The organism is Rhizobium laguerreae (assembly GCF_019778565.1).
Lineage (GTDB): Bacteria > Pseudomonadota > Alphaproteobacteria > Rhizobiales > Rhizobiaceae > Rhizobium > Rhizobium laguerreae.
Window position 1 is genome coordinate 423,308 of the sequence record NZ_JAAXQT010000002.1, and the last position, 56,527, is coordinate 479,834.

51 protein-coding genes, 1 tRNA gene and 3 pseudogenes (1 of these 55 only partly in view) are annotated in these 56,527 nt (G+C 60.7%); 33 read left to right on the forward strand and 22 right to left on the reverse strand.

Annotated elements, in window-relative coordinates; genetic code table 11:
• Window positions 1–1,505, forward strand: a 1,505-nt coding sequence (locus HFO71_RS08925) for a calcium-binding protein (protein ID WP_221987884.1), incomplete at its 5' end; no start/stop codon positions are given.
• Window positions 1,506–1,584: 79 nt separating this feature from the next.
• Here HFO71_RS08925 and HFO71_RS08930 read toward each other — a convergent pair.
• Complete coding sequence (locus HFO71_RS08930; RefSeq protein WP_245006891.1) at window positions 1,585–2,205, reverse strand: class I SAM-dependent methyltransferase; 621 nt, start codon at window positions 2,203–2,205, stop codon at window positions 1,585–1,587.
• 138 nt (window positions 2,206–2,343) lie between these two features.
• Between HFO71_RS08930 and HFO71_RS08935 the strand changes: the two genes are divergently transcribed.
• Window positions 2,344–2,838: a hypothetical protein gene (locus HFO71_RS08935; RefSeq protein WP_245006892.1), complete on the forward strand. Its 495-nt coding sequence runs from the start codon at window positions 2,344–2,346 to the stop codon at window positions 2,836–2,838.
• A 222-nt stretch (window positions 2,839–3,060) separates the two neighbouring features.
• Here HFO71_RS08935 and HFO71_RS08940 read toward each other — a convergent pair whose 3' ends face one another.
• Window positions 3,061–5,085, reverse strand: coding sequence for an acyltransferase family protein (locus tag HFO71_RS08940; RefSeq protein WP_221987885.1), 2,025 nt, complete (start codon window positions 5,083–5,085; stop codon window positions 3,061–3,063).
• A 253-nt stretch (window positions 5,086–5,338) separates the two neighbouring features.
• On the opposite strand from HFO71_RS08940, the pseudogene HFO71_RS36405 reads away from it, so the two are divergent.
• The 5 genes and pseudogenes from HFO71_RS36405 to HFO71_RS08965 form a co-directional block, all read left to right on the forward strand.
• Window positions 5,339–5,832, forward strand: a pseudogene (locus HFO71_RS36405) (IS5 family transposase); the annotation flags it as partial.
• A gap of 194 nt (window positions 5,833–6,026) precedes the next feature.
• Window positions 6,027–7,088, forward strand: coding sequence for a GDP-mannose 4,6-dehydratase (gmd, locus tag HFO71_RS08950; protein WP_221987887.1), 1,062 nt, complete (start codon window positions 6,027–6,029; stop codon window positions 7,086–7,088).
• The gene (fcl, locus tag HFO71_RS08955; protein ID WP_338150479.1) at window positions 7,089–8,039 is read left to right on the forward strand and encodes a GDP-L-fucose synthase; all 951 of its coding nucleotides are present in this window, start codon (window positions 7,089–7,091) and stop codon (window positions 8,037–8,039) included. It abuts the gene before it with no gap.
• Between the two features lie 273 nt (window positions 8,040–8,312).
• Window positions 8,313–8,642: pseudogene (locus HFO71_RS36410) on the forward strand (SAM-dependent methyltransferase); the annotation flags it as partial.
• 740 nt (window positions 8,643–9,382) lie between these two features.
• On the forward strand, window positions 9,383–10,141 hold the full coding sequence (locus tag HFO71_RS08965) for a membrane-anchored protein (protein WP_221987888.1): 759 nt from the start codon (window positions 9,383–9,385) through the stop codon (window positions 10,139–10,141).
• 498 nt (window positions 10,142–10,639) lie between these two features.
• Here the strand turns inward: HFO71_RS08965 and HFO71_RS35765 are convergent.
• Window positions 10,640–10,813 (reverse strand): annotated as a pseudogene (locus HFO71_RS35765) (pilus assembly protein CpaA); the annotation flags it as partial.
• Between the two features lie 119 nt (window positions 10,814–10,932).
• Window positions 10,933–11,006 (reverse strand) — tRNA-Gln (locus HFO71_RS08975).
• A 241-nt stretch (window positions 11,007–11,247) separates the two neighbouring features.
• Here HFO71_RS08975 and HFO71_RS08980 point away from each other — a divergent pair.
• From HFO71_RS08980 to HFO71_RS08995, 4 genes are all read left to right on the forward strand, one after another.
• A complete protein-coding gene (locus HFO71_RS08980) occupies window positions 11,248–12,816 on the forward strand; it encodes a Ppx/GppA phosphatase family protein (RefSeq protein WP_221987889.1) in 1,569 nt (522 codons plus the stop codon).
• A 14-nt stretch (window positions 12,817–12,830) separates the two neighbouring features.
• Window positions 12,831–13,538: an RlmE family RNA methyltransferase gene (locus HFO71_RS08985; RefSeq protein WP_221987891.1), complete on the forward strand. Its 708-nt coding sequence runs from the start codon at window positions 12,831–12,833 to the stop codon at window positions 13,536–13,538.
• A 316-nt stretch (window positions 13,539–13,854) separates the two neighbouring features.
• Complete coding sequence (locus tag HFO71_RS08990) at window positions 13,855–15,129, forward strand: O-antigen ligase family protein (protein ID WP_221987893.1); 1,275 nt, start codon at window positions 13,855–13,857, stop codon at window positions 15,127–15,129.
• A 129-nt stretch (window positions 15,130–15,258) separates the two neighbouring features.
• Complete coding sequence (locus tag HFO71_RS08995) at window positions 15,259–15,642, forward strand: VOC family protein (RefSeq protein ID WP_221987895.1); 384 nt, start codon at window positions 15,259–15,261, stop codon at window positions 15,640–15,642.
• A gap of 7 nt (window positions 15,643–15,649) precedes the next feature.
• Here HFO71_RS08995 and HFO71_RS09000 read toward each other — a convergent pair whose 3' ends face one another.
• Complete coding sequence (locus tag HFO71_RS09000) at window positions 15,650–17,074, reverse strand: DHA2 family efflux MFS transporter permease subunit (RefSeq protein ID WP_221987896.1); 1,425 nt, start codon at window positions 17,072–17,074, stop codon at window positions 15,650–15,652.
• Window positions 17,075–17,311: 237 nt separating this feature from the next.
• On the opposite strand from HFO71_RS09000, the gene HFO71_RS09005 reads away from it, so the two are divergent.
• The 5 genes from HFO71_RS09005 (at window position 17,312) to HFO71_RS09025 (ending at window position 22,061) form a co-directional block, all read left to right on the forward strand.
• On the forward strand, window positions 17,312–18,304 hold the full coding sequence (locus HFO71_RS09005) for an MBL fold metallo-hydrolase (protein ID WP_221987898.1): 993 nt from the start codon (window positions 17,312–17,314) through the stop codon (window positions 18,302–18,304).
• A gap of 279 nt (window positions 18,305–18,583) precedes the next feature.
• A complete protein-coding gene (guaB, locus tag HFO71_RS09010) occupies window positions 18,584–20,068 on the forward strand; it encodes an IMP dehydrogenase (protein ID WP_221987899.1) in 1,485 nt (494 codons plus the stop codon).
• Window positions 20,069–20,070: 2 nt separating this feature from the next.
• Complete coding sequence (locus HFO71_RS09015; protein WP_221987901.1) at window positions 20,071–20,625, forward strand: hypothetical protein; 555 nt, start codon at window positions 20,071–20,073, stop codon at window positions 20,623–20,625.
• 162 nt (window positions 20,626–20,787) lie between these two features.
• Complete coding sequence (locus HFO71_RS09020; protein WP_131642059.1) at window positions 20,788–21,204, forward strand: MAPEG family protein; 417 nt, start codon at window positions 20,788–20,790, stop codon at window positions 21,202–21,204.
• Window positions 21,205–21,419: 215 nt separating this feature from the next.
• Window positions 21,420–22,061: a TetR family transcriptional regulator gene (locus HFO71_RS09025; RefSeq protein WP_077976653.1), complete on the forward strand. Its 642-nt coding sequence runs from the start codon at window positions 21,420–21,422 to the stop codon at window positions 22,059–22,061.
• Window positions 22,062–22,065: 4 nt separating this feature from the next.
• Here the strand turns inward: HFO71_RS09025 and HFO71_RS09030 are convergent, their stop codons facing one another.
• Window positions 22,066–23,022: a LysR substrate-binding domain-containing protein gene (locus HFO71_RS09030; RefSeq protein ID WP_032999350.1), complete on the reverse strand. Its 957-nt coding sequence runs from the start codon at window positions 23,020–23,022 to the stop codon at window positions 22,066–22,068.
• Between the two features lie 213 nt (window positions 23,023–23,235).
• On the opposite strand from HFO71_RS09030, the gene HFO71_RS09035 reads away from it, so the two are divergent.
• Window positions 23,236–23,547, forward strand: coding sequence for a YjiS-like domain-containing protein (locus HFO71_RS09035; protein WP_017959118.1), 312 nt, complete (start codon window positions 23,236–23,238; stop codon window positions 23,545–23,547).
• A 255-nt stretch (window positions 23,548–23,802) separates the two neighbouring features.
• On the opposite strand, the gene HFO71_RS09040 is transcribed toward HFO71_RS09035, so the two are convergent.
• The gene (locus tag HFO71_RS09040; protein ID WP_131642057.1) at window positions 23,803–24,663 is read right to left on the reverse strand and encodes a DUF937 domain-containing protein; all 861 of its coding nucleotides are present in this window, start codon (window positions 24,661–24,663) and stop codon (window positions 23,803–23,805) included.
• 196 nt (window positions 24,664–24,859) lie between these two features.
• On the opposite strand from HFO71_RS09040, the gene HFO71_RS09045 reads away from it, so the two are divergent.
• Window positions 24,860–25,744 carry a hypothetical protein gene (locus HFO71_RS09045; RefSeq protein WP_168256710.1) on the forward strand — a complete coding sequence of 295 codons (885 nt, stop codon included), beginning with the start codon at window positions 24,860–24,862 and terminating at the stop codon, window positions 25,742–25,744.
• Window positions 25,745–25,805: 61 nt separating this feature from the next.
• Here HFO71_RS09045 and HFO71_RS09050 read toward each other — a convergent pair whose 3' ends face one another.
• The 4 genes from HFO71_RS09050 to HFO71_RS09065 all read right to left on the reverse strand — a co-directional run bounded on the left by HFO71_RS09050 (window position 25,806) and on the right by HFO71_RS09065 (window position 30,173).
• Entirely contained in the window at window positions 25,806–27,179 is a 1,374-nt protein-coding gene (locus HFO71_RS09050) for a glutamate--cysteine ligase (protein ID WP_221987902.1), read from the reverse strand.
• Between the two features lie 147 nt (window positions 27,180–27,326).
• The gene (locus tag HFO71_RS09055) at window positions 27,327–28,064 is read right to left on the reverse strand and encodes a 16S rRNA (uracil(1498)-N(3))-methyltransferase (protein WP_221987905.1); all 738 of its coding nucleotides are present in this window, start codon (window positions 28,062–28,064) and stop codon (window positions 27,327–27,329) included.
• A 16-nt stretch (window positions 28,065–28,080) separates the two neighbouring features.
• Window positions 28,081–29,580, reverse strand: coding sequence for an inorganic phosphate transporter (locus HFO71_RS09060; RefSeq protein ID WP_206990131.1), 1,500 nt, complete (start codon window positions 29,578–29,580; stop codon window positions 28,081–28,083).
• A 62-nt stretch (window positions 29,581–29,642) separates the two neighbouring features.
• Window positions 29,643–30,173 (reverse strand): NUDIX hydrolase, encoded by a 531-nt coding sequence (locus tag HFO71_RS09065; RefSeq protein WP_077976647.1) that lies wholly within the window; start codon window positions 30,171–30,173, stop codon window positions 29,643–29,645.
• 233 nt (window positions 30,174–30,406) lie between these two features.
• Here HFO71_RS09065 and HFO71_RS09070 point away from each other — a divergent pair, with 233 nt between their 5' ends.
• Together HFO71_RS09070 and HFO71_RS09075 are read left to right on the forward strand one after the other, a co-directional pair.
• Window positions 30,407–31,315 carry a LysR substrate-binding domain-containing protein gene (locus HFO71_RS09070; protein ID WP_221987907.1) on the forward strand — a complete coding sequence of 303 codons (909 nt, stop codon included), beginning with the start codon at window positions 30,407–30,409 and terminating at the stop codon, window positions 31,313–31,315.
• A 98-nt stretch (window positions 31,316–31,413) separates the two neighbouring features.
• Entirely contained in the window at window positions 31,414–32,571 is a 1,158-nt protein-coding gene (locus tag HFO71_RS09075) for an adenosylhomocysteinase (protein ID WP_221987908.1), read from the forward strand.
• 120 nt (window positions 32,572–32,691) lie between these two features.
• On the opposite strand, the gene HFO71_RS09080 is transcribed toward HFO71_RS09075, so the two are convergent.
• Window positions 32,692–33,687, reverse strand: a complete 996-nt coding sequence (locus tag HFO71_RS09080; RefSeq protein ID WP_221987909.1) for a zinc-dependent alcohol dehydrogenase family protein — start codon at window positions 33,685–33,687, stop codon at window positions 32,692–32,694.
• Window positions 33,688–33,824: 137 nt separating this feature from the next.
• Here HFO71_RS09080 and HFO71_RS09085 point away from each other — a divergent pair, with 137 nt between their 5' ends.
• Window positions 33,825–34,676, forward strand: a complete 852-nt coding sequence (locus HFO71_RS09085; RefSeq protein WP_206990127.1) for a LysR family transcriptional regulator — start codon at window positions 33,825–33,827, stop codon at window positions 34,674–34,676.
• Between the two features lie 13 nt (window positions 34,677–34,689).
• On the opposite strand, the gene HFO71_RS09090 is transcribed toward HFO71_RS09085, so the two are convergent.
• A complete protein-coding gene (locus tag HFO71_RS09090) occupies window positions 34,690–35,586 on the reverse strand; it encodes a LysR family transcriptional regulator (protein ID WP_077976642.1) in 897 nt (298 codons plus the stop codon).
• 162 nt (window positions 35,587–35,748) lie between these two features.
• Here HFO71_RS09090 and HFO71_RS09095 point away from each other — a divergent pair, with 162 nt between their 5' ends.
• The 4 genes from HFO71_RS09095 to HFO71_RS09110 all read left to right on the forward strand — a co-directional run bounded on the left by HFO71_RS09095 (window position 35,749) and on the right by HFO71_RS09110 (window position 40,451).
• Window positions 35,749–37,188: an FAD-linked oxidase C-terminal domain-containing protein gene (locus HFO71_RS09095; protein ID WP_206990126.1), complete on the forward strand. Its 1,440-nt coding sequence runs from the start codon at window positions 35,749–35,751 to the stop codon at window positions 37,186–37,188.
• The gene (gene glcE, locus HFO71_RS09100) at window positions 37,185–38,384 is read left to right on the forward strand and encodes a glycolate oxidase subunit GlcE (protein WP_221987910.1); all 1,200 of its coding nucleotides are present in this window, start codon (window positions 37,185–37,187) and stop codon (window positions 38,382–38,384) included. The genes HFO71_RS09095 and glcE overlap by 4 nt, the downstream gene beginning before the upstream one ends.
• 251 nt (window positions 38,385–38,635) lie before the next feature.
• Window positions 38,636–39,946 carry a glycolate oxidase subunit GlcF gene (glcF, locus tag HFO71_RS09105; RefSeq protein ID WP_131666262.1) on the forward strand — a complete coding sequence of 437 codons (1,311 nt, stop codon included), beginning with the start codon at window positions 38,636–38,638 and terminating at the stop codon, window positions 39,944–39,946.
• Window positions 39,947–40,010: 64 nt separating this feature from the next.
• Window positions 40,011–40,451: a hypothetical protein gene (locus tag HFO71_RS09110; protein ID WP_131666261.1), complete on the forward strand. Its 441-nt coding sequence runs from the start codon at window positions 40,011–40,013 to the stop codon at window positions 40,449–40,451.
• 140 nt (window positions 40,452–40,591) lie between these two features.
• Here HFO71_RS09110 and HFO71_RS09115 read toward each other — a convergent pair whose 3' ends face one another.
• The 3 genes from HFO71_RS09115 to HFO71_RS09125 form a co-directional block, all read right to left on the reverse strand.
• Entirely contained in the window at window positions 40,592–41,266 is a 675-nt protein-coding gene (locus HFO71_RS09115; protein WP_077976637.1) for an outer membrane protein, read from the reverse strand.
• 120 nt (window positions 41,267–41,386) lie between these two features.
• A complete protein-coding gene (locus HFO71_RS09120) occupies window positions 41,387–42,079 on the reverse strand; it encodes a L,D-transpeptidase (RefSeq protein ID WP_017959135.1) in 693 nt (230 codons plus the stop codon).
• A 240-nt stretch (window positions 42,080–42,319) separates the two neighbouring features.
• The gene (locus HFO71_RS09125; protein WP_025393318.1) at window positions 42,320–43,069 is read right to left on the reverse strand and encodes a L,D-transpeptidase; all 750 of its coding nucleotides are present in this window, start codon (window positions 43,067–43,069) and stop codon (window positions 42,320–42,322) included.
• 249 nt (window positions 43,070–43,318) lie between these two features.
• On the opposite strand from HFO71_RS09125, the gene HFO71_RS09130 reads away from it, so the two are divergent.
• Complete coding sequence (locus HFO71_RS09130; protein ID WP_221970054.1) at window positions 43,319–43,948, forward strand: DNA-3-methyladenine glycosylase I; 630 nt, start codon at window positions 43,319–43,321, stop codon at window positions 43,946–43,948.
• A complete protein-coding gene (locus tag HFO71_RS09135; RefSeq protein WP_131666259.1) occupies window positions 43,945–44,448 on the forward strand; it encodes a hypothetical protein in 504 nt (167 codons plus the stop codon). The genes HFO71_RS09130 and HFO71_RS09135 overlap by 4 nt, the downstream gene beginning before the upstream one ends.
• 19 nt (window positions 44,449–44,467) lie before the next feature.
• Here HFO71_RS09135 and HFO71_RS09140 read toward each other — a convergent pair whose 3' ends face one another.
• Complete coding sequence (locus HFO71_RS09140; RefSeq protein ID WP_168340098.1) at window positions 44,468–45,172, reverse strand: HAD family hydrolase; 705 nt, start codon at window positions 45,170–45,172, stop codon at window positions 44,468–44,470.
• 236 nt (window positions 45,173–45,408) lie between these two features.
• On the opposite strand from HFO71_RS09140, the gene HFO71_RS09145 reads away from it, so the two are divergent.
• The gene (locus HFO71_RS09145; protein WP_168340097.1) at window positions 45,409–46,458 is read left to right on the forward strand and encodes an aldo/keto reductase; all 1,050 of its coding nucleotides are present in this window, start codon (window positions 45,409–45,411) and stop codon (window positions 46,456–46,458) included.
• Window positions 46,459–46,616: 158 nt separating this feature from the next.
• Here the strand turns inward: HFO71_RS09145 and HFO71_RS09150 are convergent, their stop codons facing one another.
• Complete coding sequence (locus tag HFO71_RS09150) at window positions 46,617–47,378, reverse strand: hypothetical protein (protein WP_221987911.1); 762 nt, start codon at window positions 47,376–47,378, stop codon at window positions 46,617–46,619.
• A gap of 130 nt (window positions 47,379–47,508) precedes the next feature.
• Between HFO71_RS09150 and hisS the strand changes: the two genes are divergently transcribed.
• From hisS to hisG, 3 genes are read left to right on the forward strand one after another with little or no spacing between them, the layout of a single operon-like run.
• Complete coding sequence (gene hisS / locus HFO71_RS09155) at window positions 47,509–49,029, forward strand: histidine--tRNA ligase (RefSeq protein WP_131642846.1); 1,521 nt, start codon at window positions 47,509–47,511, stop codon at window positions 49,027–49,029.
• A 42-nt stretch (window positions 49,030–49,071) separates the two neighbouring features.
• Window positions 49,072–50,193, forward strand: coding sequence for an ATP phosphoribosyltransferase regulatory subunit (locus HFO71_RS09160; protein WP_221987912.1), 1,122 nt, complete (start codon window positions 49,072–49,074; stop codon window positions 50,191–50,193).
• Entirely contained in the window at window positions 50,190–50,885 is a 696-nt protein-coding gene (hisG, locus tag HFO71_RS09165; RefSeq protein WP_020048629.1) for an ATP phosphoribosyltransferase, read from the forward strand. The genes HFO71_RS09160 and hisG overlap by 4 nt, the downstream gene beginning before the upstream one ends.
• 78 nt (window positions 50,886–50,963) lie before the next feature.
• Here hisG and HFO71_RS09170 read toward each other — a convergent pair whose 3' ends face one another.
• A complete protein-coding gene (locus HFO71_RS09170; RefSeq protein WP_221959377.1) occupies window positions 50,964–51,377 on the reverse strand; it encodes a DoxX family protein in 414 nt (137 codons plus the stop codon).
• Between the two features lie 209 nt (window positions 51,378–51,586).
• On the opposite strand from HFO71_RS09170, the gene HFO71_RS09175 reads away from it, so the two are divergent.
• A complete protein-coding gene (locus tag HFO71_RS09175; protein ID WP_077976705.1) occupies window positions 51,587–52,297 on the forward strand; it encodes a glutathione binding-like protein in 711 nt (236 codons plus the stop codon).
• Between the two features lie 176 nt (window positions 52,298–52,473).
• Here the strand turns inward: HFO71_RS09175 and HFO71_RS09180 are convergent, their stop codons facing one another.
• The 3 genes from HFO71_RS09180 to groES all read right to left on the reverse strand — a co-directional run bounded on the left by HFO71_RS09180 (window position 52,474) and on the right by groES (window position 55,568).
• Window positions 52,474–52,920 carry a hypothetical protein gene (locus HFO71_RS09180; protein ID WP_221987913.1) on the reverse strand — a complete coding sequence of 149 codons (447 nt, stop codon included), beginning with the start codon at window positions 52,918–52,920 and terminating at the stop codon, window positions 52,474–52,476.
• Window positions 52,921–53,555: 635 nt separating this feature from the next.
• Entirely contained in the window at window positions 53,556–55,199 is a 1,644-nt protein-coding gene (gene groL, locus HFO71_RS09185; protein WP_003545786.1) for a chaperonin GroEL, read from the reverse strand.
• A 72-nt stretch (window positions 55,200–55,271) separates the two neighbouring features.
• Window positions 55,272–55,568, reverse strand: coding sequence for a co-chaperone GroES (gene groES, locus HFO71_RS09190; RefSeq protein WP_003545797.1), 297 nt, complete (start codon window positions 55,566–55,568; stop codon window positions 55,272–55,274).
• Window positions 55,569–55,955: 387 nt separating this feature from the next.
• Here groES and HFO71_RS09195 point away from each other — a divergent pair, with 387 nt between their 5' ends.
• On the forward strand, window positions 55,956–56,527 hold the 5' portion of the coding sequence (locus tag HFO71_RS09195) for a TIGR01459 family HAD-type hydrolase (protein WP_077976626.1). Its footprint extends 277 nt past the window's final position; 572 of the gene's 849 nt are visible here — the first part of the coding sequence; its start codon is at window positions 55,956–55,958; the stop codon falls past the right edge of the window.

Consider the following 56,527-nt stretch of genomic DNA (forward strand, 5'->3'; position numbering starts at 1 on the left):
TCACCGAAAACCTCAATGAGGGGACGGATACGGTTCGGACGACGTTGTTAAGCTACGCGCTCGCCTTCGGCTCCAATCTCGAAAACCTGACCTATGTCGGCGGGGGGGGCTTTACAGGCACCGGAAACGAACTCGCCAACACGATCACAGGCGGTGTCGGCAATGATAGGCTATCAGGCTTCGACGGCAACGATTGGCTGGATGGCGCGGCGGGCGCAGATACCTTGATCGGCGGCGGCGGCAACGACACCTATTCCGTTGACAATATCGGTGAGGTCGTCATCGAAGACGCCAATGGGGGGACCGACACGGTTCGGACGGCGCTGGCAAGCTTCACGCTTGCCTCCAATGTCGAAACCTTGACCTATATCGGCACGGGAGCTTTCACCGGCACCGGCAATGCCATCGCCAACACGATCATCGGCGGTGCCGGCAACGATTCGCTGAACGGTGCTACGGGCGCCGATACCTTGATCGGCGGCACCGGCAACGATACCTATTCTGTCGACAATGTCGCCGATGCCGTCACCGAAAATGCCGATGAGGGAACCGATACGGTTCGGACATCGCAGCTTGCAAGCTATACGCTTGCCGCCAATGTCGAAAACTTGGCTTATACCGGGGCGGGATCCTTCACCGGCACCGGTAACGGTCTCGACAACACGATCACGGGGGGCGCTACCGCCGATACCCTCTCAGGCGGGGCCGGCAACGATTGGCTGAACGGCGCGGCGGGCGCCGACACCTTGATCGGCGGCACTGGCAACGACACCTATTCCGTCGACAGTGTCGCCGATGCCGTCACCGAAAATGCCAATGAGGGAACTGACACCGTTCGAACGTCGCAACTGGCAAGCTATACGCTTGCCGACAATGTCGAAATCCTGACCTACACCGGGACGGGAGCCTTCGTTGGTATAGGAAATGGGCTCGGCAATACCATCACCGGCGGTATCGGCAATGATAGATTGGACGGCGCAGCAGGCGCCGACACGTTGATCGGCGGGTTTGGCAACGACACTTATTACATCGACAATGTCGCGGACGTCATTAGCGAAAACGCAGATGAAGGGGCCGACGCAGTTAGCACGTCGTTGTCAAGCTATACGCTTGCCGCCAATGTCGAAAACCTTACCTATACCGGCCTGGATCCATTCACCGGCACCGGCAATGCGCTGGACAATCGTATCATGGGCGGGATGGCCAGCCGCAACACACTAATGGGCGGCGCCGGCAATGATATCCTCATTGGTGGTATGCTGGACGACGTCTTCGTCTATTCGCCGGATTGGGGCCACGACACGATCACAAATTTCAAAGCAAGCGGGACCGCACATGACGTTATCAGGATCGATGACAGCGTCTTCTCAGATTGGGCATCGCTCCTTGCCGCATCGAGCCAGTCCGGCAATGACACGATCATCACCGGCGATGCCGACAACACCATAATACTTCAGAATGTCATGGTGTCGGATCTTCAGTCGGAAGGCTTCCTATTTGCGTGATCTTCGCCCACTCTCCCGCGCCGAAAAACTGCCGGGGAGAGTGGGCGTACCTGTCGGCGGTCCGCATTCCCCTGTTGAATCAGACCGAGAAAAGGAGCTTCCCGTCTTTGCGTGCATCCACCTCGCAAAGCCAGATTACCGTCTGACCGTTTGCAGTGGTCCGATCTTCGACGATGGAGAAGCCCGCTTTTATCAACTCAGAAGAAAATTCACCCTTAGACAACACGGTTGTCCAGTTCAACTTCGCCATCTCTTCTACGGTCATCCCCACTCGATTTGAGACATGGCTGACGACCAAGTAGCGGCAGTGATCCCGAAGATAGCGCAGCACAGGTTGTAAATCGGAAATATATTCAAGCACTCCCAGAAGAGAGATAACGTCATATCGATCCTCCAGCTTGTCCTTGCGCAGGTCAAAAGGCGTTACATCCTTCCTCTGTGGGTGCAGATCAAATCCACGATAAACAAGCCCGACTCTCCTGGAGGCGACTAAAGGGGCTAATTTTCCGTCGCCGCATCCAATGTCTGCCAACGTAAGCTGAGGGGCCCCAGTCAGCGCTGCCGCTTTCGCTATTAGTTCGGCGGAAATGTTCGCCCGATCCATCCAGGAATTGGCAGTTTGGCCGCCGCAGTTGAAAGTGTCTGCGCCTCGAGGCAGGGTTGCCGGCCTGCGAATCGATCGAATGAGCCTTTTGAACAAGTTTCAACTTTCTTGTAGATCACCACGGGCGCCAGGCTTCTGGTATGAATACTTCGTGACCTGCGCCCTCCGCCGCTAACACGCAGGGGCGGGTAAATCAATCTTAGTTCCACCCTGGCGTCAAACTCAAGGAAACAGATGAGTAAGCTCGGCATTGCATTAACTTCTCTCAACGGCCTGTTCTTCGCGGGCTCCCTTGGTCTCTCGCCTATAGCTCCTCCCGTGTTCGCCCAATTCCTCGCGACATCATTCAATTTCAACCAAAGGAACGATGTTTCTTTCGCTTCGGTCGCCGTCGTTCGCCCGAACGATCCGGGCAAGAACATGGCTTTGGACATCGTGCCGGGGGAGGGCGCTATCCCAGACACAGATAGCGGCTACGCTTGGCAGGACATATGCAACATTGATCCGATCACCCACCCTGGCTCGCCCATCTTTTGCGCCCGAACAGGTATCAAGGACGGCTGGGCCGAATTTGGGTCGAAGAACTACAACGGGGCCGGCGTGCGCAATGTCCGGATCATCATAGGGAATACGGTCGGCGCTGAACTGTCGATCGATCAAAGCAACAATGATCCCGTTCTCACCATCCGGGGTCGAGTCAAGGCGCGGGGCTACGATGTCATACCCTGACACGACTACTAGCCTTCGAAGGGAGACAGGCATTTGTCACGGACCACCGCAGTGATCAGCGATTTCCGCGAGATCTACGTCCGCGCAACGGCTGAGAACGTATTTGCAGCCAAGTCCCGACTTAAAGCTGGAATTTGGAACCCCAGCCAAGGCCACTTCGCACTTCTCCGTATGACCTGCTCGGATCCATTTTGTCGAAGTGCTTGTAGGAAAGGACCGCAGTCAGCGGCCCCTAAAATACCCTTCCCTTTGCGCCTGCTTCACAAATAGATCGATAGCGATTGCGCTTCCGTATTGCGAATAGTGCACCTTGTCTCGCAGCATCGGCAATCCATCCTGGGTCTTGAGGCTGCAAGTCCCGTTTTTACAGAACGCGGGGTTAGGATCGAAAAAAGTCACGTTCGGATGCTTAGCGAGAACATCTCTCAGCACCAGAGACAATTCGTGCTGCTGCTCCTGAACTTCGGTCTCAGTCATTTGGCAGTTCTTCACCGGCTGTCTGAATGGCCGGGCAAAGCAATACTTGGGCTCATAATCGATCTCAGGCTTGGGGCCGAAAAGAAATACCTTGATTCCCCTGGATTCAAGGAATGTAATTCGCTTGTCGAGACCGTCCCGGTAGCGCGGCGCCCACGCGGCGTCGTTTATGGGTACTTTCGTGAAGTAATCGATCAGGCGGCCAGAACTGTCAAATCGAGGCCACTTCGTTTCCAGGATCGCATATCGCAGCCCTGGCGTCTCTGAGATGATCCTGTCCTGCGTCTCGCACTGCGTCTTGATCTCAAGATCTCCGGCTGACGCGCTTGGATCGCATGAGCCATACGATAACACTACCTCATCTTGCGTGGCAGGATTGACGACAAGGCCTGCCACAAGCGCGTTCGCGTAGCTGTCCCCGAGAAGGATCAGCGTGGGGGAGCCTTCGCGTGTCTGCGTGCAGAAGTATCGAAAATTCGTTGGATATTTGGCTTTGCATATGTCGTTGCTGGTGTATTTCCAGGTCGTGCCTTCTAGCTGCTCGTGGATCTTGGCTTCCAAAGCGACACCCTCCCGCATGGGGGCGCCGTTATAAAGATGAATCGAATAGCCAGCCATGCCGACAATACAGACGATGTAGGTTAGCGTCATCGTCACTGCGCGGGATTTCCATTTGTGGCGAATATTCGTTTCGATGAGCAGATAGGTGGCCGTCGCCAGTGGGAACGCAACCAAAATAGCCGATAACCGAATTTCAAGACTTGGTGTGTCGCCCTCGATGATACGAGCGAATGCCAGCAGCGGCCAATGCCAAAGATATAAGGGAAAGCTGATCCGGCCCACCCATACCATTGGGCGATTCGAGAGGAGCTTCCAGTTGACCCAGTTGCCGGCGGCGGAAAGGATGAGAAGGGCCGTTCCAACGCTTGGGAAGAGTGCGCGCCAACCGGGGAAAGCACTCGATGGGGAAAGGCGCGCAAGTGCCACACCGATCAGGGCTGCGCCTGCTATACCCGTCAAGTTGGACGCACTCATCCGGTTTGCAGCCGCGCCGAAGAAAGAAGGATGCTTGCCGCGACCGTCAATCGATACCTGCGCGAGCGCTGCTCCAATCAGGAGTTCCCATATGCGCGTGAGGGGCGAGTAGAAGGTCGCGACCGGGTGGGCATGGACGCTTACCATGTTGGCTATGAACGACAGCGCCGCGACGAGCAGAATGATCGGGAGCTTCGGAAGGCGAAATCTGAGCGCCGCCCAGAGGATTGCCGGCCAGACAAAGTAGAATTGCTCCTCGATCCCGAGTGACCACAGGTGAAGCAGCGGTTTCGTTTCCGCCGCGCTGTCGAAATAGCCGCTCTCCTGCCACAGGACGAGATTTGACACGAAGCCCGCTCCGCCGGCGATATGCTTTCCAAGTTCCTTATATTCCTCGGGGAGAAGAGCAAACCATCCAAAAGCCGCGGTCGCCGCCAGCACGATCGCCAGGGCAGGAAAAATACGCCGGGCGCGCCTACCATAGAAATCAAGAAGGTTGAAACGTCCGCGGTTCAGGGCTTCCAGGAGGATCGTCGAGATCAGAAAGCCGGAGATCACGAAGAAAATATCGACGCCGATGAAGCCACCCGGCAGCACGGTTGGAAACGCATGGAATATGACGACCGATAGAACTGCAACCGAGCGCAGGCCGTCTACGTCCGGGCGATATCCTATTCCGTGAACGCCGCGTTCGATCTGAAACGCGTTTACCGGCCGACCTGCGGATATATTCATCTTGTCTACACCTCGTACCTGCGGCTATCACGCGGAGGCCAGCAAATCAATCGGGTCATTATTTTACTAAGGTATCTGGCTTAGGCATGAGACCGCGCCTGTGCAGAACTAGGCTGTGAACTCGTACAAATTGAGCGAGTGTCGCGGTAGGCTTCATGGAGTCCCTCTGGATTGCCTCACAGAGATAGCGCTCCGGATCATTTACGAAACGAGCAGCGTCGGATTGGAAGCTTGCCCGAACCACAGATTCACTGTGCGGCCGGATAATGGCGCCGCCGCGCGCGTGATTAAGCCACTGTTGCCTGATAAACATCGAAGGATGCCGCGTGTCGATCATCGACGTGTATTAAGCGGACTTTTATGGGTGTTGCGATCGGGTGCTCCTTGGCGCCACGTGTCGAGCGTTATGGACCCTACACCGCCTGCTAAAATCGGCTCCGACGCAGGATGAAAGCCGGGATTTGGGGCATCTTGACGGACGCGGTTACCGGCATCAAGTGGTAGCACTATCATGATCGACGACACTTCGGTTCGCGTACATCATTCAGCGGCAGCTTTGAAGGCTGATCATCCAGACCGCTGCGTTGGATAGTAGGGGCGGTCTGACGAAAATCCATGTCGTCAGCGACAGTGTGGGGCTGCCTATTAACGTCGCTATGATGCCGGGTCACTCACACGAGCAACCGCAGCTAGCGCACTGCTTAATACATTCGTCCTGGGGCAATGTTGCTGGCTGACAGGGCGTATAAACCACGTGAGGCACACGCTTCGACCGTAGGTCGGACACGATTTTGTTGACATCGGCAGATTGTGTGATTGGATCACTGGCGACGTAGAGGTTTTGACCGGTGTCTGCTTGAGCCCACGCGGTCAGAACTCTTTCGGGAAGTTAATACGAGGTGTTAATTCACATAAAATTGCATCGAAAGACAACGTGAAAAATGACGAAAACGGCGCTTATTACCGGGGTGACTGGTCAGGACGGTGCCTATCTGGCCGAATTGCTTCTGAGCAAAGGCTACACAGTGCATGGCATCAAGCGGCGATCGTCGTCTTTCAACACCGGCCGCATCGAGCACATCTATCAGGATCCACATGAAGCCCATGCGCGCTTCATCCTCCACTATGGCGATATGATCGACTCGACCAATCTGCTGCGGATCGTGCAGCAGACACAGCCTGACGAGATCTACAACCTTGCCGCACAAAGCCATGTCGGCGTCAGTTTCGAAATGCCGGAATATACAGCCGATGCGGATGGTATCGGGACGTTGAGGTTGCTTGAGGCTATCCGCATCCTGGGGCTCGAGAAAAAAAGCCGGTTCTATCAGGCGTCGACATCGGAACTCTACGGTCTTGTGCAGCAAGTACCGCAGAACGAGAAGACGCCATTTTATCCGCGCTCTCCCTATGCCGCAGCCAAGCTCTATGCCTATTGGATCGTCGTGAATTATCGCGAGGCTTATGGCATGCACGCATCGAACGGCATTCTGTTCAACCATGAAAGCCCTCTTCGTGGCGAGACCTTCGTCACGCGCAAGATCACGATGGCCGTGGCTGCCATCAGCCTCGGCCTTCAGGATAAGCTCTTCCTCGGCAACCTCGATGCCAAGCGTGACTGGGGCCACGCGCGCGAATATGTCGAGGGCATGTGGCTGATGCTGCAGCAGGACAAGCCGGATGACTACGTCCTGGCGACGGGTGAGACGACCAGTGTCCGCCAGTTTGTGGAGTGGGCCTTTGCCGACGTCGGCATCATCTTGGAATGGAGGGGGGGCGGCGTTCACGAAAAGGGCTATGATGCCGCGTCCGCCGCTTGCCTTGTGGAAATCGATCCTCGCTATTTTCGCCCGACGGAAGTCGACCTTTTGCTTGGCGATCCGACCAAGGCACGTCAGAAACTGGGCTGGCACCACAAGACCCCGGTTCGCGAACTCGCCGCCGAAATGGTGCGTGAAGATATCAAGCACTGGAAAGCCATGAACAGCAGGAAAGAGATCTGAGTGTACGACCTGTCCAACAAGAAAATCTGGGTTGCCGGTCATCGGGGTATGGTCGGCAGCGCTCTTGTGCGCAGGCTTCAATCCGAAGAGTGCAATGTCATCACGGCCACGCGCCGCGAGGTCGATCTAAAGCGCCAGGACGAGGTTGAGAAATTTGTTGAAGCAACGCGACCTGACGCAATCATTCTTGCCGCCGCCAAGGTTGGCGGTATCCTTGCGAATGACAGCTATCCCGCAGAATTTGTCTATGACAATTTGATTATTGAAGCGAACATCTTCGAAGCCGCCCACCGCGCGGGAGTGGACCGGCTTCTATTCCTGGGTTCAAGCTGTATTTATCCCAAGCTCGCGCCACAGCCGATCTCCGAAGAGGCTTTGCTGACCGGTCCGCTCGAGCCGACCAACGAATGGTACGCGATCGCCAAGATCGCCGGCATCAAGCTCGCCGAGGCCTATCGCAAGCAATACGGCCGGGATTACATTTCGGCCATGCCGACGAATTTATACGGCCCTGGCGATAATTTCGACTTGAATTCCAGCCATGTGCTGCCCGCGCTCATCCGCAAGGCGCATGCTGCGAAACTGCGCAAGGAACCGCAAATGGTCGTATGGGGCACAGGAACCCCGCGCCGCGAGTTTCTTCACGTCGACGACTGCGCCGACGCCCTGGTTTTTCTGCTCAAGACCTATTCGGGCTCGCAGCACGTCAATGTCGGCTCGGGCACGGATCTCGAAATTATCGAGTTGACGCGTCTGGTCTGCCGCGTCGTCGGTTACGAGGGTGAGATCGTCCATGATCTTTCCAAGCCGGACGGCACGCCGCGAAAGCTGATGGCCAACAAGAAGCTGCAGGACATGGGCTGGCAACCGAGCATCTCGCTCGAGGACGGCATCAGAGCCACTTATGCCTGGTTCCTGGAATTCGAAAATGGTGCCGATCCAGCGGTCTGATGCCAGGCTGGTGAAATTCGGCATTTGCAAATTCCGTATCGATCTTCGCAGCATGGAGGCTCGCCAGCCTTCATTGCATCGTTGTGTCCAGGCTATCCTGTGAATGGCGCAAACGGCATGTCAGCCGGGCGAAGAATGTGGCCAAGGCCCTGTCCGCCTTGGCGTAGCAGGCGGCGATGCGCCGCAACTGCTCCAGCCGGTTAACATTCGCTTCATTCGTTCCTGTTCCTGTCAGTTCAAACATCATCGCGTGGCGGCCGGCGGCCGCGGGACAGCTCTGCCATTGCGGCGGGGGAACCCGATAGGGCGGAGCGTGGGGTGCGCATCCTCTGCGATTACCTTGTGATCCATGGCTTCCTGACCAAGGAGGGCGGACAGTACCGAATGACACCGTCGACCAGAATTTTCCTCGATCGCAATTCGCCGGTCTATATGGGCCTCTGGTATCGAGTTCGTCGCCGCACCGTGCGAAACGGCGGTTCGGCCGGGCTGGCAAACCTGTCGGCGGACAACCCCGTCTGATTGAAGTTCGCGCGCGGCATGGGCTCCTTCACCGGGCTCAGCGCCAAACTGCTGCCTCGCCGGGTTGCGTCGGCGGGGCAAGCAGCGGATCTCGTCGGGCGAACGGGCCGACTGGCTGCGCCAACGCTGCCGATCCGGACGTTCACGACGCGGGGCCTGTGGCGGAAGTGGCCGAACACGGCATCAAGACCGAGCGACGCGCCGTTTGGGTGTTCTCCGGGCGGGGGATCTGAGCTTCAATGCAGTTCTGCCGGCCGAGCAGACTTGGGTGGACATCGCCAGGAAACTGTTGCGCTGAAGACCCATCAACAGCGGATCGAAGCGCGGCGGCTGGTCTTTCTCGATGACGCCTGGATCAAGACGAACATGGCGCCCGGGTGGGGCCTGGGGCCGACGCCTATGTGCGGCGGTCCCGCCCGAGCATTGGAAAATCCTGACCTTCATTGCAGCCCTACGCTGCGGCTAATCGATGCCCCTTGGTTCATCGATGCTCCTACGGTGAGCCCTTTACCCTCTATTTCGAGAGGATCCTCGTCCCAAGCATGCCAAGGGAGATATTGTCATCCTGGACAATCGCGGCAGCCATAAGGGCCAAGCCGTCCATCGTGTCGTCCGGGGCTGCAGGCGCGCACCTAAACAAGCCACAACTTTGTGGTCCTCGAAGCCTTAAAATTCGAGCTGCGTGGGCATGCAGTATGGTTGCATCGGCCCCAGCCTTGCAATCTGATGACCCTTTGGTACAAAAGCATCTCAGATTCTTGGGCCGTTTCACCCCTTGTTTTGAGATTTCAGGCTACGAATGAGCTGGAGTGATGCTTCGAATGCCAAAATTGCTCGCGCAGATGCATAAAATCATCTACCGGCGCATTAGATATACCCTGACTAGGCCAAAGCCTCCGAAAACCAGTGTACCACTTGCCGGTCCTGTCGTGGTCGTTGGATCGGCACCCGTTTCCCACAAGCCCGTCGGCTTCGATGAGACATATCGCATCATTTCGGTGAACGCCTCGCAAATAGCTGTCCATGCCTGGGGCATCGATGCGCCCGACATCACCCTGATGGGCTTCAACGAGCTCCAGGGCGGCAATACGGCAGCAGTGGAGACAAGGCGCGTTCTCACCGGGCACCGCACCGGCGCTCTCTACGTTCTAACCTGGCGGCGGGGTCAAAAACGCCAGGCGCGCGTGAAAAACAATCTGAACTCGTTCAGCTATTGCTACCGGGATCTCCATCTCGTGGGCCGCTATCAGCGCATCGCGTTGATGCACAAAGCCAGCGGACTGGTGAACCTTGAGCTCGATGCCGAAACCAAGTGCTCGAACGGAATGATCGCGGTGTTGTTTGCATTATACAACGATGCCAGCGCGGTCATCATAACCGGCATCAATCCTCATTCGAACGGCCACATATACAATGGCGCCAATCTGACCCGCAAACATACTCGTTTCGACCGGGAAATCCTGATAAGGCTGCTCAGGCAAGGCTATCCCATCTACACAGCCGATCCGCAGGTCTCGGAAGAAGTCGGCCTGCCGCTCTGGCAGGGTGACAAAGAACCGAAGTCCAAGGCGGCGCAATAAGCAACCGACAATTCACAACAGCGATCTTCCCCGGCTTGTCAATCGAGATGACCGGTTCAGTTGCAAGCTGCCAGAGAACACAACGCCATGACCTCTTTAGAGCACACTTCGATTTTTAAAGGATGGCCGGCAGAGATGACGCAACCATATTCTGAAGATCTTCGCGAACGGGGATGGCGCGCTTGAATGCCGGAGAAACGATACGATCGATCGCAGCCGCACTTGCGATCGCTCCCTCCTGTGTTTCGAAGTGGAGGAAGCGGCTTGCCGAGACCGGCGCTCTGACGCGGGGTCGCGTCGGCGGGCGCAAGCAGCGGCCCTGTCCGGCGAACGGGCCGACTGGCTGCGCCAACGCTGCCGATCCAGCCCGTTCACGACGCGGGGCCTTGTGGCGGAACTGGCCGAACGCGGCATCAAAACCGAGCGACGCGCCGTTTGGGTGTTCGTGCGGGCCGAGGGTCTGGGTTTCAAAAAAAGGGTTCTGCCGACCGAGCAGATGGCGAAGGGCAGCATGCCGTTCCAGCCGATGAAAAGACCGATCGGCAGGAAAAGTTTGGCATCGCCGGCGCCGAAGAGGCCGAAGGCTCAGAGGCCGATTCCAAGGGCGAAGGGCAGGAGGCCACCCCCGACGTCGCCCCCAATCCCAGTGGAGCAAAAGAGCGCCGCCCCGGTTTCAAAAACCGTGAGCATCACCTGTGGGCTTCATTTCTGGACATCAGGGTGCCGATGATGCCAAAAACGATATCCGGCCCGACTGGAAAATCAAGGAAATATGGGGTTTTGCTGAGAATTGGCTGGGGAACCTGGATTCGAACCAAGATTAACGGAGTCAGAGTCCGTCGTTCTACCATTGAACTATTCCCCAGCATAAGCGAACCGGCGCGCGGTCGGCTGGTGTGCGGCGCTTATAACCAAAAGCCGGGGGATTGCAAATAGCTGTTTTAAAAAAAATCGGCGCTGCCGCGGAGAGGTGAACCGCTGCAAATCCCCTATCCAAAAAAGAATTTGGCGATTTCGGCGGGCGCTGATATTCTTGCCGCAACGCAAAAATCGAATGAGCGCCTGCTGCATATCTCAAGACTTGCGCGGCGCGATGGAAAAACAACGTGGAAGACCCCGAAGGCGGCGCAAAGCCGCAATTTGACGGGGCGTCGGCGGCAGGGCGCAAGGACGGCAAGAAGTCCAGGCGCCGCAAGGGCAAGCGTGGCGGGCAATCCCGCAACGCGGCTCATCCCGCTTCGCATGAGCCTTCCGGCGGTGTCGGACAGCCTGCGCGCCCGATGGAAGATGCAGCCGGGAATCCGGCCCGCAAGCGCAAGCGTCGCCGTCGTGGCGGCCACGGTGCTGTGCAGGACGGTTCACCTCTCCCCCAGGCAATGGAACAGACGGCAGCGGCAGGCAATGCTGTCCGCTCCGATAGCGATTCAGCGCCGAGCCGTCGCAACCGCCGCAAACACCGCGGCAAGCGCGGTCTGCAGGGCCGGCCGCTGACACCGGCAAAACCATCAGGTGCCCAGCAGCAGGAAAGCCGCGCAGAAGAAACGGTGCTCAGGGCCGAACTGCGTGAAACGCTGAATGGCGCGAGCGCCAACCGCAGGGGCCGCCAGGAAAGCCATTCCCACTCCGGGCATCAGGGGGATCGTCCGGCCGGCGAGCAAGTGTGGCCGGTGGAGCTCTACGCCGCCCTCGATCTCGGCACCAATAATTGCCGTCTCCTCATTGCCCAGCCCACTCGTCCGGGACAATTTCGCGTCGTCGATGCGTTTTCCCGCATCGTGCGCCTCGGCGAAGGTCTTGCGGCCAGCGGCCGTCTGTCCGACGAGGCGATGGAGCGGGCGATCGAAGCGTTGAGGATCTGCGCCTCCAAGCTCAGGAACCGGGAGATCCGCCGCATGCGGCTGATCGCCACCGAAGCCTGCCGCCAGGCCGTCAATGGCGAGGAATTCCTCAGCCGCGTCGTTGCCGAAACCGGCCTCGCGCTCGAAATCATCGATCGCGAAACCGAAGCGCGGCTAGCCGTCTCCGGCTGCTCCTCGCTGGTCGGTCGCGAGACGCGCTCCGTCGTGCTCTTCGATATCGGCGGCGGCTCGTCGGAGATCGCCGTCATCCGTATCGGCGACAATCGCTTCAGCCGCCTTGCCAATCACATCACCCACTGGACTTCGCTGCCGGTCGGCGTCGTGACGCTGTCGGAGCGCCATGGCGGGCATGACGTTACGCCGGAGGCCTTCGAAGGCATGGTGCGTGAAGTCGAAGGCATGCTTGGAAGCTTCGATTGCCCGGAGATCGAGGTCGCCCAGACCGGCGACTTCCACCTGATCGGCACATCGGGCACGGTGACGACGCTTGCCGGCGTGCATCTCGACCTGCCGCGTTATGACCGGCGCAAGGTCGATGGCATCTGGCTGTCTGACGACGAGGTCTCCGCCATGCAGGCAAAGCTTCTCTCCTGGGATTTCGCAAGCCGTGCCGCCAATCCCTGCATCGGGCCTGACCGGGCCGATCTGGTGCTCGCCGGCTGCGCCATTCTCGAGGCGATCCGCCGCCGCTGGCCGAGCCCGCGCATGCGGGTTGCCGATCGCGGCTTGAGGGAAGGCTTGCTCACAGACATGATGGCCGATGACGGCGTGTGGCGGCGCAATCGCAACCGCCGCGGCCAGTGCGTGAGATCGTGAGATAAGGAATAGGCATGACCAAGGCACCGATCGCGGGAAACCGAACCGGCCGCAAGCTCGGCCAGCGCGTCAAGAACAAGAAGATGAAGGCCTCCTCCCGCCAATGGCTGGAGCGCCACATCAACGATCCCTATGTGCAGCGCGCCCAGCTTGAAGGCTATCGCGCCCGGGCCGCCTTCAAGCTGCTGGAGATCGACGAGAAACATCATATCCTGCGTGGCGCCAGGCGCATCATCGATCTCGGCGCTGCCCCCGGCAGCTGGTCGCAGATCGCCGCCAAGGTCACCGGCTCGACAGATGATGATATTCGGGTGGCTGCGATCGATTTCCTTGAAATGACCCAGCTGCCGGGGGTCAAGATCCTGCAGCTCGATTTCCTCGATCCCAGTGCGCCGGAAAAGCTGTTGGAGGCCGTCGGCGGCACACCTGATCTCGTCATCTCGGACATGGCGGCGCCCACCACCGGCCACCACCGCACCGACCATCTGCGCACCATGCATCTCTGCGAAGTCGCAGCACATTTCGCCGTCGAAGTGCTGGGGGAAGGCGGGCACTTCCTCACCAAGACTTTTCAGGGCGGTACCGAGCGTGATCTGCTCGCCATGCTGAAGCAGAACTTCCGTCAGGTCGTCCATGTTAAGCCCAACTCGTCGCGCGCCGAATCGGTCGAAATGTTCCTGCTGGCCAAGGGCTTCAAAGGGCGCAAGGCCGAAGCTGAATAGCAAGCTTGATCTTCGGGCCACTCTTGTCCGATGATGGCGAACCTAGTTAGATCCGGATGATCTCAAGTCGATCCAAGTCTTGTGGGACATAGGCCTGCCCTAGAGATCAAATCAGCCTGCACCTCAGCCGTGTTTTTCTGCCGATCAACTCCTTGCGTCGCATCGTTGACCATTGTTTAGAAAGGGCTATGGCGACTCGGAATGCTGTTGCCTGAATGCCGCATTGAATAAGGCCATGGATTTCGCCCTTATCCCGGCTTGACAGCCGACATCACGATCCGTAGCGAGGCAGCACCGATACGATCAGGCCGGTAAAATGAAATATTTCAAACAACTCATGATAGAAGTGCTTTATCCTGGGAATGGGGCTGCAAGTGCACACGACCGAAACAACGGCATTGCGGTCTTTCTCTTTGCAATCGTTCCAGGGCTTTCGCCGAACTTTAACTCCTTCATCCTCCTCGCGTCGATGCTGTGGGGCGCCTACTCCCTGGCGACAGGTCGCCTTGCCTTGAACCTGTCGAAATCCGACCGGCTGGTTGCCATCGGTATGTCGATCTACCCGTTGGTGATGATCGCGAGCATCTTCATCAATCCACCTTACTCCGAAGAATTGCAGTGGATACTCCGGCTCCTGCCGTTCTTTTCGATCTGGCTGGTATTGCCGCGGATGCGCCAATCTCCCGATGGCCGTCTCGTGCCGCTCTTCATCCTCGGCGCAGGGATCGGCATGATCGTTACTTTTCTGCTCAGTCTCCTGCAGATCGCGTTTCTTATGGACCGGGCGGAGGGCGGGACTACGAACGCTGCCCTGCTCGGGATCATAGGCATTCTCTTCGGCGGCATTGCGCTCCTCAACCTTCAATCTCCCAAAAGCGTGGAGCAAAGAATTGGGATTTTGGGATATGCCGCCGGTCTCGGCTGCGTTCTGCTGTCGGGGACGCGCTCGGCCTGGCTGGTCATTCCCGTCCATGTCGTCATCTTTCTCTGGTTTTTTCGCAAACGCGGCTTCCATCTGAGCTTGCGCAGCCTCGCCATTACCGGCTCCTTGCTGTTTGTGGGCCTTGTTGCCTTAGGTAGCGGCCCGGTTTTTCATCGCATTCAGGAGCTTCAGGAAAATCTGACATCGCTCGAACGCACCGACGGTGAGATCACGTCGCTGAGTGCCCGGTTCGCTTTGTACAAAGGTGCACTATCGGCAATCAGTAAGGACCCGTTGACTGGTTACGGCCCGCAAAACCGGATGACTTCGGTTTTGGCAGAGTTGCCCGATAACATACGGCCGCAGCTGTCCTTCTCACATGTCCACAACGGTTTTCTGACCGCGGGAATCGATGCCGGTGTTTTCGGCATCGCGGCGCTTTCGCTGATGCTGCTCACCCCGGTGATCGGCGCGTGGAGAAAAGAAGCCGGGCCGGGCCGCGATCTGGCGATTGCGCTCGCTCTTCTGCTCTTTAGCAGCTACGTCATAACCGGCAGCTTTGGCATCATGTTTAACCAGAAGGCTCTGGATCCGATCTTCGCCTATATGGTCGCCCTGATCTGCACGGATCGAGGCAGCATACGCTTTGCGCCCGTTGTTTCGACCTGACGGTCTTGCACATGGGCGGCTGGCCAAGGGCTTCAAAGGGCGCAAGGCCGAAGCCTGAACAGCAAGCTTGATCTTTGGGCCGATCATGTCGGATGATAGCCGGCTTGAGGATAGTGGGCTGCTGATCCAATGCTTCTTTACGTCACGCTCGGAACCAACGACCTTTATCGCGCAGGGCATTTTTACGATGCCGTGCTGTCTCCCCTCGGCTATCGCCGCCAGCGCTCTTCCGAGGAGGAAATTGGCTATTCCGCCGAGGGCGATACGCGCTGCCGCTTTTGGGTGGTGACGCCGTTCAATCGCCGCCGGGCGACCTCAGGCAATGGCGCCATGGTCGCGCTGGCGGCCGAAACGCGGGCCGATGTCGATGCCTTCCATGCCGCGGCGATCGCGGCAGGCGCCGTGGATGAGGGCGAGCCCGGCCTGCGCTCCTACCACGCCCATTTCTATGCCGCCTATATCCGTGATCTCGACGGCAACAAGCTCTCTGCCGTCTGCGAAAGCCTGAACTAGCGGCTCCCTATTTCACCGCCTGCTGTTCGGCTTCAACCGTTGCCGCCTTTCTTGCCTTCGAGCGGTGGCCGGAAACGATTGCGCCGGCATTGCGGTCCATCCGGATGAAGGGAATGGTCGCAATCACTGTCAGTCCGGCAATGATGTAAAAGGCGAGGTGGAAATCGGCCACTTGCAGCGCTTCGCCGCGGAAGTAGATCGAGCTCTCCAGGATCGCGGCGGCGACCGCGACGCCGAGCGCCAGGCTGACCTGCTGCATCACCGAGCTCATCGATGTCGCCTGGCTGGCTTCCGCATCTTCGATATCGGCGAAGGCAAGAGCATTGACGCCGGTGAACATGAAGGAGCGGGAGAAGCCGCCGAGCAGCAGTACGCCGATGATGACGAGATGCGGCGTTGACGGCGTGAACAGGCCGGTGACGACAGTCACAAGGGTCGTTACCATGGCCGCGCCGAGAAGCGTCGTGCGGAAGCCGGCGGCTGCGAAGACGCGTTTCGCCATGAACTTGGTGGTGATTGCCCCGATGGCGCCGGCAAAGGTGATGAGGCCGGATTGGAACGGCGTCAGCCCGAAGCCGAGTTGGAGCATCAGCGGCGTCAGGAAGGGCATGGCGCCGACGCAAATGCGAAAGAGCATGCCGCCCAAGGTGGAGGCCCGGAAGGTCGGGTTCTTGAACAGATTGAGGTTGAGGATCGGCGCCGGATGCCGCTTGGCATGGCGCACGTAGAGGAAACCGCAGATGAGGCCGATCAAGGTGGCGGTGACGCCGATGATCGGGGGCAGGGCCGGCAGACTAACCACCGACAGGCCGAAGACGACGCCTGCAGCCGAAAGCGAGGTCAGCACGAAACCGGTGACATCGAGCCGCGGCGGCGCCGTCGCTTCCACCTCCGGCAGAAAAATCGTCGCAAGCCAGATGCCGATGATGCCGACCGGCACGTTGATCAGAAAAATCCAGTGCCAGCTGAAATAGGTGGTGATGAAGCCTCCGAGCGGCGGGCCGGTGAGCGGGCCGACAAGTGCGGGGATGGTGAGCAGCGCCATGGCCGAGACCAGGTCGCTGCGCTGCGTCGTGCGCACCAGCACGAGGCGGCCGACCGGCGTCATCATCGCGCCGCCTATGCCCTGCAGGAAGCGGGCAAACACGAATTCGACGAGGTTGGACGAAATTGCGCAGAAGATCGAGCCGATGACGAAGACCGAGATGGCAAGGCGGAAGATCTTCTTGGCGCCGAACCTGTCGGCCATCCAGCCGCTGACCGGGATGAACACCGCCAGCGCCACCATGTAGGAAGTCAGCGCCAGCTTCAGCGTGATCGGCCCGACATTGAGATCTGCCGCGATCGCCGGCAGCGCCGTCGCAATGACGGTCGAGTCCATCTGTTCCATGAAAAGAGCGACGGCAAGGATCAGCGGGACGATGCGATTCATAGGCGGGAGCCTTGAGGGGCGCGATGGGAGGTGGGAAGGCCCGTGCTGTTTAGTCCCAGTTTCGGGTTCTGCCAATCCCCCAATCCGGGTGCCAATTCCGGTCGATGACACGTTTGCTTCACGTCTGCGTGAGACGGCTTGCCCGCCAACGTCGTCTATCAAAATTGACATATGTTTACCCGGCTGGGTGCAAGAAATCCGACCGGCGGGCACCGCATGTCATGGGAGAATGGATATATGACAATTTCGACGCGAATGAAGCGGCGCACGCTTTTTGCCGCAGGCCTTGGCTTGGCTGCGGCTCCGGCAATTTTTAGAGATAAGGCCGAAGCGGCTGCGACTGGAGAAGCCAGAAATATGGATAGAACGCCTTTGCCCGAAATCGATCAATTCAAGCTCGGTTCCTATCAGTTCACCGTCGTCCGCGACGGCATCAACATCTCCGAAAAGCCCTATGAAACCTTCGGCACCAATCAGGATCCCGAAACGGTCAAGGCGTTGCTCTCCGCAAATTTCCTGCCGGCTGACAAGTTCCTGAACGGCTATACGCCAGCTCTCATCGATACCGGTTCGGATGTCATCCTCATCGATACCGGCTTCGGTGCGGCCGGCCGAGTACGCGGCGCCGGCCAGCTTGCCGAAGGCCTGAAGGCGGCGGGGTATTCGGCCGAGGATGTCACCATCGTGGCGCTCACCCACCTGCATGGCGATCATATCGGCGGCCTGATGGAAGACGGCGCGGCTGCCTTCAAGAATGCCCGCTATATCGTCGGCCAGGCGGAATATGATTTCTGGTCGGACAAGGCACGTGAGGGCACACCTGCCGAGGGCGGCCACAAGGCGGTGCTCGCCAATGTCGTGCCGCTCGCCGAGAAGGCCACATTTATTAAGGACGGTGATAGCGTCGCACCCGGCATAACGGCGATGCTGGCGGCCGGCCACTCACCGGGCCATATGGTGTTCCACGTCGAATCCGAGGGCAAGCGCCTTGTGCTCACAGGCGATACCGCCAACCATTATATCCTGTCGCTGCTGCGGCCGGATTGGGAGGTGCGCTTCGACATGGACAAGACGCAGGCAGCCGCCACCCGCCGCAAGCTTTTCGAGATGATCGCCACCGAAAAGATCGCCTTCCTTGGTTATCACATGCCATTCCCGGCAGTCGGCTTCGTCGAGAGGCAGGATGGCGGTTATCGCTTCGTACCGAAGACCTATCAGTTCGACATCTGATCCGAAGCGGTTCAGCCTTTCACGGAAGCGCTGAACCGCTATAACGTATTGTTTTTACAAAATTCTGGACAGAAAAACGCTTAGCGTTTTTCCCGAAATGCTCCTGGCGCATGGCACCCATGCCGAGCCGGGCGGGCATGCCGGGCTTTTTGCTATTTCCTTCCTGTCATAGACGTGTTACCAGCCCTCGCCAACTTCCAAGCAACCCATGCAGACCGCCGGGGCGGACGATTCGTTTCCGGACAGGGTCGCATTTTTATTAAATGAAGGAATTTGGCCATGGCACGCATCATTGAAACGGCAACCGGCGCCGACGCGCTTACCTTCGACGACGTGTTGCTGCAGCCGGGACATTCCGAGGTCATGCCCGGCCAGACGAATATCTCCACCCGCATCGCCCGGGATTTCGAACTCAACATCCCGATCATCTCATCCGCCATGGATACCGTCACCGAGAGCCGCCTGGCGATCGCCATGGCCCAGGCCGGCGGCCTCGGCGTCATTCATCGAAACCTGACGCCGATCGAACAGGCCGAGCAGGTCCGGCAAGTAAAGAAGTTTGAAAGCGGCATGGTCGTCAATCCGGTGACGATCGGCCCCGATGCGACGCTCGCCGATGCATTCGGGCTCATGAAATCCTACAGCATCTCCGGCATCCCTGTCGTGGAGAAGTCCGGCCGCCTCGTCGGCATCCTGACCAACCGCGACGTCCGCTTCGCTTCCGATCAGGAACAGAAGATCCATGAGCTGATGACCAAGGACAATCTGGTCACCGTCAAGGAAAACGTCGATCAGCAGGAGGCCAAGCGCCTGCTGCATTCGCATCGCATCGAGAAGCTGCTGGTGGTCGATACCGAAGGCCGCTGTGTCGGCCTCATCACCGTCAAGGACATCGAGAAGTCGCAGCTGAACCCGAACGCTTCCAAGGATGCGCAGGGCAGGCTTCGCGCTGCCGCCGCCATCAGCGTCGGTCACGACGGCTTCGAGCGCGCCGAGCGATTGATAGAGGCCGGCGTCGACCTTCTGGTCGTCGATACCGCCCACGGCCATTCGCAGCGCGTCCTCGATGCGGTTGCCCGCGTCAAGAAGCTTTCCAACTCGGTGCGCATCATGGCCGGCAATGTCGCCACCTATGACGGCACCAGGGCGCTGATCGATGCCGGCGCGGACGCCGTCAAGGTCGGCATCGGTCCGGGTTCGATCTGCACGACGCGCATCGTTGCCGGTGTCGGCGTTCCCCAGCTCGCAGCCATCATGTCGGCGGTTCAGGCCGCGAATGACCAGGACGTGCCTGTTATCGCCGATGGCGGCATCAAGTTCTCCGGCGATCTTGCCAAGGCGATCGCCGCAGGCGCTTCCGCCGTCATGATCGGCTCGTTGCTTGCTGGTACCGATGAGAGCCCGGGCGAGGTCTATCTCTACCAGGGACGCTCGTTCAAGGCCTATCGCGGCATGGGCTCCGTCGGCGCCATGGCCCGCGGCTCGGCCGACCGTTACTTCCAGGCCGAAGTGCGCGACACGCTGAAGCTCGTGCCTGAGGGCATCGAAGGTCAGGTGCCGTACAAGGGGCCGGTCTCGGGCGTCATCCACCAGCTCGCCGGCGGCCTCAAGGCGGCCATGGGTTATGTCGGCGGCAAGGACCTCAAGGATTTCCAGGAGCGGGCGACTTTCGTGCGCATCTCCGGTGCCGGTCTTCGCGAAAGCCACGCCCATGACGTGACGATCACCCGCGAGAGCCCGAACTATCCGGGCGCCGGCCTCTGATCATGAAGGCGGGCAGCGGGATTCCTCTCTGGATCGTCGCGCTGCTCGCAGCCCTTTGCCTTGCCGTGCTCGCCTGGACGACCTTCGGCTTCGTCGTTCCCTTCAAGCACGAAACCGGCCAAGCGGTGCTCGATACTTATTTCGCCGGTTACGACGAGTCTGCGGTCTTCCACATGCAGCAGCTGCTTGATGAGAACGAGACGGCGACTAGGCTGCTGCGCGCCATGTATTTCGGGCCGGAGCTGATCTTTCCGGCATTGCTGACGGCGCTGCTGTTCCTCGCCTTCCTCAAGCTCGGTCCTGTCAGTTCGTGGTTCGGCCAATCGGTCCATCCGGTCATTGGCAAGGCGGTCTACCTGCTGCCGTTCATCTACGGCATCGCCGATTATGGCGAGAATATCTCGAGCCTCATCGCCTTAGGCAACGGCGCGTATGCAGGTCTTGCAACGTACCTGCTGCCCTGGATGACGCGATTGAAATTCGCAAGCCTCGCCATCTGCTTCATCGTCGCCGCCCGGCTCGCCGTCATGCGCTGGCTCTCTTCGCGCCAGGACTGAGGCGCCGTTTCCATCCAGCTCCATGTCGAAAAGCCGGGACACCTGCGCCGACGTGCCTTAGCGACGCAGGTGCCGATGGGGCGTTGCCCTATGCTGGTATCCAGCTCCCATTTCGGCTAATGCTCGCGTCGAAAGCGGAAGCCGAAAGGAAACGACCAACATATGACCGGCTATCAAATCTTCTGGCCACTGCTTGCCCATGTGGCCCTGGTCTATGGTCTTTATGCGCTTCTGGGCATGCGTCGCGCCAGGATGGTCCGCGCCGGCAGCATCGCGAAATCGGATTACCGCGAAAACCGTGGCGAGCCGGCCGAAAGCCAGGTCGTCAAGAACTGCCTCGCCAACCAGTTCGAACTGCCTGTGCTCTTCTACGCCTGCTGCGTTCTTCTTTATATCACGGACGCCGACAATATCGTCACCGTCGGGCTTGCCTGGGGCTTCGTTGCCCTGCGCTACGCTCATGCCGTCATCCACGTCACGAGCAACGACCTGCGCTATCGCAGTCCGATCTTCGCTGCGGGTTACCTGGTGCTCGCCGCAATGTGGGTTTGGCTCGCCATATGGATGGCGATGGGGTGAGGCGGCAGGCCTATCAACCGTCATACGGACCAGACCGCTTGGATCTGGTTGTGTGGCGATAGAATCGCAGCCTGAAATCGCGATAAAACCCGCTTTTTCCAGTCGTTAAAATACGAACGTTTCCATTTACCGCGGATGAAGACCTGCATGTCATATCGGCTCGACGCGCTGGCTGGCATATGCCTTCCGCCGCGAACAAAAAGAATGGGAACGACATGGGCGCGGAAAGCATGGATCGGATCGGCTTGCGCAGGAAGCCGAAGCAGGAGCGCAGCATCCAGAGGCTGGACCTCATTCTCGCCGCCGCCGCCAAGATCATCGCCGAAAAGGGCGTCAGCGCCATGCGGATGACGGAACTCGCCATCGCCGCCAAGGTACCGATCGGTTCGGTCTACCAGTATTTCCCGGAGAAGGCGGCAATCGTCAAAGCGCTCTTCGATCAGCATGCCTCGGCGATCCAGGCGAAGACCGCGGCGATGTTTAGCGACGTACGCTCACTCGACCAGGCGCTCGACCGCGTCTGCGCCACCATCGACTGGTATTACGATTCCTACCACAACGATCCCGTCTATCTCGGCGTCTGGATGGGAACGGAGACCGATCAGGATCTGCTGCAGCTGAATATCGAGCATAGCGGTCACGTCGCCGGCATCTTCCATGACGCCGTGCGTCAGTTGGCTCCCGACCTTTGCGACGAAGACATGTATGCGCGCACTTACCTGTTCAGCCACCTGATCGGCGCCGTCATTCGACTTGCCGCCGTCAGTGAAGAGGCGCTGGCGCGGCGCATGCTCGATGAGTGGAAGCGCGTCATCCGCGCCTCCCTTTTTGCCACGATCGTGCCCCGCGCCGCCTGAACTCTTACCAGCTTGGTACCATATTGGCCGCCTTCAGCCGCGGATAAAGGCGCGCCTGGGCGGATTTGACGTCTGCCTCCAGGCTGTCGTCGGCGACAGTAGGCGTGATATTGTCGAGGCAGGCGGTGATATGTGCCGTGATCGCATTCATCAGCGAGAGTGAAACGCCCGGCCGCTTCATGATTCCGATCTGCACCGGCGGCAGCGCCGGGAAACCGTCTGCCTGGCTCAGCACCTTCATGCCTGTCCGCAGCGCCGATTCCGGCATCACCGAAACCGCCATGCCGGCAAGCACGGCAGCGGCAACGACAGTGCAGGACCAGCTGGTGAACAGGATCTGGTGCTCGCGTCCCACAGCATCGAGCGCCGAGCAGGCGAGCTGGCGCCACTGGCAATCGCGCCGGCCGACGGCAAGCGGCACCGGGGCGTCGTCACGGATCGGATGGTTGGCCGAGCCCACCCAGCAGAGCGGCTCGGTTCTCACCACATCTGACATGCGCTCGCGCGGATTGTGGGTGACGAGCGCGATGTCGAGTTCGCCCTTGTGCATGCGCTCGGCCAGATCCACCGAGGGCTCGCAGACGATATAGAGCTCGACATTTGGATGCGTCTTGGCGAAGCGGCCGATGATTTCGGGCATGTAGCGGTCGGCATAATCGTCCGGCGTACCGATGCGCAGCATCCCCTCCAGCCTGTTGTCGTCGAAAGCAGCAATCGCCTCATTGTTGAGGCGAATGATGCGCCGGGCATAGTTGAGCAGTTTTTCGCCCTCGACCGTCAGCCGATTGCCGCGTCCGTCTTTGATGAACAGCTGTTTGCCGATGCGCTCCTCAAGACGGCGCATCTGCATGGAGACGGCCGATTGGGTCTTGTAGACCCTGTCGGCGGCCTTGGTGAAGCTGCCGGAATCGACGATGGCGATGAAAGTCTGCAATTGGTCGAGATCAAGAGGCGCGGACATGTTTTCACCCATAAAGATAGCTGATGATAATCATTAGAAACATTCGTTGGACTGATCAATAGGTCTTTGGCATCTTCGGGATGCAAATCAAGCAAAGTGAAGGACAGACACCCTGCCTGTCCGAGCCAATTCAGCCTTGCTCCTTCCCGTGCGACCTCGCGGGAGGGGTGGGTTGTTGCGCGCCTGAAAGAAATCGAAAGAAAGGAGAGTCCCATGCGGATGACAGACAGAACAATAGAACTCGACTGCGGAAAGCTCACCCCGACGTTTTCCCAACGTCTGGCAGCAGGCCTCGCACCGTTGACCTCCCTCTTTCGCGGGTTCCGCAATCGCATGGAGATCAACACGCTGCACGATCTGAGCGACGCTCAGCTGAGGGATATCGGCCTTAGCAGGGCCGACCTGACCTCCGCGTTCCTGGCGTCGACCTTCTTCGAGGACCCGTCGGAACATCTGACGCGCTCGGCGCGCAATCGCTGGCGCCTGTCGTCGTTCTTGCGCTCCTACGAGGAGCAGGAGCGTTAAGTTTCCCCGCAGGGCGATAGCCAATAGCCCTGCCGCTTGACCCGGTGATCGGCTTTCCCAAGCCATCTCCGGGTTTTTTTATGCGCGAAAGCATGTCGCGCAAAAGTGTGTCGCGGTTTTGCGATAACGACATGCGCAAAAATCTAAAGCATGTCGCGCAAAAGTGTGTCGCGGTTTTGCGATAACGACATGCGAGAAACCAAGGACCTAAAGCGTGGCAAGCGAATCTGAAAGATCGCGACGCGCTTTAGTGCGCTATTCGCTCTTTTCCGAGGAAGGCTTCGGCCGATAGGTTTCGAAGATCGCTTCCAGGTTCCGCTGGTAGTTCTTCTGCACTTCCAGCCCGCTGTCGAACATGGCGTTCAGCATCTCGGTATAGCTGTCGGCATTGACCTTCGCCTCTTCCTTCGGCCCCTCCGGCGTCTTGGCCTTGATCGTGGCCGCCGGCTGCTGGCCGAGTCCGCCCATCATCTCCTGGAAGGCCTTGGCGAAAGGATTGTCGAGGAAGGGGTTCGGCGTCTGCGTTGGGGCAGGCTTCGGCACGGAAAACATCTGCTGCATCGCCTGCGTAAAGGGATTGTCGAAGACGCTAGGCTCCGGGGCCGGCTTCGGCGCGAAGCCGGTACTCTCAAGCCATTTCTGGATGGTCTCGCCCATCGGCGTGTTGACGAAGGGGTTGACCGGCGAGGCCATCTGGCCGGTCGTCTGTTTGAAGAGCCCGCCCATCAGCGTATCGGCCAGCACCGGCAGCATCCGCTTGTAAATGTCCTGGCCGATCCCGGTCATCTGCGCCGCCTGGGCAGCGACCGCGCGCGAAACCTCCTTCGAGCCGAAGAGTTGGGCAAGGATGTTGTTGCCGTCGGAAATACCCTCCGGCGTGAACGCCCGGTTCATATCCTCGAAATATCGCGCGTAATTGCCGGAGGAAACCGCCTGCATCAGCCCGACGAAATCATAGGGATTGCTGGTGCTGCGTTTCAGCCCGGCGGAAAAGGCCGGCATCAGCGCCGCCATCGCTTTCGTCGCCTGTTCCTGCGCAAGGTTGAACTGCCGGGCGATCGCCTCCATCGCCGCCCCGTTCTGCGCCTGCATCATCATGTCGAAGAGTGGCAGCATGGAAGTCCCTTTCCCCCGGTCGTGCGCGTTGTAACGCCACTATAACCGGAAATGGCAATGCGCAAACGGCTTTTTGCCATAAGAACTTAGCCTGATGAGGCGAAAGCGGCGATAACGACGGCCGGCCGTCACTCTCCGTCGGCCTATATGCTATCCTCACCGGAAACCGATCCCTGCGCGCCGGCGTTCTTCTTCCATGGCCGAAACCAAATCCTCCACTGGTCACGACGAGCCGCCACCGAATGAAGACGGTGCGAAGCCGGGCGCCGACATTTCCTTTCCCTACGACAGGATGACGGTCGAGCAATTCCGAAGACGCTTCCCCCGTGCCCGCTGGAGTGATACCCGCAAGGCCTGGTTCGTTCCCGGGCGGACGGCGTCCCGCCGCATCGGACGATGGCTTGCCGAGATGGAGGCCGAAGCCGACGCCCATGCGGATGCGAAGGGCCGCGACGCCTTCGCCTTCGATCCCATCGACAGTCCATATCTTGAACTTGGCAAGACGGGCTTTCGAATCCGCACGCCGTATTCGAAGACCGTCGTCGACGAGTTGCGCGAGGTGCCATTCTCTCGGTGGGACGGCGATCTCAAGCTATGGCACGTTCCCTTCCGGTCCTATGAGGAACTCAAACGCCGGTGGCCGGAGATCGAGACGGCGGCGCGCAGAAACGAACCGGAAGAAAGACGACGTCGAGCCGAGGAGCGGAAGGGGACCGAACAGGATGTGCGCAGCAAGCTCCGCTCTGCGGAACGAAAGCGTCATCGCTACCCGCTTCAGAGCGACGACTTGCCGCCGATAGGCCGTCCTGTGGTCACCGCTTATGGAATCGTCGTCTTTACCGAAATCTCAGGTGAACTGGTCGACCCGAACGTCGTTACGGACTTCTATGCCGGCGTGACCGAGGATCATGTCTGGGGATATTGGCGGGTCCCTACGTTGGAAGAACTCGTCCGCACCTGGCCTGCGAAGACGCCGCCAGTTCAAGACGCCGAGTGGTGGCTGCCGACGATCGAGGAACTGAGGCCCGCCCGCCGCACGGCCAGATCGCGCGAAGCCAGGAAGCGCGCGATGGCGCCGTGACCACAGCTTGCTACTGCATATTCCTTGAATCGATTTCGATTCAGGGAATTCAGGGCTCAGTTCAGTACTGATAGTCCTCGAACACCGGTTCGACCGAGCCCAGCCAGCGGCCGTGATAGAGCGACAGCAGATCCTCGGCGAGCGTCGCCTTTTTGGCGAGCACTTCTTCGAGCGGCGCCAGGAAGATGCTCTCGTCCTGGCCTTCCCGGTTGAGCCTGCCCCGCGCCTTGAGGCCGGCCCTTGATATGCCGATCACCTCGCGCGCCATGTCGAAGAGCGGATGTCCGCGGAATTGCGACTTCAACCCTTCGGCGGGAACGGCGTTGCGCAGCGCACCGATCTCGGCAAAGCTCCAATCCTTGGTCAGTTCGTCGGCGGCCTCGAGTGCGGCATCGTCGTAGAGCAGGCCGACCCAGAAGGCCGGCAAGGCACAGATGCGCCGCCACGGGCCGCCGTCGGCGCCGCGCATTTCGAGGAAACGCTTCAGCCGCACGTCGGGGAAGAGTGTCGAAAGATGGTTCGTCCAGTCGCCCATCGTCGGCGCCGGATCGGCGACCTCGCCCTTCAATGCGCCGTTCATGAACTGGCGGAAGGTGACATGGGTACAGTCGTGATAGCGGCCGTCGCGGACGATGAAATACATCGGCGCATCGAGCGCCCATTCGGCATAGTCGCGGAAGCCGAAATCGTCGCGGAAGGTGAAATCGAGCAGGCCGGCACGCCGGTTGTCGACATCGCGCCAGATATCGCCGCGCCAGGAGAGCAGCCCGTTCGGCTTACCCTCGGTGAAGGGTGAGGATGCAAACAGAGCGGTCGCCAGCGATTGCAGCTTCATCGAGACACGCATCTTCTTGCGCATGTCGGCTTCCGAGGAGAAGTCGAGATTCACCTGGATCGTGCAGGTGCGGTACATCATGTCGAGACCCTGGGTACCGACCTTCGGCATATAGCGGGTCATGATCTCGTAGCGTGACTTCGGCATCTGCGGGGTTTCCGCATAGGTCCATTTCGGACTGCCGCCGATGCCAAGGAAGCGGATGCCCATCGGCTCGGCGATTTCGCGCAGCGTCGCCAGATGCTGGTTTGATTCCCGACAGGTCTCATGGATCGTCTCGAGCGGTGCGCCGGAGAGTTCGAACTGGCCGCCTGGCTCGATCGAGATCGCGCCCATGCCGTTCTGCTCGGCAAGGCCGATGATGTTGCCGCCGTCGGTGATCGGCTCCCAGCCGCTTTTCTTCTGCAGGCCGGTCAGGAGGGCCGAAATGCTGGCATCGCCAAAATAGGGAACCGGGCTGTTGTCGGCGCGAAAGAAGGCGAATTTCTCGTGTTCGGTGCCGATCCGGAAGCGCTCCCGCGGCTTGTTGCCCGCGGCGATATAATCGGTCAGATCCTGGACCGAAGAGAGCGGTGTCTGGTCGGTAGTGTCGCGGGCCATGCGGGATACCTGTATTCGGAAATGCGCCCAGGGGGCCGGGCAATTGGAAGGGTGATTTGGACCCAAGCCACCTATGTTGCAAGTGAAATTCTTTCAACGACGCATCAAAAAAATAGCGCCGATTTCCATGTCAACCCGTTTTCGAGGTCACTTCCAGTCGCCGATCGCCGCCTGCACCACCGCCAGGGCCGCAACAGCTGCCGTATCGGCTCGCAGGATGCGCGGTCCGAGCGGAATGGCGGTAACGAAATCAAGGCTTCGCAACCGCGCCCGTTCTTCTTCCGAAAAGCCGCCTTCCGGCCCGACGAGCAAAGCGAGATGTCTTTCCCTGATCGCCGACAGCACCGGCAGCGGGTTTTGCCCGGCATCGCCCTCGTCGCAATAGATGATGCGGCGCTCGCTCGGCCAGCGGTCGAGCAGCTCGAGAAGCCTGACCGGCTCGGCCACATTGGGAATGCCGAGGATGCCGCATTGCTCTGCCGCTTCGACGACATTGGCGCGCAGCTTGTCGAGATTGGTGATCTTGCCCTGGACGTGTTGGGTCATGACCGGCTGCAGCAGGCCGGCTCCCATTTCGACTGCCTTCTGCACGAGGTAGTCCATGCGGCCGACCTTGAGTGGCGCAAAGAGATAGTGCAGGTCGCAAGGCAGCGGCTGTGGCCGCGTCTCTTCGGTTGCCGTCAAAAATATGCGTTTGCGCGTGGGGAAGGTAAGCGTCGCCTTCCACTCGCCATCGCGGCCGTTGAAGAGCAGGATCTCTCCACCTTCCTCCATCCGCAGCACATTGGCGAGATAGTTGAACTGGTCAGCATTCGCCTCCACGACCGTGGCGCTCGTAAGCGGCGCGTCGACGAAAAGCCGTTGCATACGGAAATTGGCGCGCATTCGAAAACTCGGGGTTTCACACGAAGAACGCGAACATAACCCAATAAATCATTGCCGCAAGCGCTGCCGAAACCGGCACGGTGACGATCCAAGCGGCGATGATCGTCATGAAATGCGAGCGGCGCACAAGATAGCGCCGGCGCGTCTCGTAGATGTTCGGCTCTTCCGGCTCGTCGATATCAAAGCTTTCGGCCTTGCGCCTTATGTAGGCGATGCGGGCCTTCGAATGGCGCGTGTACCATTCGCGGAAGAAGCCGACGCCGAAGACGGCGCCGACGGCGATATGCGTGGTGCTGACCGGCAAGCCGAGCCAGGAGGCGACGATGACGGTAAAGGCTGTCGACAGCGCGACGCAATAGGCCCGCATCGGATTGAGCTTGGTGATCTCCTCGCCGACCAGGCGAATGAGACGCGGCCCGAAGAGCAGCAGGCCGACGGAGATGCCGAAGGCGCCGATCAGCATGACCCAGAGCGGCGGATGCCCGACGCCGCCGCTGCCGCCGATACCGACCGAATGGACGATTGCCGAAAGCGGCCCGACCGCGTTGGAAACGTCGTTGGCGCCATGCGCGAAGGACAGCAGCGCCGCAGAGCCGATGAGCGGCAGCCGGAACAGCGTCCGCAGCGAGCTGTTGCGGTTTTCAAGATCCCGCGCTTGGGCGAGAACGAGCGGCCGGGCGATAAGCCAGCTTACCAGCCCGATGCCGATCCCGATGAGTATGATGGTGGAAGGCTGAAATCGACCGATAGGCGACAGCTGCAGCACCATATAGGACATGAAAACGCCGGCCATCACCGCCACCAGCACCGGCACCCAGTGCCGCGCGGCTGCGATCTTGTCGTCGCGATAGACGATCAGGGTCTTGACGAGATAAAGCAACCCGGCGGCGATCAGCCCGCCGATCAGCGGCGAGGTGATCCAGCTCGCGGTGATCTCCAGCATCACCCGCCAGTTCACCGGCTCCGGCCCGACGGCTGAGATGCCGGCGCCGATCACCGCCCCGACGATCGCGTGGGTGGTGGAGACCGGTGCGTTCATCCAGGTTGCGAGGTTGATCCAGAGGGCCGCTGCCGTCAGTGCCGCCATCATGATCCAGCCGAGCATTGCCGGCGGCACCTGGACGGCATCGACGATGTTTGCAGAAATCGTCTTGACGACCTCGCCGCCCCCCACCGTGGCGCCAAGAACTTCGAAAATCGCGGCGATGACCAGTGCCTGGCCCATCGTCATGGCGCGCGCGCCGACGGCAGCACCCACATTGTTCGTCACGTCATTGGCGCCGATGTTCATCGCCATGTAGCCGGCAAGGGCCGCCGCCGCGATGACGAGCATCGCTCCCGGCTGGTCGAACACGTAGACGCCGGCAAAGAGCATGGCCAGACCAACGAAGATCAGCCCGAGACCAGGCGGCACCAGCCGCCGCAAAACATGCTTCGCAGCGTCCTCGGCATGGGTGATCTTGTCGAGGTCCTTGTCGAGCGTTCGTTTCGTGAGGACTGCGGGACGTGGCGGCATTCTTTTTCCTGAGGATGAATCTGCTTCTACGCTGCTTTCCTAGCAGCGCAAGATGGCAGGATTCATTCTGCCGGAATTTGTTTCACTGCCGGAATTTGTTTTGCCGCCTTGGCCGAAAGCCTGTCGGCCATCATTTGTTTGAAGGCGAGGAAAAGGTGGCGGAGCTCCGGTTCGCGCACGCGCGCCGCCGCCTCGTCGAACGAGACCCATTCGATGCGGCGCTCGCCCTTCTCCTTGAAGTTTTTCGCCATGTCGGTGACTTCGAGCGCATAGACCTGCACCTTGCAGATCACCTGTACCCCGTCGCGCAACACCTTCGAATAGGTGTAGGCGCCGAGCGTCTCCGTTTCGACTATGCCGCGGACGCCGGCTTCCTCGAAGGCTTCCTGCATCGCGACCTCATGGGCGCATTTGCGCGTCATCGGCCAGCCCTTGGGAATGACCCAGCGGCCTGTGTCGCGGCTCGTCATCAGCAGCACCTCGACCTCACCGCTCTTCTTCTTTACCCGATAGCAGAGCGCACCATATTGCTGTCGCGGCGGACGCCGGAACATCAGTTGCACATCGGAGGCCAGTCGGGCGAGAAGAGTCAATAGTCGGGTCACCTTCGCAGTCGTCGTTAGGAATCACTCATATACGTATATCACGGAAAGCTTACGCAATCCAAAAGGCCACAGGACAATTCGAAACGCGATTTGATCGCCGTTCATAGGGAAATCGAGGCCGGACAGGTTCAAGAAATTCGCCACATCCGGTCTCGAATGCGTCACATTGCACAGCTGTACAATATGGCGTGAACTTGCCTTTCGTTCAATGGCGAGATCTAGTGATCCACCATGATTTTGTGAATGTCGTCCTCATGCGTCTTCCACCGCTCAATGCTGTCCGCGCCTTCGAAGCCGTCTGCCGTCACGGCAGTATTCTGAAGGCTGCCGAAGAGCTGAATGTGGTGCGCGGCGCCGTGCGCCAGCAGATCGACACGCTGGAGAATCACTTCGGCCGCAAGCTCTTCCTGCGTGACGGCCGCAGGCTGGTCCCGACCTTGCAGGCCAGCGCTTTTGCAGCCGCCGCGAGTGCGGCTTTCGACATTCTGCAGCGCGCTGCTTCGGAGCTTGAAGGCGTGGTGCCGGGCCGCATCCGCCTTGGCGTGCCCTCCGCCTTCGCAGTCTGGTGGCTGATGCCGCGCGTAGCAGACATGCAGGCGTGCCTCGGCGATACCGTCGACATCGTGCCGATGACCGTGGTCGAACCGCTGCAGATGCACCCCGAATTGGACGCCGTGATCATGGGCGGCGAATACCGGCCGGCCGCAGGCATTACCGCCCTACGGTTCATGGAGGACGAGTTCGGCCCGGTCGCGACGCCTTCGCTTGCCGCGACACTATCGAGCGACCCGGCGGCGATGGGCGCGCTGACAATGCTTGTCAGCCGCAACGTTCCGAAGCTCTGGGACGAATGGTTTGCCGAAAGCGGCACGCCGCCGGTCGTTTTTTCCCGCGCCCAGGAATTCGAGGATCTGCTGCTGGCGCTGGCTGCTGCCCGCTCCGGGCTCGGCATCGCGCTTGCGCCACGCGCGTCGATCGAGGACGATCTCCAGCGCGGGCATCTGGTCGCGCCCTATGGCTTCATCTGCCGGCCATCGGGCTACAGCCTCTGCTGCCGCACGCCGGATGCGAAACGGCCGGCCTTTGCCGCCTTGGCCAGCTGGCTGCTTCGTTGCGGGACACCGGCCTGAAAGGGCAGATTTTCTGCCCCTTCGCCAGAATTACTTCCATATTCGCAGGCCTGTTGCTCCGCTAAAAACAGCACGAACACGCCAATAGGAAAGAGATGATGGAAAAGAGCGCAACCCGCATCGACTGGATCGGCAACAGCTGCCGGCTGCTTAAGGCGACGGCGGCCGAATTCGAGCGGACGCATCCGTTCGAGGGCCTGTCGATCGGCACCGGCATCCATCTGGAGCCGAAGACGGTGGCGCTGCTGATGACGCTTCGCGCCGGCGGCGCGCGTCTCGTCTGCACGGGCAATCTCAACAGCACCCAGCCTTCGACAGTCGAGTTCCTGCGTTCCCAAGGCATCACGGTCTTTGCCACCCAGACGACCGATCCCGCCGCTCATCATCAGAGCCTCGAAGCAGTGATCGCCGAAAAGCCGGATCTGCTGCTCGATAATGGCGGCGATCTTTTCGCCATTGCGGCGGAAAAACCCTACGCCAATCTCCGCGGCGGCACCGAGGAAACCACCTCCGGCCGCACCCGGCTGCTGCAGCTGCGCGAGCGCCTGAACATGCCGATCCTCGTCATCAACGACAGCCCGATCAAGCAGTTCGCCGAAAACAGGCATGCCGTCGGCCAGAGTCTGTTCGAAAGCTACCTCCGCTTCACCAACCGCTCCACCAACGGCAAGCGCGTGACGGTCTTTGGCTACGGCGCTTGCGGCAAGGGCACGGCTGCCTGTTTCCGCAACGCCTTTGCCACCGTCAGCGTCGTCGACATCGATCCGGTGACGACGCTTGAAGCTCACCTCGACGGTTTCGTCACGCCGCTGCGCGACGCAGCGATCCGCTCGGCCGATATAATCCTCACCGTCACAGGTTTTGCCGGCATCGTGACGGCAGCCGATCTGCCGCTCGTCAAGGATGGCGCGATCCTGATGAATGGCGGCCATTTCCCGCATGAGATCGATGTCGAGGCTTTCCGCCGCCATCCCGATGTCATCGGCATCGACCGCTATGAGGCCGATCACGTCGAGACCTTCCATCTGAGCAACGGCCGCTCCTTCCATGTGCTGGGCAGCGGCCACATGGCCAATCTCGCCGGCCCGCGGCCGCTCGGCAATACTGTCGAGTCGATGGATCTCGGCTTCACCCTTCAGGCCCGCTGCCTGGAACGCATCGCCAGGGGCGAGGCCGACGCCCAATCCTGCATCGTGCCTGTGCCCTTCGATATCGACGCGATGGTGGCGAGCGCCTACCTCGATCTGGCGCGCTAGAGCGGTTCAGCTTTTCAAGGAAGCGCAGAACCGCTCTAACCTTTTGTTTTTGCGCAATTCCGGACGGAAAACCGCCTCGCACTTTTCCTGGAATTGCTCCAATTCCGCGGACGGATTAAATCAGTCGATCTCGATGACGAGCTTCCCGTCCGCCTGCCGGTCTTCGATCAGCCGATGCGCTTCGTCTGTATCGGCAAGGGTGAAGCGGCGCGGGTCGAGCTTCGGCATCACCTTGCCGGCTTCGGCGAGCTTTGTCATCTCCCGCATGATCTCACCGTGATGGGCGCGTCCATCGCCGGTCAGAAGCGGCAGCAGCGTGAAGACGCCGGAATAGGTGGCGGCCTTGAAGGAGAGCGGCGCCAGCGCGTGGCTTCCCCAGCCAAGGCAGCTCACGACATGGCCGAACTGGCTGACGGCTCGGAACGCCGTATCGAGCCCCTGGCCGCCGACCGTGTCGTAGACCAGATCGAACCCCCTGCCGCCGGTGTGTCTTGCGACATAACCTTCAACCGTTTCCACGTCACGATCGATCGGTGTTGCGCCGAGGCCGGCGAGATAGTCCGCTTTCGACGCGCCGTCGACCACGTAGACCTCGGCTCCGGCAGCCTTGGCGATCTGCGCGACGATATGGCCGACACCGCCGCCGCCAAGCACCAGAACCCTCTGGCCGGCCTTGACCCCGGCGCGGTCGACAAGCCCCTCCCAGGCGGTGATCGAGATCAGCGGCAGGGCGGCTGCCTCGCGCATCGACAGATTGTGCGGCTTTGGCGCCAGCAGTGCGGCGTCGATGGCTGCAAATTCGGCAAGCGATCCCTGAATGCCGCCAACCCCGCCGGTCATGCCGTAGACCGCGTCGCCGCGGCGGAAACCGCTGACGCCAGTTCCGATCTCTTCGACAACACCGGCCATATCGATACCGACAATGGCGGGAAGCGGATGGCGGGCATGCGCCGCATTGCCGGCCCGGATCTTAAGGTCGAGCGGATTGACGCCGCTTGCCTTGATGCGCACCAGAACCTGGCCTTCGCCGGGCACCGGTTTTGCAATATCGGCGATGCGCAACGGCGAATTCGGCGCTTCCGCCAGCAACGCTTTCATCGTTGATTGTACAGACATCGAACGCTCCTTTGTTCGCTCTGCGGCGTCTGCAGCGACACCGCAATTGGCGTGAGTAAAGATGGTTCATTGAAACGCGAATGAAAATGAAAGATAACGACTGAAGTCCATGCATTTTTGTTTGGCGGATGCGAACAATGGAATGGAGCGACCTCAAGCTGTTTCTGGCGATCGCGCGGTTCGGTACGCTGGGGGCAGCAGCCCGCAGCCTCGGACTGACGCAGCCGACGATGGGGAGGCGGCTGCGTGCCCTTGAAACCTCTCTCGGCCAGACGCTTTTTCAGCGCACGACCGATGGCTTCGTCCTAACCGATGAAGGCGCGGCCGTATTCGCCGGCGCCGAACGGATCGAGGAGGAGGCGCTCGCCGTCGAGCGCGTCCTTGCCGGCGACAGCCGTCAGCTCGATGGTTTTCTCAGGCTGTCCTCATCCGACTGGTTCGGCGCGCATGTGCTTTCGCCGGTGCTGGCAGAATTCTCGCAAGTCCATCCGAAGGTGGTGGTCGAATTGTTGACCGACAGCCGGCTTCTCAGCCTGTCGCGACGTGAAGCCGACCTCGTCTTCCGTATCCAGCCTTTCACGGAGGCGGAGGTCATATCGCGCAAGCTCATTCATATCGAATACGGCGTTTACATCAGCCGCGGCGCGCCGCACCCCGAAGCCGGCGACGGCGCGGGCACCCGCCTTGTCACCATGGACGAAGCTTTCGGCGATATGCCTGACGTCGGCTGGCTGCGGCGCCTGTTGCCGCGGGCCGACATCGTCATGCGCAGCAACAGCCGCGATGTGCAGGCGGCGCTCTGTGCCAGCGGAGCCGGGCTCGCCGTCCTGCCGCGGCCGCTCGGCGATTCCTTTGCGGCCATCGAACTGGTCGATCTCGGTGAACCGCCGCCCGGCCGCGACACCTGGGTCGGCTATCACCGCGACATGAAGCGCCTGGCGCGGCTGCGCGCCCTGCTGGATCTCGTCATCGAGAGATTGGCGCGCTGAACCGGCGCTGCCATCAGCGCTCCCAATAGGGGACAGGCCCATAAAGTTCCGCCAGATAGTCGATGAATAGCCGCACCTTGGCCGGCAGGAACTGCCGGCTGGGATAGACCGCCGACAGCGCGACATTGTGCGAGCTCTCATAGGCCGGCAGCACCTGCACCAGGCGGCCACGCTTGAGCTCTTCGCCGATATCCCAGGTGGAGCGCAGCGCGATCCCGAGACCGGCGATGACAGCCTCGCGGATCACCTCGCTGGAATTGGTAATCAACAAGCCTTCCGGCCTGAGACTCAGCGCCCCGTCCGGCCCCTTCAGCCGCCAGGTGTCGTTATTATGGGCCGGCAGGCAGCGGTGGTGTTTCAGCTCGTCGATGTGCTTCGGTTCGCCATGCGCTGCAAGGTAATCCGGCGACGCGCAGAGCAGCCGGCGCACCGGCGCCAGCCTTCGGGCAACGAGGCTCGAATCGGTGAGTTCGGCGATGCGGATCGCCAGATCGAAGCCGCCGCCGACGATGTCGCTGAATTCGTCGGTCAGCACCAGGTTGATCGCAAGCTCCGGATGCGCCTCCATGAAATCTTTCAGATGCGGCGCGATATGCATGCGCCCGAAGGAGGTCGGGGCCGAGATCTTCAGCGTGCCGTGCATCTGCGCCGAGCGGCCGGAAATATAGAATTCCGCCTCTTCGAGCCCGGCGAGAATGCCGAGAACCCGGTCGTAGAAGCCCTGTCCGGCTTCCGTCAGCGAGATCTGCCGCGTCGTGCGCTGCAGAAGCCGGGTGCCGAGCCGGTCCTCCAGCCGCTTGATCCGTTTGGAGACGACGGCCGGCGAAAAGCCGAGCGCCCGCCCGGCGAGCGACATGCTTCCGGTTGAAACGACCTTGGCAAAGATTTCGAGATCACCCAGATTGGTCATAAGGTTTCTGTGACTTTTTCCCCTTTTGGCATAAGTGCTTAGCATTTGCGCCACTTTCGGGAAAGTGCTAAGCCGGTCTATCGGCGGCAGGGAGGTTCGCGGCCGGTTTCCGCTGCCATCTTCCCGCCGTCATTCCCCCTCGTCAGGGCCAGGGAGAACGCCATGTCCGACGCCATTTCGTTTCTCGAGCCGCGCGCCGACGTGCTGGCGCGCCGAGCCCAGATCGTCGCCGATCTGACCGATCTTCTGCCGGCGGAATGCCTGGTGCATGAGGCGCGTGAGCTGGTGCCGTTCGAGACCGACGCCTTCGTGTCCTATCGCCGCCTGCCGCTCGCCGTTGCCCTGCCGCGCACCACGGCCGAGGTTTCGGCCATCATGCGCTATTGCAATCGCTACGGCATTCCCGTCGTGCCGCGCGGCGCCGGCACTTCGCTCTCCGGCGGCGCCATTCCGCAGGAGGATGCCGTCGTGCTCGGCCTGTCGAAGATGAACAGCATCCTCGAAATCGATCTGCCGAACCGCGTCGCCGTGGTCCAGGCCGGCGTCACCAATCTCAATATTTCCGAATCCGTCTCCGCGGACGGCTTTTTTTATGCGCCCGATCCGAGTTCGCAGCTTGCCTGCACCATCGGCGGCAATATCGGCATGAATTCCGGCGGCGCCCACTGCCTGAAATACGGCGTCACCACCAATAATCTGCTCGGCGTCAGGATGGTGCTGGTCGATGGCACGGTGATCGAGCTTGGCGGCAAGGCGCTGGATTCGGCCGGCTACGACCTGCTCGGCCTCGTCTGCGGCCACGAGGGCCAGCTCGGCATCGTCACCGAGGCGACGGTGCGGTTGATCGCCAAGCCGGAAGGCGCGCGCCCCGTGCTCTTCGGCTTTGAGAGTTCGGAGGAGGCCGGCGCCTGCGTTGCCGATGTCATCGCCGCCGGCATCATCCCGGTGGCGATCGAATTCATGGACAAGCCGGCAATCGAAATCTGCGAGGCCTTCGCCCATGCCGGATACCCCCTCGATGTCGGTGCGCTGCTGATCGTCGAGGTCGAGGGATCGGAAGCGGAGATGGACGCCGCGCTGAAGGACATCGTCGAGATCGCTCGCCGGCACGCTGTCAAGACCGTGCGCGAATGCCAGTCGGCGACCGAGGCGGCGCTGATCTGGAAGGGCCGTAAATCCGCCTTCGGCGCCACCGGCCGCATCGCCGACTATATCTGCATGGATGGCACTGTGCCGCTCAGCCAGCTCTCCTACGTGCTGAAGCGGACCGCCGAGATCGTCGATCATTACGGCCTGCGCGTCGCCAACGTCTTCCATGCCGGCGACGGCAACATGCATCCGCTGATCCTCTTCAACGCCAACGATCTGGAGGATGCCGCCCGCGCCGAGGCGGCCGGCAACGATATCCTGAGGCTCTGCGTCGATGCCGGCGGCTGCCTCACCGGCGAACACGGCGTCGGTATCGAGAAGCGCGACCTGATGCGGCACCAATATTCCGAGGTGGATCTCGCCCAGCAAATGGCGGCGCGCGCCGCCTTCGATCCCGGCTGGATCCTCAATCCGTCGAAGGTCTTCCCGCTCGAAGGGCGTCCTGACGTATGATCGATCTGATGCCGAAGACCGAGGAAGAGGCAGCGGCGATTGTCCGCGCCCATGCGGAAGCCGGCCGGCCGCTCGCAATCTGCGGCGGGGATAGCCGGTCGGGCTTTGGTAATGCGGTTGCCGCCGAAGACCGGCTGCGCTCGAGCGAAATCTCCGGCATCGTCTCCTACAACCCCGGCGAAATGGTCATGACCGCCCGATCCGGCACGCCGCTTGCCGAGGTCGAGGCGGCACTTTTGGAGAGCGGCCAGATGCTCGCCTTCGAGCCGATGGATCATCGCCCTGTGATGGGCACATCGGGCGAGCCGACCATCGGCGGCGTCTTCGCCGCCAATGTCTCCGGCCCGCGCCGGCTGATCGCAGGTGCCGCCCGCGACAGCCTGCTCGGTGTGCGCTTCGTCAACGGCAGGGGCGAGATCATCAAGGCCGGCGGCCGGGTGATGAAGAATGTCACCGGCCTCGACCTCGCCAAACTGATTGCCGGCTCGCATGGCACGCTGGGCTTCCTCACCGAAGTCACCTTCCGTGTGCCGCCGCGCCCGAAGACGGAGCGGACGGTGGTGCTATCAGGTCTGAACGACGCCGAGGCGGCAAACGCCATGGCGGCGGCGATGGCCCTGCCGGTGGAAGTCTCAGGCGCCGCCCACCTGCCGCTGACGGTGACGTGGAAATTCCTCGCCGGCAAATTGCCCGAGGGCGAAGCGACAGTTCTGCGCATCGAAGGCCTGCCGGGCTCGGTCGACGTGCGCATCGAAAAGCTTGCCGCGGCAATGTCGGCCTTCGCCACGGTCACGCGGCTGGAACAGCCGGAAAGCTCCAGGCTCTGGCAGGAAATCCGCGACGTGCTGCCTTATGCCGATGGCACCGCGCGACCAGTCTGGCGCGTCTCGGTCGCCCCCGGCACCGGCCATCAGCTGGTCGCAGCGCTCCGCCTTGAGGCCGGCGTCGACGCCTTCTACGACTGGCAGGGCGGCCTCGTCTGGATGCGCATGGAAGCAGGCCCCGAAGCCGAACTGGTCCGTCGCTACATCAAAGCGCTCGGCGGCGGCCACGCGACGCTGATCCGTGCATCGGGTGAGGCGAGGGCGGTTACATCGGCCTTCCATCCGGAGCCCGAGGCGGTAGCGATGCTGTCTCGGCGGGTGAAGGAAAAATTCGATCCGGCCGGCATATTCAATCCGGGGAAGATGGGGTGAGGGAGAAGATGGGTCTGCGTCTGAGATACCCCCCTCTGTCCTGCCGGACATCTCCACCACAAGGGGGGAGATTGGCTGGGGGCGATGACTTCCCCAAACAATTCTGGCACTGCGACTCCGACACGGCAGATAGGAAGCGATGGTCCAACCTCTTGCCGATCTCCCCCCTTGTGGTGGAGATGTCCGGCAGGACAGAGGGGGGTATTCCAGGCACAACGCCCGACATCCTCCCCAAGCGGAGGCTCCGCTAGATGCAAACCAACTTCACCCCGACCCAGCTCCTCGATCCCGATGTCGCCGAATCCGAGCAGATCCTGCGCAAATGTGTTCATTGCGGTTTCTGCACCGCCACCTGTCCTACCTATGTGACGCTCGGCAACGAGCTCGACAGTCCGCGCGGCCGCATCTATCTGATCAAGGACATGCTGGAAAACGGTCGGCCCGCCGACGCAGAGGTCGTCACTCATATCGACCGCTGCCTCTCCTGCCTTGCCTGCGTCACCACCTGTCCCTCCGGCGTCGATTACATGCATCTGGTCGATCACGCCCGCGCCCATATCGAAAAGACCTATAAACGTCCGTTGATGAACCGGCTGACGCGCGCCATCCTTGCCGCCGTGCTGCCCTATCCCGGCCGTTTCCGCCTGGCGCTCAATCTTGCCCGCCTCGGCCGGCCCTTCGTCGGCCTGATGCGCGGTGGCGCACTGAAACCCTTTGCCGCCATGCTGGCGCTTGCGCCACGGCGAATCCCGGCCGCTTCGGACTTTGCAAAGCCCGGCACGTATCGGCCCGAGACGGAACGGCGCGGCCGGGTGGCGATGCTTTCCGGCTGCGCCCAGCCGGTGCTCGATCCCGGCATCAACGCGGCGGCGATCCGCCTGCTGACGCGGTTTGGCGTCGAGGTCGTGATGCCGGAAGGCGAGGTCTGCTGCGGCTCGCTGGTCCACCACATGGGCCGTGCCGAACAGGCGCTTGCTAGCGCGCGTGCCAATGTTGATATCTGGACACGCGAGATCGACGGGCAAGGCCTCGACGCGATCATCATCACCGCTTCGGGCTGCGGCACGACGATCAAGGATTACGGCCACATGCTGCGCCTGGATCCCGCCTATGCCGCAAAGGCGGCCAGGGTCTCGGCGCTGGCCAAGGACGTCACCGAATATCTGGCAACCCTCGACCTGCCGGCGCACACGCCGAAGGGCATCACGGTCGCCTATCATTCCGCCTGCTCCATGCAGCACGGCCAGCGCATTACGCTCGCGCCGAAGCAATTGCTGAAAGCGGCGGGCTTTACGGTGCGCGATCCGGCGGAAGGTCATCTCTGCTGCGGCTCCGCCGGCACCTACAACATCATGCAGCCGGAGATCTCGGCCGCGCTGAAGGCGCGCAAGGTCAAGAACATCGAGGCCACCAAGGCCGATATCATCGCCACCGGCAATATCGGCTGCATCACCCAGATCGCCACCGGCACCGGCATGCCGATCCTGCATACGGTCGAGCTTCTCGATTGGGCCTATGGCGGCGCTGTGCCGGAAAAATTAACAGGTTTGCCGTTAGGCTGAGACCTATTGCAGCGCCGCGCATCTTTTCGAGAGCCGCAAACGACGCTGTCTCGGAGGTTGGGCAATGTGGCGTGGAATGATCGTATTTGCGGGACTGCTCGGTGCGGCAGGTGCTGCCCATGCCGACAGTCGCTTTTTCTGTTCCGCCGATGACAAGGAAGCGCGCTTCACGGTCGAAAGCGGTTTCGAAAGCGCTGCCGGCCACAAGCTCAACCATTTCCGCGGCGCGCTGATCGTCAAGGATCCGGCCCAAGAGGCGGTGTTCGGAAAACGTGTTTTCGAATCGCAGCACCTGACCAATCATTGGTCACGTGACGGCGAACTGCTCATGGAAGTCTTCGACGGCGGCGAAGATGACACCGGTGGAGCAACGCTGGATCTGGTAGTCGTCGCCGGCGCGCGCGGCAAGCCGGCCGCAAATTTCAGCGGCAGCTATTCCCTGACCATCGAAGGCGGTGAAAAACCCTATGCCGTCGAGGGCAAGGTCAGCTGCGGCACCAAATAGAGCAATTTCAGGAAAAGTGCGAAGCGGTTTTCCCAGGCAAAGCGCGAAGCGGTTTTGCCGGGAATTGCGTAACAATAAAAGGTTAGAGCGGTTCTGCGCTTCTATGCGCTGAACCGCTCTAACTCCGCAGCTGAAATTTGTTACCAGTGGAACGAAACGCCGACGTTGACGGCATTCGTGAAGATATTGGTCTTCAGGTCCACGCCGCTATCGATCGGAACGTCGATGCGCGAATAGGTGCCCTTGTATTCGACGAAGGTCGACCAGCGCTCGGTCACCTTGAAGTCGACGCCGGCCTGGGCCTGCAGCGTCACGCCGCCGAATTCGTAGGCCCAGGTCTTGCCCTCGGGACGAATCACTTCGACATGCGGAATGTTCACGCCGATACCGGCGCCGAGATAGGGCGTCCAGCGGCGGGCCGGATCCTGGAAGCGGTAGAGACCGTTCACCGTGATGAGGTTCAGGCCGTCGGTGAATTCGAAATGCGACCAGCCGGCCTTGGCCAGCGTATCGTCGTCGGCATAGACCTTGTCATGGGTAAAATCGAGCGAGATGCCCCAGTTCGGCTTGTTGAAGTCCTCGAGCCACCAGGTGACGCGGGCACCGTAATAAGGCGGGCTGCCGAAGGACTTGCCTTCCCAGCCGGCGGTGAAACTCGTGCCGTCCGAAAGGTCGACGCCGCTGTGCGGTGCGGTCTGGTAGCCGCCGTAAATGGAGAATTGCAGGTCTTCCGCCAAGGCGGAAACTGCCGAACAGACGGTAAAAAACGCGATGCCCGCAAGCAAGGAAGCGGAGGAACGCAGCGCAGATATCATTGAATAGCCCCGAAACAAATATGTCGACTCTTAGGCACGTGTGCCAGCTTTTGGCCGCAAAGTCTAAGCAAAACAAAAGGCGCGTCAAACTGCGCCTTTCGTTTTTTTGGTAAGTGTTGCTCAGCCGCCGAACATCGTGCGCAGCACGTCGATGCCCCTGTCCTCGAACGCCACTTTGCCCTGCCTGTTGCCGGGGCCGATGACGATCACCTTGGTGCCGACGGAGGCGCGATCGTAAAGATGCATGACGTCGGCGTTCATCATGCGGATGCAGCCGGAAGACATGTTGAGGCCGATCGTCCAAGGCTGGTTGGTGCCGTGGATGCGGAAGATCGTGTCGCGGCCGCCCTGGTAGAGATACATGGCGCGGGCGCCGAGCGGATTGTCCTCGCCGCCTTCCTGGAAAGCGGGAATGATATGGCCCTTGGCGGCTTCGCGGCGGCGCATCTCGGCCGGCGGCGTCCAGCTCGGCCATTCGGCCTTGCGGCCGATCTTGACGACCCCCGACCAGCCGAAGCCGTCGCGGCCGACGCCAATGCCGTAGCGGGTGGCGCGATTGTTGCCTTCGACGAGATAGAGATACTTGTTGTTGGTATCGATGATGACGGTGCCGGCGGCCTCCGTCGTGACCAGCCGCACTTTCTTGCGCTTGAACTGCGGCTTCACATATTTCGGCATCTGCGCCACGCGCACGATCTGCGCCGGGCGCCGTGCATTGTCGGACGCGGAGCCGGCGGGTGCAGCAAAGGCGGATGTGGACATCAAGGACAGGACAAGTCCGGCAGCAGCCAGACCCGACATTAGTTTGATCATGATCGATTCCCCTCAAGCAAATCCGCTCGAAGCTACATGAACTTCTGCCCGATTCAAGATCGGTGTGGCCGGATAAAACATTTTTTGGAGAAGGGGAGCCGGATGTTCTTGCGGCTCCTACTGCATAATTTATCCTCAAATCGGAATCGACGTAAGGAAAAATTATGCAGCAATTTAAAGAATTAGAGCGCCCCTTGCGCATCAGAAAAGACGCGCGGCGCTGTAAGTATTGCGCCGCCGTTACATGACGATGACGCGGGTCCCGACATTGACGCGGTCGTAGAGGTCGACGACGTCTTCGTTGCGCAGGCGGATGCAGCCGGAGGAAACGGCGCTGCCGATTGACCAGGGCGCGTTGGTGCCGTGGATGCGGTAAAGCGTCGAGCCGAGATACATGGCGCGCGCACCGAGCGGGTTTTCCGCCCCGCCATCCATGCGCGCCGGTAGATAATGGCCCTTGGCGGCTTCGCGGCGGACCATCTCGGAAGGCGGCGTCCAGTCCGGCCATTCGGTCTTGCGGGTGATCTTGTGGGCGCCTGCCCATTCGAAGCCCGGCTTGCCGACGCCGACGCCATAACGCCGCGCCTTGCCGCCTTGCATCACCAGATAGAGGAAGCGGTTGTTGGTATCGATGACGATCGTGCCGGGCTTTTCCGTGGTGTCGTAATCGACCATTTGCGGCAGGTATTGCGGTTCGATCGGGCGGCGGATCGACGGAATGCCGGGATTGATCGCCGAGACGGTCTGCGGTGCGGCCTGCGGCGCCTGGCGCAGCACGCGGCGCTGGAAAAGGCCGCGCTGCTGCTGGCGGATGACCGGCCGCTGATAGACGACGGGACGAACCCTGCCGCCGCCCAGCTGGTTGATCCAGGGCGCAGTCAGATCGGGGCTGAGCACGACGGGCGGGCGGGTGGCGTAGCGGTCGTCTGCAATGGCGGCCGTGGAGAAAATGCCGAACAGGGTTGCGGCAAGAACAAGCTGTTTCATCATCGGACGAACTCTCTACAAATGACCGAAAATGCGGCTGGCGGGACAGGTCCGCCCGGGCGGAGAGGTTCCGCCCGGGAAAGACGCTGCCACCCTATCCGCCAGCGAATGGTAAAGATCGATTCATGAAAAGCCGACCGACGGGATAAACTTTTCGTCAGGGTTACCGTTCGGTTTGGAAAGACGGTTTGCAAATGGTAAAGCCGGAATCATGAGCAGAGAACGAAGCGGACCCCCGCAGAATGAAGGATCATGAGCGCGACTGGCATCATCATCGGCGAGGACGGCAGGAGCCGCTGCCACTGGCACGCCAACCTGCCCGATTATCTCCGGTATCATGACGAGGAATGGGGCCGCCCCGTCACCGATGATACCCGCCTCTTCGAGAAGATCTGCCTCGAAGGCTTTCAGTCCGGCCTTTCCTGGCTGACGATCCTGCGCAAACGCGAGAATTTCCGCGCCGCCTTTTCAGGTTTCGATTTCGAAAAGGTCGCCCTCTTCGGCGAAGGGGATGTCGCTCGCTGTCTTGCCGATGCCGGCATCATCCGCCATCGCGGCAAGATCGTCTCGACCATCAACAATGCCAAGCGCGCAATCGAACTCCGGGACGAATTCGGCTCGCTCGCCCATTATTTCTGGCGTTACGAGCCCGGCCATAACGAGCGGCCGGCGGTGGTCGACCGCGAGCATATCGTCGCCAATCCGACGACGTCGACATCGGTGGTCATTTCGAAGGATCTGAAGAAACGCGGCTGGACCTTTGTCGGCCCGACCACAGTTTATGCTTTCATGCAGGCGATGGGTCTCGTCAACGATCATCTGGAAGGCTGCTTCTGCCGGCCCGAGGTCGAGGCGATGCGCACCGCTCTGGTTCGCCCATGAAAGATCATTCCGTGAGAACACTGATCGCCGCCGCTGCCCTTTTCCTCCTGACCGTCTCTGCTATGGCGCAGACGCCGCAACTCGACCCCGGTGAGAAGCTGGAGAAGCTGCAATTCCCGGCCGTCACCATGCAGTTGAAGGGCTGGACGAAGTTCGGCAATGGCCATGTTTATACGCTGCCGGTGCGCGCCGGCCAGCACCTGAAGATCAGTTTTTCCACCAAGAGCAAATTTGCCTTCCTGGCGATTTTCGACCTGTCGAAACCCGATGACGAGGCCTTCTTCGGCACCGACGAGGACGGCATGAGCTTCGAGACGACGATCAAGGAAAACGCCACCTGGCTGCTGCGTCCCTATTATTCCAAGGTCTCGCCGCGCCGTGGCCTCGGCGCTCCCTTCAGCATCCTGATCGAGCCGCTGGTGGCTGCGCCGCCAGCGAAACCGCCGGCCGAGCCGGAGCGCCCCTCGCTCTTCCCGAAGGCCCCGCCGAAGCGGCAATGAGGCAGAGGTAGTGCCCGGCTTAGCCGAGCCGGTCGATCAGGTCGCGCAATTCGCCGAGGTGGTCGATCTTGCGGAAACGCGGCGCCTCTTTTGGCTCGTCCACATGTTCCAGCACCCAGGTCAGTTCGTGCGGCACGAAGACGCCGTAGCTGCCGGCGGCGATTGCCGGCACGATATCCGATTTCAGCGAATTGCCGACCATCATCGCTCGCTCCGGCCCGTCGCCGACCTTGGCGAAGATGCGGCGATAGGTGACGGCCGTCTTGTCGGAGACGATCTCGACGGCATCGAAGAAGTCGCCGAGCCCGGATTGGGCAAGCTTGCGCTCCTGATCGAAGAGATCGCCCTTGGTGATCATGACGAGCAGGTATTTGCCGGCAAGCGCCTCCAGCGTATCGCGCACATGCGGCATCGTCTCGACCGGGTGATTGAGAAGATCGCGGCCGGTATCGAGGATCTTGGCGATCACGCTCGCCGGCACCTTGCCCTCGGTGATCTCGATTGCGGTTTCGACCATCGACAGCGTGAAGCCCTTGATGCCGAAGCCGTAATGGCGAAGGTTGCGTTTTTCGGCCTCCAGCAGCCGTTCGGAAATCTTCGGTCCTTCGGCGAAATCGGCAAGAAGCCTGGTAAAATGCGCTTCCGTCAGCCGGTAATATTGTTCGTTCTGCCAGAGCGTATCATCGGCATCGAAGCCGATCGTGGTCAGTGGTCGCGCTGCCATATGCGTACCTCTTAAAATATGGTCGGCAATCTATCGGCGGCCTGTGTCGAGACAAGGGCATCGCCTCCGCAGAGCCAAGCTACGGCGTTGAAAAGCGCCGCCGCCGCACTACATGAAAATCGCCTCACCTTGCAGCCAGCCACGGCTGTGCCTGTCATATGCAGGCCAATAATCAAAAAATGAAGTTCTTGAGTTCGCAAGCCCTCTTGCGGCAGACACAAAGGAATTTTTCCACCATGCGTTACAATCAACTCGGAAATACGGGACTTTTCGTCTCGGAAATCTGCCTCGGCACGATGACCTTCGGTGAAGCCAAGCAAGGCAGCGCCTGGGGCGCCATCGCCGATGTCGACCAAAATGCCGCCGACCGGATCGTCGAGCGCTCGCTTGCATCAGGCGTCAATTTCATCGACACGGCCGATGTCTATTCATTCGGCGAGTCCGAACGGCTGCTCGGCCAGGCGCTGAAGAACCTCGACATCCCGCGCAAGGACGTCGTCATCGCCACCAAGGTCTACGGCGTCATGGGCGACAAGCCGAACGACCGCGGCGCCTCGCGCGGCCACATCATGGATTCGGTCGAGGCGAGCCTCGAGCGCCTGCAGACCGATCATATCGACCTCTATCAGATCCACGGGACCGATACGGTGACGCCGATCGAGGAGACGTTGCGCGCTCTTGACGATCTCGTTTCCCGCGGTCTCGTGCGCTATATCGGCGTCTCCAACTGGCAGGCCTGGCGCATTTCCAAGGCGTTGGGCCTCTCCGAACGCCGGAGCTTTGCCCGTTTCGAAACCGTGCAGGCCTATTACTCCATCGCCGGCCGCGATCTCGAACGCGACATCGTGCCGATGATGCAGGAGGAAAAGCTCGGCCTGATGGTATGGTCGCCGCTCGCCGGCGGTCTGCTCTCCGGTAAATATGGTCCGGGCGCGCCCGGCAATGGTGAAGGCCGCCGCGCCAGTTTCGATTTCCCGCCCGTCGACAAGGACAAGGCCTGGGCCTGCGTCGCCGTCATGCGCGAAATCGCCGAAAAACACGGCGTCAGCGTCGCCACCGTGGCGCTCGCCTATATCCTCGCCAAGCCTTTCGTCACGACAGTCATCATCGGCGCCAAGCGTGTCGACCAACTCGACCAGAACCTTGCCGCCGTCAAGCTGAAGCTTGATGAAGACGATATCAAGAAGCTCGACGAGGTAAGCGCGCTTGCGCCCGAATATCCGGGCTGGATGCTGGCGCGACAGGGCGCCGGCCGTCGTCCAGCCGATTTCGAGCCGAAGGACTGAGATCTCATAAGTCTTGGGGAACGCCGGACATCCGGCGTTCCCCTTTTCATCAACGATCGGCTACTTGCCGTGGGCCTTGAGCCAGGCGTTCATCTCGGCGATCTCGGTTCGCTGTGAATGTCGGCTGCAACCAAATACTGCCGGCGGTCATATCCGGATCACCAGCCGGCAATGACCTTGTGCTCGATCCTATAATCGTTGCTTTCTTCGCCGAGCGGCACGACCGGCCATGTCCAGGCCGCTTTTGCCGGCGGCGGCAAAACGCCGTGCAGCAGGTCGGCCTCTTCATGCGTCTTGCCGTTGCGGTCGATGACGGCATAGGCGATGTCGGTTACTAGGCAGTTGCGGCAGGGAAGCCCCGCAAGTCCGGTCAGATGTGCCGTGATCAGCCTTTCCACCGTGTCTTCAGGCATTCGCCCGGCCTCGGCCTCATGGCGCCGTTTCACGCCGCGACCGATCTGCGACAAGAGGTTGGCGGAAACCACGAAGTCGAGATAGGGCACGCCGCGCAGGAAGCCGAGCGATTCGGGCTCGCGGCCGGCGGCAAGTTCGTCATAGCCGGAGAGATCGCGCTCGATCAGCCGGACGTTGCGATAGAATTTGGCCGACAGCCACAGGCGCACCGAGGCGAGATGAACGAGATCGACCAGGACGACGGTGTCGAAATCCCGCGCCAGCACTTCGATCGGCACGTCGCGCAACAGGCCGGAGCCGAGGACGACGGCGGTCCGCTTCTGCCTGAGGTCGGCCGCTGCTGCCAGGATCGCCTTCCGGCTCATCTCCTCATGTTCGGCCCAATCCGCCGCACAGCGCCCGGCCCGCGACCAGAGATTGACGGAATAGCGGATGAACTTTCGACACGGCTTGCCGGTCAGCGGCAAGGTCGCGGCATAGAGAAGCGCCTCAGTGATCATGAGCATATCCGCATTTCTGGTGGACGCCTCTTCGTTCAATCGATTCCGGTCTTGAGATCAAGGGCCTTCGCCCTTGCCGCTCCCCGCCCAATCCGCTAGGAAACCGCCACTGTCACAGTCAGTGGAATTCCCGGAAATGAACGACAAGCAGAAGAAACCGCAAAAGCTCAAGGCCCGCCTGCCGCGCGGCTTCGTCGACCGCACGGCCGGTGATATCCGCGCCGTCAATGAGATGACGGCAAAAATCCGGGAAGTCTATGAGCATTATGGTTTCGATCCGCTCGAAACGCCGCTGTTCGAATATACCGATGCGCTTGGCAAGTTTCTGCCCGATAGCGACCGGCCGAACGAGGGCGTGTTCTCGCTGCAGGACGATGACGAGCAATGGATGTCGCTGCGCTACGACCTGACGGCGCCGCTCGCCCGTCATGTCGCCGAGAATTTCAACGAGATCCAGCTGCCCTATCGCACCTATCGCGCCGGCTACGTCTTCCGCAACGAGAAGCCAGGCCCAGGCCGGTTCCGCCAGTTCATGCAGTTCGATGCCGATACCGTCGGCGCGCCTGGTGTTCAGGCCGATGCCGAAATGTGCATGATGATGGCCGATACGCTGGAAGCCCTCGGCATCAAGCGCGGCGATTACCTCATCCGCGTCAATAACCGCAAGGTTCTGGATGGCGTGCTCGAGGCGATCGGTCTCGGCGGCGACGACAAGGCGGGGCAACGGTTGAACGTGCTGCGCGCCATCGACAAGCTCGACAAGTTTGGCCCGGAGGGCGTGGCCCTGCTGCTCGGTCCCGGCCGCAAGGATGAATCCGGCGACTTCACCAAGGGCGCAGGGCTCGATCAGGCGCAGATCGACAAGGTACTGTTCTTCGTCGGCATCAAGGACTATGCCGAAAGCGCTCAACGCCTCGCCGAGCTGGTTGCGGGAACCTCCAAAGGTGGCGAAGGCGTCGACGAGCTGAATTTCATCGGTGCACTCGTCACCAGCGCCGGCTATGGCCCTGACCGCATCAAAATCGACCCCTCCGTCGTCCGTGGCCTCGAATATTATACAGGCCCGGTCTATGAGGCCGAACTGACCTTCGACGTTACCAACGAGAAGGGCGAGAAGGTCGTCTTCGGTTCGGTCGGCGGCGGCGGCCGTTATGACGGCCTCGTCTCCCGCTTCATGGGCCAGCCGGTTCCGGCGACGGGCTTTTCGATCGGCGTCTCCAGGCTGATGACGGCGCTGAAGAACCTCGGCAAGCTCGGCGCCAGCGAGGTCATCGAGCCGGTGCTGGTGACCGTCATGGACGGCGATGTCGAGGCGATGGGCCGCTATCAAAGGATGACGCAGGAACTGCGCGCCGCCGGCATCCGCGCCGAGATGTTCCAGGGCAACTGGAAGAAATTCGGCAACCAGCTGAAATATGCCGATCGCCGCGGCTGCCCTATCGCCATCATCCAGGGCGGCGACGAGCGCGCGACAAGCGTCGTGCAGATCAAGGATCTGATCGAGGGCAAGCGGCTCTCCGGCGAGATCGAGGACAATGCCAGCTGGCGCGAAGCGCGCGTAGCGCAGGAAACGGCGCCGGAAGCCGACCTCGTCGCCAAGGTGAAGGAGATTCTTGCTGCGCAGGCCGAGGATCGGAAGCGAGCGGCGAATGTCTGAGGCGTTTCCGGCACGACCGTCGCCTATTATTCGGAGCCCGGCATGCCCCTGATCAACCTCCCCGAATTCGCCAACGACCTCATCGCCGAATTCATCGAGCGCAACGCCGAGCGCATCGACACGCCTGTCATTCAGCCGGCCGAACCTTTCCTTGATATTGCCGGTGAGGACCTGCGCCGCCGCATCTTCATGACGGAGAGCGAAACCGGCGCCAGCCTTTGCCTGCGTCCCGAATTCACCATTCCCGTCTGTCTGCGCCACATCGAGACGGCGACCGGCACGCCGAAGCGTTATGCCTATCTCGGCGAGGTTTTCCGCCAGCGTCGCGACGGCGCCAACGAATTCTATCAGGCCGGCATCGAGGATCTTGGCGATATCGACCTGTCAAACGCCGACGCCCGCGCCATCGGCGATGCCACCGGCATTCTCGCCCGACTGCTGCCGGGTCGGCGCTTAGCCGTGACATTAGGCGACCAGGCGGTGTTCGAGGCCGTCGTCCAGGCGCTCGGCCTGCCGCTTGGCTGGCAGAAGCGTCTGATCCACGCCTTCGGCAATATGACGCAGCTGGAGGCGCTGCTTGCCAGTCTCGTCAGCCCGCAATTCGTCACCGGGCTGGACGACGATATCGCCAGGCTTGTCGCATCAGGCGACGAGCAGGCGCTGGTCGCTCATCTCGAGCGCGAGATGCAGAAGACCGGCTATTCGACGAATGCCGGCCGCTCGCCTCTCGAGATCTCCCGACGGCTCAAGGAAAAGCTCATCCTGTCCGAAACGCGCCTCGACGATGCCGCCTTCCATGTGCTGGAAGAGTTCCTGTCGCTCGACGTGCCGCTCGTCAATGCGTCCGCAGCCCTTTCCGGTTTCGCTGATGCCGCCGGCCTGAAACTCGGCAACGCGCTCGCCCGCTTCAATGGCCGCGTCGCAGCACTTTCCAATGCCGGCGTCGATCTTTCCTGCCTCGACTACCGCGCCGCCTTCGGACGGCCGCTCGACTATTACACCGGCCTCGTCTTCGAGGTGACAGTCGAAGGCTCGACCGCAGTTCTGGCCGGCGGCGGCCGTTTCGACCGGCTCCTGACTTTCCTCGGTGCGACGGACCGCATCCCGGCCGTCGGCTTCTCCTTCTGGCTCGACCGCATCGAAACCGAGAGGACAGCCGCATGACCATCACCATCGCGCTTCCCTCCAAGGGCCGGATGAAGGAAGACGCGTCGGCGATCTTCGAGCGTGCCGGCATGACGATCTCGGCGGTCGGTAACGATCGCTCCTATCGCGGCCGCGTCGAAGGCTGGGACGATGTGGAAATCGCCTTCCTCTCGGCTTCCGAAATCTCCCGTGAAATCGGCAACGGCACCGTCGATTTCGGCGTCACCGGCGAGGATCTGATGCGGGAAGGTTTTGCCGAAGTCGACAAGCGCGTCGAATTCTGCGCCCGCCTCGGCTTCGGCCATGCCGATGTCGTTGTTGCTGTGCCGGAGATCTGGCTCGATGTCGAGACCATGGCCGATCTCGTCGATGTCGCCGCCGATTTTCGCGCTCGCCACGGCCGACGCCTTGCCATCGCCACCAAATACTGGCGGCTGACCCAGCAGTTCTTTTCGAGCCAGCACGGCATCCAGCTTTATCGCATCGTCGAAAGCCTGGGCGCCACCGAGGGCGCTCCCGCCGCGGGCTCGGCCGATATCATCGTCGATATCACCTCCACCGGCTCGACGCTGCGGGCCAACCACCTGAAGGTGCTCCAGGACGGTGTCATCCTGCATTCGCAGGCCTGCCTGGTGCGGGCCCGAAAGGAAAGCCACGCCGGCGAGCCCGCCGTGCAGGCAATCATCGAGGCGGTGCGCGCGGCCCTCTGATCCCGGCCATTCAGGCACGAGAAAACCCGCCGTCGGATGACGGCGGGTTTCGTATTTGCGGGAGGATGTCTGCTGGTATCAGGCGGCCACGTAGGCGCCGCGGCGTGCGTCGATCGAATAGGCACCGGCACCAACGGTGGCGAGCAGGATGTACGCACCGGCCAGCGTGACGTTCTTCATGACCATGATCTGGTTGAGAATATTCACGAGTTCCGTGCCGCTTGCGTAGGGCAGGTGGAAGGCAACACCCGTGAAGACACAGAAGGCGGCGAGCAGCCAGCCGGCGATGCGGACCTGGAAGCCTGTGAGAACCGCAAGGCCGGCCAGCAATTCAAAAAGGCCTGCGGCATAGGCCAGCAGGCTTGCTGCGGGCAGCCCGGCACCAGCGATCATGCCCGTAGTACCGGCAGGATCGGTCAGCTTCATGAAGCCGGAAAGGATGAACATGAAGGAAAGAAGAATGCGGGCAGTCAGGATGATGGCGTTCGACATGGATGGTCTCCGTTTGAAGGGCTCTGGAGATCTGGGTGCCCCGGCACCTGTTGGACCTCGTATGCCACCTATGTCGCCTTTTTCTTCCTTTATGGAAAGATAAACGAAAGGGGACAGTTCGTTCAATAATATGAAACGATGTCATGCCGTCGTCGCTTGCCTTTCACGAAGCCGATCTCTTATGGTCGGCTGATAACATGGAGAATCCGATGGCAGATCTGTCCGCATTTCCGATCACGACGCGCTGGCCGGCTAAGAATTCCGACATCATCCAGCTCTATTCCCTGCAGACCCCGAATGGGGTGAAGGTATCCGTCGCCCTGGAAGAGCTCGGGCTTGCCTACGAGCCGCATTATATTTCCTTCGCCGCCAACGAGCAGAAGTCGCCGGAATTTGAATCTCTCAACCCGAACGGCCGCATTCCGGCGATCATCGATCCGGACGGTCCCGACGGGAAGCCGATCGGCCTTTTCGAATCCGGCGCCATTCTGCTTTACCTCGCCGAAAAAACCGGCAAGCTCATCCCTGCCGATGCCGCCGGCCGATATGAAACCATCCAGTGGGTGTTCTTCCAGATGGCGGGCATCGGCCCGATGTTCGGCCAGTTCGGACATTTCTACAAATTTGCCGCCGACAAGGTCGCCAACAATTCCTATCCGGTCGAGCGTTATCGCGACGAATCCAAGCGCCTGCTCGGCGTGCTAGAAGACCGGCTGAAAGGTCGTGAGTGGATCATGGGCGATCAGTACACGATCGCCGACATCACCACCTTCACCTGGGTTCGCGGTGCCGATATTTTCTATGGCGGCCGCGAGGTTCTCGAATACGCGAAATTTCCCGCCGTCTCGGATTGGCTGGAGCGCTGCATCGCTCGTCCGGCAAGTGCCAGAGGCCTCAACATACCGGTCAAGCCGGAGTAACGAACGACCCAAGAGATCGCCGATCCCGCCCCTCATCCGGCTGCCGCCACCTTCTCCCCGTAAACGGGGCGAAGGGACAAGCCGCGACCTTTCCGTTCCCCGCCTACCTACCGCAGGACACGTCCCCTCGCCCCGCGAGCGGGGAGAGGGTTAGGGTGAGGGGCAGCCATTCCGGCCTATCGTCGGCTTGTGATCTGCTTTGCGCCTTCCAGCTTGAAGCGTGGAAAGACGAAGACGCCGACCATGCTGCCGCTGAACTTTTCTTCCAGACCGTTGGACTCGCCGATGCAGAAGAGCGGCTGGCGAAAGCCGTTCGACATGATGATCGTCGTCGAAAAACAGAAGGAGGAGCAGCGCGCCGCCGCCTGCTCGAACAGCTCCAATATGTGGCTGCGGTCCTTGGCATCATAGCAGCGGATCAGGCTGAGCAGTCCGCATTCCTGTGCGGCGAGGCCGTGCAGCATCGCGCTCCATTCGCCGAGACGGAGCATGCCGCTCGAAAAATCTCCAGTCCAGGCTTCGGAAACGGAAAACTGCGCCAACATCTTATGATTTTGATTGGCGTCATCAAGCGTGCTGGGTGTCAAAGGTACGGCTGCATTGGCTCTGGCGATGTTAAACAAGGCGTTCTCCCGTTCGGATGCGGCTCCTCGGCCGCACGCTCGGCAAACACAAAGAAACAGGATCACGCAGCAGCGGGCATGATGCCCGCGCTTACCTCCGGCGATTATTGCCACGGCCATCTGGCCTCCGTAACCGGAGCTCCTCAAAGCCGAACGTTCACGTATCGCCTTCCGCGCTCCGGCCTCGTCCATTGGCGAAAAATTATCGCCGGGCGCGCATTAATTCAGCGCGGATTTATAGAAGCTTTTGGACAAACGGCAACGGCTTTTTAAGGGGTCTTCGGATCGGCCTCTTTTCTTAGGATGTCTGCATCTTCGGCCTATTTCGCGAGAATTGGCATGGGAGGATCAGCTTTGAAAGCTTTGCAAACGTTTTCACTCCACGTCAGGCCGGAAATACTGCAGCAGCACTGCGATCTCTCGCATGTCGGCAGGCTGATAAATACGCAGGCAGCGCAAGTTTGGCGCAAGCTTCGTGCCCGGGGCCTGCAAGAGAGAACTGCGCAGGCGTTCGTCGGCTATGCAAATCACTGTGCCGCGCGTCGAATCGCTTTGGGCAAAAGAAAAGGGCGACCCGAGGGGCCGCCCTTCCTGTTCCGGATGCCGGAATGGTGGTCAGTGATGGCTTTCGCCTATCACATCATGTCCATTCCGCCCATTCCGCCCATGCCGCCCGGCATGCCGCCGCCAGCCGATTCTTTCTTCGGCAGTTCGGCGATCATGGCTTCGGTGGTGATCAGCAGCGATGCGACAGAAGCAGCGTTCTGCAGCGCCGTGCGAACGACCTTGAGCGGGTCGACGATACCCATGGCGATCATGTCGCCATATTCGGACGTCTGGGCGTTGTAGCCGAAGTTGTCTTCGTTCTTGTCGAGGACCTTGCCGACAACGATCGAGGCTTCGTCGCCTGCGTTTTCAGCGATCTGACGAACGAGCGACTGCAGGGCACGGCGAACGATGTTGATGCCGGCTTCCTGGTCGTCGTTTGCACCCTTGACGGTGATCTTCGTGGAGGAGCGGAGCAGAGCGATACCGCCGCCGGGGACGATGCCTTCCTGAACGGCAGCACGGGTCGCGTTGAGCGCGTCGTCGATGCGGTCCTTCTTTTCCTTCACTTCGACTTCCGTCGAGCCGCCGACGCGGATGACGGCAACGCCGCCAGCGAGCTTGGCAAGACGTTCCTGCAGCTTCTCGCGGTCGTAGTCGGAGGTGGTTTCTTCGATCTGGGCCTTGATCTGGGCTACACGGCCTTCGATGTCGGTCTTGGCGCCCGAACCATCGACGATCGTGGTGTTTTCCTTGGAGATCGAAACCTTCTTGGCGCGGCCGAGCATGTCGAGCGTGACGGATTCGAGCTTGATGCCGAGGTCTTCGGAGATGACAGTGCCGCCCGTCAGGATGGCGATGTCTTCGAGCATGGCCTTGCGGCGGTCGCCGAAGCCAGGCGCCTTGACGGCAGCAATCTTCAGGCCGCCGCGCAGCTTGTTGACGACGAGCGTTGCAAGGGCTTCGCCTTCGACGTCTTCAGCGACGATGAGGAGCGGCTTGCCGGTCTGAACGACGGCTTCGAGAACCGGGAGCATCGACTGCAGGTTCGAGAGCTTCTTCTCGTGAAGGAGAATGAAGACGTCTTCGAGGTCGGCGATCATCTTTTCCGGGTTGGTCACGAAGTAGGGGCTGAGGTAGCCACGGTCGAACTGCATGCCTTCGACGACTTCGAGTTCGGTTTCGGCGGTCTTGGCTTCTTCAACCGTGATGACGCCTTCGTTGCCGACCTTCTGCATGGCTTCAGCAATGTCGAGACCGACCTGCTTGTCGCCATTTGCGGAGATCGTGCCGACCTGTGCAACTTCTTCCGAAGTCGAGATCTTCTTGGCCTTGGCCTGGAGATCCTTCACGACGTCGGCGACAGCAAGGTCGATGCCGCGCTTCAGGTCCATCGGGTTCATGCCGGCTGCAACGGCCTTGTTGCCTTCGCGAACGATCGCCTGGGCAAGAACGGTAGCCGTCGTGGTGCCGTCGCCGGCGATGTCGTTGGTCTTCGAAGCAACTTCGCGGACCATCTGGGCGCCCATGTTTTCGAACTTGTCTTCGAGTTCGATTTCCTTGGCGACGGAAACGCCGTCCTTGGTGATGCGCGGCGCGCCGAAGGACTTGTCGATGATGACGTTACGGCCCTTCGGGCCGAGCGTGACCTTCACTGCATCGGCGAGAATGTCGACGCCGCGCAGCATCTTTTCGCGCGCGGTGCGGCCAAACTTGATTTCTTTAGATGCCATATTCTTAACTCCTGAATTCGAGTTGTTCGGGCAAAATGCCCGTCAGCCATTTCGGGAAAGCAGGTCGGCCGATCAGCCGATGATGCCCATGATGTCGGCTTCCTTCATGATCAGAAGGTCTTCGCCGTCGATCTTGACTTCGGTGCCGGACCACTTGCCGAACAGGATGCGGTCGCCAGCCTTGACGTCGAGTGCGACGACCTTGCCGGACTCATCGCGCGCGCCGGAGCCGACGGCGACGATTTCGCCTTCCTGCGGCTTTTCCTTGGCGGTATCGGGAATGATGATGCCGCCCTTGGTCTTGGCTTCGGACTCAACGCGGCGAACAACGACGCGGTCGTGAAGGGGGCGGAAGTTGGTGCTTGCCATTGTCTAATCCCTCGATCGAATGACATTCGCGGACCGGAGTGGCCCACATGGATAGATGTTAGCACTCCCTTGCGGCGAGTGCTAGCAACGAGCATTTAGGGATGGCTCCGAGAGGAGTCAATGAGACCAATCACGAATTTTTGTGCCGGAATTGTGAAGAGGCCGGAGAATAGTCGGAGATTGCGGCCGAAACCCGGGCGCAGCCGAACTCGTCCGCACTCGGCGATCTACCGCTTCGCGATAATCGTCGTCAAAACCCATTGCCCTTCCGCTCTGCCGGACCGCCGTTCGAGCTCTTCGCATTGGCCCGGCAGCGAAGAAAATGCCTTGCCATCGCCTTGCGCCTTTGCAATGTCACCGGTGACTGAAGCAAATCGGGAAATCGGAATGGCCAAGCGGATAGAAAACTTCTCGGAGATATCAGGTCACTACGATGTGGTGCTCTGCGATGTCTGGGGCGTCGTTCACAACGGCGTCGATCCGTTCCCGAAGGCGGCCGCAGCCCTTGAAGCGGCACGTGAAAGCGGCCTTGCCGTCGTCCTCATCACCAATTCGCCGCGCCTTTCCTGGCAGGTGGTCGAGCAGCTGCGCCAGATCGGCGTTCCCGACAGCGCCTATGACAGGATCGTCACCTCTGGCGACGTCACGCGCGGTTTGATCGCCGAAGGGCCGAACACCGTCTTTCTGCTCGGCCCGGAGCGCGACAAGGCGCTTCTCGAAGGCATTGGCGTCGAGCGCCGGCCGGCGGGCGAAGCGCAATCGCTGGTCTGCACCGGCTTTTTCGACGACGAGACGGAGAAGCCGGAGGATTACACCGATATGCTTCTCGATTTCAAAGCCCGCGACGTGCCGATGATCTGCGCCAATCCCGACCTCGTTGTCGAGCGCGGCCATCGCATCATCCCCTGCGCCGGCGCCATGGCCGCCTATTACGAGCAGCTCGGCGGAAAAACCCGCAT

What these genes read in the sequence shown, in the direction of transcription:
- HFO71_RS08985 (WP_221987891.1), top strand. Translation starts at nt 12,831, where the DNA reads ATGACCAAGGCACCGATCGCGGGAAACCGAACCGGCCGCAAGCTCGGC.
- HFO71_RS09090 (WP_077976642.1), bottom strand. Translation starts at nt 35,586, where the DNA reads ATGACCAATCTGGGTGATCTCGAAATCTTTGCCAAGGTCGTTTCAACC.
- HFO71_RS09145 (WP_168340097.1), top strand. Translation starts at nt 45,409, where the DNA reads ATGCGTTACAATCAACTCGGAAATACGGGACTTTTCGTCTCGGAAATC.
- HFO71_RS09135 (WP_131666259.1), top strand. Translation starts at nt 43,945, where the DNA reads ATGAAAGATCATTCCGTGAGAACACTGATCGCCGCCGCTGCCCTTTTC.
- HFO71_RS09110 (WP_131666261.1), top strand. Translation starts at nt 40,011, where the DNA reads ATGTGGCGTGGAATGATCGTATTTGCGGGACTGCTCGGTGCGGCAGGT.
- HFO71_RS09095 (WP_206990126.1), top strand. Translation starts at nt 35,749, where the DNA reads ATGTCCGACGCCATTTCGTTTCTCGAGCCGCGCGCCGACGTGCTGGCG.
- HFO71_RS09015 (WP_221987901.1), top strand. Translation starts at nt 20,071, where the DNA reads ATGAAGGCGGGCAGCGGGATTCCTCTCTGGATCGTCGCGCTGCTCGCA.
- HFO71_RS09175 (WP_077976705.1), top strand. Translation starts at nt 51,587, where the DNA reads ATGGCAGATCTGTCCGCATTTCCGATCACGACGCGCTGGCCGGCTAAG.
- hisS (WP_131642846.1), top strand. Translation starts at nt 47,509, where the DNA reads ATGAACGACAAGCAGAAGAAACCGCAAAAGCTCAAGGCCCGCCTGCCG.
- guaB (WP_221987899.1), top strand. Translation starts at nt 18,584, where the DNA reads ATGGCACGCATCATTGAAACGGCAACCGGCGCCGACGCGCTTACCTTC.
- HFO71_RS09160 (WP_221987912.1), top strand. Translation starts at nt 49,072, where the DNA reads ATGCCCCTGATCAACCTCCCCGAATTCGCCAACGACCTCATCGCCGAA.
- glcE (WP_221987910.1), top strand. Translation starts at nt 37,185, where the DNA reads ATGATCGATCTGATGCCGAAGACCGAGGAAGAGGCAGCGGCGATTGTC.
- gmd (WP_221987887.1), top strand. Translation starts at nt 6,027, where the DNA reads ATGACGAAAACGGCGCTTATTACCGGGGTGACTGGTCAGGACGGTGCC.
- HFO71_RS09035 (WP_017959118.1), top strand. Translation starts at nt 23,236, where the DNA reads ATGCGGATGACAGACAGAACAATAGAACTCGACTGCGGAAAGCTCACC.
- HFO71_RS08995 (WP_221987895.1), top strand. Translation starts at nt 15,259, where the DNA reads ATGCTTCTTTACGTCACGCTCGGAACCAACGACCTTTATCGCGCAGGG.
- HFO71_RS09050 (WP_221987902.1), bottom strand. Translation starts at nt 27,179, where the DNA reads ATGGCCCGCGACACTACCGACCAGACACCGCTCTCTTCGGTCCAGGAT.
- groES (WP_003545797.1), bottom strand. Translation starts at nt 55,568, where the DNA reads ATGGCAAGCACCAACTTCCGCCCCCTTCACGACCGCGTCGTTGTTCGC.
- HFO71_RS09045 (WP_168256710.1), top strand. Translation starts at nt 24,860, where the DNA reads ATGGCCGAAACCAAATCCTCCACTGGTCACGACGAGCCGCCACCGAAT.
- HFO71_RS08990 (WP_221987893.1), top strand. Translation starts at nt 13,855, where the DNA reads ATGAAATATTTCAAACAACTCATGATAGAAGTGCTTTATCCTGGGAAT.
- HFO71_RS09040 (WP_131642057.1), bottom strand. Translation starts at nt 24,663, where the DNA reads ATGCTGCCACTCTTCGACATGATGATGCAGGCGCAGAACGGGGCGGCG.
- HFO71_RS08940 (WP_221987885.1), bottom strand. Translation starts at nt 5,085, where the DNA reads ATGAATATATCCGCAGGTCGGCCGGTAAACGCGTTTCAGATCGAACGC.
- HFO71_RS09120 (WP_017959135.1), bottom strand. Translation starts at nt 42,079, where the DNA reads ATGATCAAACTAATGTCGGGTCTGGCTGCTGCCGGACTTGTCCTGTCC.
- HFO71_RS09115 (WP_077976637.1), bottom strand. Translation starts at nt 41,266, where the DNA reads ATGATATCTGCGCTGCGTTCCTCCGCTTCCTTGCTTGCGGGCATCGCG.
- HFO71_RS09125 (WP_025393318.1), bottom strand. Translation starts at nt 43,069, where the DNA reads ATGATGAAACAGCTTGTTCTTGCCGCAACCCTGTTCGGCATTTTCTCC.
- HFO71_RS09060 (WP_206990131.1), bottom strand. Translation starts at nt 29,580, where the DNA reads ATGCCGCCACGTCCCGCAGTCCTCACGAAACGAACGCTCGACAAGGAC.
- groL (WP_003545786.1), bottom strand. Translation starts at nt 55,199, where the DNA reads ATGGCATCTAAAGAAATCAAGTTTGGCCGCACCGCGCGCGAAAAGATG.
- glcF (WP_131666262.1), top strand. Translation starts at nt 38,636, where the DNA reads ATGCAAACCAACTTCACCCCGACCCAGCTCCTCGATCCCGATGTCGCC.
- HFO71_RS09055 (WP_221987905.1), bottom strand. Translation starts at nt 28,064, where the DNA reads ATGCGCGCCAATTTCCGTATGCAACGGCTTTTCGTCGACGCGCCGCTT.
- HFO71_RS09020 (WP_131642059.1), top strand. Translation starts at nt 20,788, where the DNA reads ATGACCGGCTATCAAATCTTCTGGCCACTGCTTGCCCATGTGGCCCTG.
- HFO71_RS09140 (WP_168340098.1), bottom strand. Translation starts at nt 45,172, where the DNA reads ATGGCAGCGCGACCACTGACCACGATCGGCTTCGATGCCGATGATACG.
- HFO71_RS09025 (WP_077976653.1), top strand. Translation starts at nt 21,420, where the DNA reads ATGGGCGCGGAAAGCATGGATCGGATCGGCTTGCGCAGGAAGCCGAAG.
- hisG (WP_020048629.1), top strand. Translation starts at nt 50,190, where the DNA reads ATGACCATCACCATCGCGCTTCCCTCCAAGGGCCGGATGAAGGAAGAC.
- HFO71_RS09080 (WP_221987909.1), bottom strand. Translation starts at nt 33,687, where the DNA reads ATGTCTGTACAATCAACGATGAAAGCGTTGCTGGCGGAAGCGCCGAAT.
- HFO71_RS09075 (WP_221987908.1), top strand. Translation starts at nt 31,414, where the DNA reads ATGGAAAAGAGCGCAACCCGCATCGACTGGATCGGCAACAGCTGCCGG.
- HFO71_RS09085 (WP_206990127.1), top strand. Translation starts at nt 33,825, where the DNA reads ATGGAATGGAGCGACCTCAAGCTGTTTCTGGCGATCGCGCGGTTCGGT.
- HFO71_RS08965 (WP_221987888.1), top strand. Translation starts at nt 9,383, where the DNA reads ATGCCAAAATTGCTCGCGCAGATGCATAAAATCATCTACCGGCGCATT.
- HFO71_RS09150 (WP_221987911.1), bottom strand. Translation starts at nt 47,378, where the DNA reads ATGCTCATGATCACTGAGGCGCTTCTCTATGCCGCGACCTTGCCGCTG.
- HFO71_RS09005 (WP_221987898.1), top strand. Translation starts at nt 17,312, where the DNA reads ATGACAATTTCGACGCGAATGAAGCGGCGCACGCTTTTTGCCGCAGGC.
- HFO71_RS09170 (WP_221959377.1), bottom strand. Translation starts at nt 51,377, where the DNA reads ATGTCGAACGCCATCATCCTGACTGCCCGCATTCTTCTTTCCTTCATG.
- HFO71_RS09030 (WP_032999350.1), bottom strand. Translation starts at nt 23,022, where the DNA reads ATGTCCGCGCCTCTTGATCTCGACCAATTGCAGACTTTCATCGCCATC.
- HFO71_RS09130 (WP_221970054.1), top strand. Translation starts at nt 43,319, where the DNA reads ATGAGCGCGACTGGCATCATCATCGGCGAGGACGGCAGGAGCCGCTGC.
- HFO71_RS08935 (WP_245006892.1), top strand. Translation starts at nt 2,344, where the DNA reads ATGAGTAAGCTCGGCATTGCATTAACTTCTCTCAACGGCCTGTTCTTC.
- HFO71_RS09000 (WP_221987896.1), bottom strand. Translation starts at nt 17,074, where the DNA reads ATGAATCGCATCGTCCCGCTGATCCTTGCCGTCGCTCTTTTCATGGAA.